The organism is Ruegeria sp. AL12 (genome assembly GCF_056540885.1).
Map to the genome: position 1 here is coordinate 55463 of NZ_JBQFXN010000007.1, position 55607 is coordinate 111069.

Annotated in this window: 58 protein-coding genes (1 of these 58 cut by a window edge); 37 read left to right on the top strand and 21 right to left on the bottom strand. The window is 57.8% G+C overall.

Annotated features, from left to right (window positions below; all coding sequences use genetic code 11):
• The 5 genes from flhA to ACR0C6_RS16395 form a co-directional block, all read right to left on the bottom strand.
• On the bottom strand, positions 1-816 hold the start of the coding sequence (flhA, locus tag ACR0C6_RS16375) for a flagellar biosynthesis protein FlhA (RefSeq protein ID WP_480447331.1). The gene continues 1212 nt to the left of window position 1, outside the view; only the first 816 of its 2028 coding nucleotides appear in the window; it begins with the start codon at positions 814-816; its stop codon lies off the left edge, out of view.
• Positions 817-885: 69 nt separating this feature from the next.
• The gene (locus ACR0C6_RS16380; protein WP_480620233.1) at positions 886-1584 is read right to left on the bottom strand and encodes a transglycosylase SLT domain-containing protein; all 699 of its coding nucleotides are present in this window, start codon (positions 1582-1584) and stop codon (positions 886-888) included.
• A gap of 73 nt (positions 1585-1657) precedes the next feature.
• Positions 1658-2086, bottom strand: coding sequence for an Lrp/AsnC family transcriptional regulator (locus ACR0C6_RS16385; RefSeq protein ID WP_152459759.1), 429 nt, complete (start codon positions 2084-2086; stop codon positions 1658-1660).
• Between the two features lie 52 nt (positions 2087-2138).
• Positions 2139-3458, bottom strand: a complete 1320-nt coding sequence (locus ACR0C6_RS16390; RefSeq protein WP_171171792.1) for an MFS transporter — start codon at positions 3456-3458, stop codon at positions 2139-2141.
• Between the two features lie 3 nt (positions 3459-3461).
• On the bottom strand, positions 3462-3719 hold the full coding sequence (locus ACR0C6_RS16395) for a metal-sensing transcriptional repressor (RefSeq protein ID WP_152459761.1): 258 nt from the start codon (positions 3717-3719) through the stop codon (positions 3462-3464).
• A gap of 133 nt (positions 3720-3852) precedes the next feature.
• Here ACR0C6_RS16395 and ACR0C6_RS16400 point away from each other — a divergent pair, with 133 nt between their 5' ends.
• The 7 genes from ACR0C6_RS16400 (at position 3853) to ptsN (ending at position 8636) form a co-directional block, all read left to right on the top strand.
• Entirely contained in the window at positions 3853-4467 is a 615-nt protein-coding gene (locus tag ACR0C6_RS16400) for a ribonuclease D (RefSeq protein ID WP_480620235.1), read from the top strand.
• The gene (locus tag ACR0C6_RS16405; RefSeq protein WP_171171788.1) at positions 4464-5432 is read left to right on the top strand and encodes a KpsF/GutQ family sugar-phosphate isomerase; all 969 of its coding nucleotides are present in this window, start codon (positions 4464-4466) and stop codon (positions 5430-5432) included. Before ACR0C6_RS16400 ends, ACR0C6_RS16405 begins: the two co-directional genes overlap by 4 nt.
• Before the next feature lie 29 nt (positions 5433-5461).
• Positions 5462-6043 carry an LPS export ABC transporter periplasmic protein LptC gene (locus ACR0C6_RS16410; protein WP_245218082.1) on the top strand — a complete coding sequence of 194 codons (582 nt, stop codon included), beginning with the start codon at positions 5462-5464 and terminating at the stop codon, positions 6041-6043.
• Positions 6044-6046: 3 nt separating this feature from the next.
• Entirely contained in the window at positions 6047-6538 is a 492-nt protein-coding gene (locus tag ACR0C6_RS16415; RefSeq protein WP_152459765.1) for an LptA/OstA family protein, read from the top strand.
• Positions 6538-7296 (top strand): LPS export ABC transporter ATP-binding protein, encoded by a 759-nt coding sequence (gene lptB / locus ACR0C6_RS16420; protein ID WP_152459766.1) that lies wholly within the window; start codon positions 6538-6540, stop codon positions 7294-7296. Before ACR0C6_RS16415 ends, lptB begins: the two co-directional genes overlap by 1 nt.
• A 252-nt stretch (positions 7297-7548) precedes the next feature.
• The gene (hpf, locus tag ACR0C6_RS16425; protein ID WP_152459767.1) at positions 7549-8112 is read left to right on the top strand and encodes a ribosome hibernation-promoting factor, HPF/YfiA family; all 564 of its coding nucleotides are present in this window, start codon (positions 7549-7551) and stop codon (positions 8110-8112) included.
• A 59-nt stretch (positions 8113-8171) separates the two neighbouring features.
• Complete coding sequence (gene ptsN, locus ACR0C6_RS16430; RefSeq protein WP_117872900.1) at positions 8172-8636, top strand: PTS IIA-like nitrogen regulatory protein PtsN; 465 nt, start codon at positions 8172-8174, stop codon at positions 8634-8636.
• 55 nt (positions 8637-8691) lie between these two features.
• Here the strand turns inward: ptsN and dalA are convergent, their stop codons facing one another.
• A complete protein-coding gene (dalA, locus tag ACR0C6_RS16435) occupies positions 8692-9207 on the bottom strand; it encodes a divisome-associated lipoprotein DalA (RefSeq protein ID WP_152459768.1) in 516 nt (171 codons plus the stop codon).
• Between the two features lie 169 nt (positions 9208-9376).
• On the opposite strand from dalA, the gene ACR0C6_RS16440 reads away from it, so the two are divergent.
• Both ACR0C6_RS16440 and ACR0C6_RS16445 read left to right on the top strand, forming a co-directional pair.
• Positions 9377-9976 carry a L,D-transpeptidase gene (locus ACR0C6_RS16440; RefSeq protein ID WP_152459769.1) on the top strand — a complete coding sequence of 200 codons (600 nt, stop codon included), beginning with the start codon at positions 9377-9379 and terminating at the stop codon, positions 9974-9976.
• 139 nt (positions 9977-10115) lie between these two features.
• Positions 10116-10298 carry a hypothetical protein gene (locus ACR0C6_RS16445; RefSeq protein ID WP_117870963.1) on the top strand — a complete coding sequence of 61 codons (183 nt, stop codon included), beginning with the start codon at positions 10116-10118 and terminating at the stop codon, positions 10296-10298.
• A gap of 72 nt (positions 10299-10370) precedes the next feature.
• Here the strand turns inward: ACR0C6_RS16445 and hemH are convergent, their stop codons facing one another.
• Together hemH and ACR0C6_RS16455 are read right to left on the bottom strand one after the other, a co-directional pair.
• Complete coding sequence (gene hemH / locus ACR0C6_RS16450) at positions 10371-11420, bottom strand: ferrochelatase (RefSeq protein ID WP_171171784.1); 1050 nt, start codon at positions 11418-11420, stop codon at positions 10371-10373.
• 55 nt (positions 11421-11475) lie between these two features.
• Complete coding sequence (locus ACR0C6_RS16455) at positions 11476-12306, bottom strand: methyltransferase domain-containing protein (RefSeq protein WP_480620238.1); 831 nt, start codon at positions 12304-12306, stop codon at positions 11476-11478.
• Here ACR0C6_RS16455 and ACR0C6_RS16460 point away from each other — a divergent pair.
• The 4 genes from ACR0C6_RS16460 to ACR0C6_RS16475 are packed head-to-tail and all read left to right on the top strand — an operon-like array spanning position 12287 to position 14630.
• A complete protein-coding gene (locus tag ACR0C6_RS16460) occupies positions 12287-13051 on the top strand; it encodes a double zinc ribbon domain-containing protein (RefSeq protein WP_480447236.1) in 765 nt (254 codons plus the stop codon). The two genes, ACR0C6_RS16455 and ACR0C6_RS16460, sit on opposite strands and share 20 nt — an antisense overlap.
• A gap of 38 nt (positions 13052-13089) precedes the next feature.
• On the top strand, positions 13090-13347 hold the full coding sequence (gene grxC, locus ACR0C6_RS16465) for a glutaredoxin 3 (RefSeq protein ID WP_224857906.1): 258 nt from the start codon (positions 13090-13092) through the stop codon (positions 13345-13347).
• Positions 13347-14177: a carbon-nitrogen hydrolase family protein gene (locus ACR0C6_RS16470; RefSeq protein ID WP_480620240.1), complete on the top strand. Its 831-nt coding sequence runs from the start codon at positions 13347-13349 to the stop codon at positions 14175-14177. The genes grxC and ACR0C6_RS16470 overlap by 1 nt, the downstream gene beginning before the upstream one ends.
• 12 nt (positions 14178-14189) lie before the next feature.
• Positions 14190-14630 (top strand): MarR family winged helix-turn-helix transcriptional regulator, encoded by a 441-nt coding sequence (locus ACR0C6_RS16475; protein ID WP_480447240.1) that lies wholly within the window; start codon positions 14190-14192, stop codon positions 14628-14630.
• A gap of 4 nt (positions 14631-14634) precedes the next feature.
• On the opposite strand, the gene ubiG is transcribed toward ACR0C6_RS16475, so the two are convergent.
• Positions 14635-15381, bottom strand: coding sequence for a bifunctional 2-polyprenyl-6-hydroxyphenol methylase/3-demethylubiquinol 3-O-methyltransferase UbiG (gene ubiG / locus ACR0C6_RS16480; protein WP_480620242.1), 747 nt, complete (start codon positions 15379-15381; stop codon positions 14635-14637).
• Between the two features lie 48 nt (positions 15382-15429).
• On the opposite strand from ubiG, the gene pip reads away from it, so the two are divergent.
• The 6 genes from pip to infB all read left to right on the top strand — a co-directional run bounded on the left by pip (position 15430) and on the right by infB (position 22724).
• Positions 15430-16407, top strand: coding sequence for a prolyl aminopeptidase (pip, locus tag ACR0C6_RS16485; RefSeq protein WP_480620244.1), 978 nt, complete (start codon positions 15430-15432; stop codon positions 16405-16407).
• Entirely contained in the window at positions 16404-17225 is an 822-nt protein-coding gene (locus ACR0C6_RS16490) for an ABC transporter substrate-binding protein (protein ID WP_480620246.1), read from the top strand. The genes pip and ACR0C6_RS16490 overlap by 4 nt, the downstream gene beginning before the upstream one ends.
• Before the next feature lie 160 nt (positions 17226-17385).
• Complete coding sequence (gene rimP / locus ACR0C6_RS16495; protein ID WP_152459779.1) at positions 17386-17976, top strand: ribosome maturation factor RimP; 591 nt, start codon at positions 17386-17388, stop codon at positions 17974-17976.
• Positions 17976-19595: a transcription termination factor NusA gene (gene nusA / locus ACR0C6_RS16500; RefSeq protein WP_480447246.1), complete on the top strand. Its 1620-nt coding sequence runs from the start codon at positions 17976-17978 to the stop codon at positions 19593-19595. The genes rimP and nusA overlap by 1 nt, the downstream gene beginning before the upstream one ends.
• Positions 19596-19617: 22 nt before the next feature.
• Positions 19618-20241 (top strand): RNA-binding protein, encoded by a 624-nt coding sequence (locus ACR0C6_RS16505; RefSeq protein WP_171120183.1) that lies wholly within the window; start codon positions 19618-19620, stop codon positions 20239-20241.
• An 8-nt stretch (positions 20242-20249) separates the two neighbouring features.
• Positions 20250-22724, top strand: coding sequence for a translation initiation factor IF-2 (gene infB / locus ACR0C6_RS16510; protein WP_480447248.1), 2475 nt, complete (start codon positions 20250-20252; stop codon positions 22722-22724).
• A gap of 70 nt (positions 22725-22794) precedes the next feature.
• Here infB and ACR0C6_RS16515 read toward each other — a convergent pair whose 3' ends face one another.
• The 6 genes from ACR0C6_RS16515 to ACR0C6_RS16540 form a co-directional block, all read right to left on the bottom strand.
• Entirely contained in the window at positions 22795-23622 is an 828-nt protein-coding gene (locus tag ACR0C6_RS16515; RefSeq protein WP_480447250.1) for an alpha/beta hydrolase, read from the bottom strand.
• Between the two features lie 3 nt (positions 23623-23625).
• Positions 23626-24510 carry a tryptophan 2,3-dioxygenase gene (locus ACR0C6_RS16520; protein ID WP_480447252.1) on the bottom strand — a complete coding sequence of 295 codons (885 nt, stop codon included), beginning with the start codon at positions 24508-24510 and terminating at the stop codon, positions 23626-23628.
• Positions 24511-24574: 64 nt separating this feature from the next.
• Positions 24575-25603 (bottom strand): L-threonine 3-dehydrogenase, encoded by a 1029-nt coding sequence (gene tdh / locus ACR0C6_RS16525; RefSeq protein ID WP_480447332.1) that lies wholly within the window; start codon positions 25601-25603, stop codon positions 24575-24577.
• 19 nt (positions 25604-25622) lie between these two features.
• On the bottom strand, positions 25623-26573 hold the full coding sequence (locus ACR0C6_RS16530; protein WP_480447254.1) for a PLP-dependent cysteine synthase family protein: 951 nt from the start codon (positions 26571-26573) through the stop codon (positions 25623-25625).
• Positions 26570-27757 (bottom strand): glycine C-acetyltransferase, encoded by a 1188-nt coding sequence (locus ACR0C6_RS16535; RefSeq protein ID WP_480447256.1) that lies wholly within the window; start codon positions 27755-27757, stop codon positions 26570-26572. The genes ACR0C6_RS16530 and ACR0C6_RS16535 overlap by 4 nt, the downstream gene beginning before the upstream one ends.
• 110 nt (positions 27758-27867) lie before the next feature.
• Entirely contained in the window at positions 27868-28431 is a 564-nt protein-coding gene (locus ACR0C6_RS16540; RefSeq protein ID WP_480447258.1) for a helix-turn-helix domain-containing protein, read from the bottom strand.
• Between the two features lie 116 nt (positions 28432-28547).
• Between ACR0C6_RS16540 and ACR0C6_RS16545 the strand changes: the two genes are divergently transcribed.
• Positions 28548-29723 carry an acetyl-CoA C-acyltransferase family protein gene (locus ACR0C6_RS16545; protein WP_480620250.1) on the top strand — a complete coding sequence of 392 codons (1176 nt, stop codon included), beginning with the start codon at positions 28548-28550 and terminating at the stop codon, positions 29721-29723.
• Positions 29724-29818: 95 nt separating this feature from the next.
• Here ACR0C6_RS16545 and ubiB read toward each other — a convergent pair whose 3' ends face one another.
• Positions 29819-31348 (bottom strand): 2-polyprenylphenol 6-hydroxylase, encoded by a 1530-nt coding sequence (gene ubiB, locus ACR0C6_RS16550; protein WP_480620251.1) that lies wholly within the window; start codon positions 31346-31348, stop codon positions 29819-29821.
• A gap of 3 nt (positions 31349-31351) precedes the next feature.
• On the bottom strand, positions 31352-32104 hold the full coding sequence (gene ubiE / locus ACR0C6_RS16555) for a bifunctional demethylmenaquinone methyltransferase/2-methoxy-6-polyprenyl-1,4-benzoquinol methylase UbiE (protein WP_171206363.1): 753 nt from the start codon (positions 32102-32104) through the stop codon (positions 31352-31354).
• A gap of 86 nt (positions 32105-32190) precedes the next feature.
• Between ubiE and mutM the strand changes: the two genes are divergently transcribed.
• The 6 genes from mutM to recF all read left to right on the top strand — a co-directional run bounded on the left by mutM (position 32191) and on the right by recF (position 38815).
• Positions 32191-33042, top strand: coding sequence for a bifunctional DNA-formamidopyrimidine glycosylase/DNA-(apurinic or apyrimidinic site) lyase (mutM, locus tag ACR0C6_RS16560; protein WP_480620253.1), 852 nt, complete (start codon positions 32191-32193; stop codon positions 33040-33042).
• A 66-nt stretch (positions 33043-33108) separates the two neighbouring features.
• A complete protein-coding gene (locus tag ACR0C6_RS16565) occupies positions 33109-33885 on the top strand; it encodes an enoyl-CoA hydratase (protein ID WP_480620255.1) in 777 nt (258 codons plus the stop codon).
• A 221-nt stretch (positions 33886-34106) separates the two neighbouring features.
• On the top strand, positions 34107-34370 hold the full coding sequence (gene rpsT, locus ACR0C6_RS16570; protein WP_152459792.1) for a 30S ribosomal protein S20: 264 nt from the start codon (positions 34107-34109) through the stop codon (positions 34368-34370).
• Between the two features lie 555 nt (positions 34371-34925).
• Complete coding sequence (gene dnaA / locus ACR0C6_RS16575; protein ID WP_480447268.1) at positions 34926-36311, top strand: chromosomal replication initiator protein DnaA; 1386 nt, start codon at positions 34926-34928, stop codon at positions 36309-36311.
• Positions 36312-36536: 225 nt separating this feature from the next.
• Positions 36537-37658 (top strand): DNA polymerase III subunit beta, encoded by a 1122-nt coding sequence (gene dnaN / locus ACR0C6_RS16580; protein ID WP_171727033.1) that lies wholly within the window; start codon positions 36537-36539, stop codon positions 37656-37658.
• Positions 37659-37717: 59 nt separating this feature from the next.
• Positions 37718-38815 carry a DNA replication/repair protein RecF gene (gene recF, locus ACR0C6_RS16585; RefSeq protein ID WP_480620257.1) on the top strand — a complete coding sequence of 366 codons (1098 nt, stop codon included), beginning with the start codon at positions 37718-37720 and terminating at the stop codon, positions 38813-38815.
• On the opposite strand, the gene ACR0C6_RS16590 is transcribed toward recF, so the two are convergent.
• Complete coding sequence (locus tag ACR0C6_RS16590; RefSeq protein WP_480620259.1) at positions 38812-39378, bottom strand: carboxymuconolactone decarboxylase family protein; 567 nt, start codon at positions 39376-39378, stop codon at positions 38812-38814. The two genes, recF and ACR0C6_RS16590, sit on opposite strands and share 4 nt — an antisense overlap.
• A gap of 100 nt (positions 39379-39478) precedes the next feature.
• Between ACR0C6_RS16590 and ACR0C6_RS16595 the strand changes: the two genes are divergently transcribed.
• A complete protein-coding gene (locus ACR0C6_RS16595) occupies positions 39479-40051 on the top strand; it encodes a TetR/AcrR family transcriptional regulator (protein WP_480447274.1) in 573 nt (190 codons plus the stop codon).
• 114 nt (positions 40052-40165) lie between these two features.
• Complete coding sequence (gene gyrB, locus ACR0C6_RS16600) at positions 40166-42583, top strand: DNA topoisomerase (ATP-hydrolyzing) subunit B (protein WP_480620261.1); 2418 nt, start codon at positions 40166-40168, stop codon at positions 42581-42583.
• Positions 42584-42688: 105 nt separating this feature from the next.
• Here gyrB and ACR0C6_RS16605 read toward each other — a convergent pair whose 3' ends face one another.
• Complete coding sequence (locus ACR0C6_RS16605; RefSeq protein WP_480620262.1) at positions 42689-43309, bottom strand: cysteine hydrolase family protein; 621 nt, start codon at positions 43307-43309, stop codon at positions 42689-42691.
• A gap of 284 nt (positions 43310-43593) precedes the next feature.
• On the opposite strand from ACR0C6_RS16605, the gene ACR0C6_RS16610 reads away from it, so the two are divergent.
• The 3 genes from ACR0C6_RS16610 (at position 43594) to ACR0C6_RS16620 (ending at position 46353) form a co-directional block, all read left to right on the top strand.
• Complete coding sequence (locus tag ACR0C6_RS16610) at positions 43594-44079, top strand: GNAT family N-acetyltransferase (protein ID WP_480447278.1); 486 nt, start codon at positions 43594-43596, stop codon at positions 44077-44079.
• A gap of 448 nt (positions 44080-44527) precedes the next feature.
• On the top strand, positions 44528-45124 hold the full coding sequence (locus ACR0C6_RS16615) for a TetR/AcrR family transcriptional regulator (RefSeq protein WP_171120716.1): 597 nt from the start codon (positions 44528-44530) through the stop codon (positions 45122-45124).
• Positions 45125-45246: 122 nt separating this feature from the next.
• A complete protein-coding gene (locus ACR0C6_RS16620; RefSeq protein ID WP_480447279.1) occupies positions 45247-46353 on the top strand; it encodes an alkene reductase in 1107 nt (368 codons plus the stop codon).
• A 599-nt stretch (positions 46354-46952) separates the two neighbouring features.
• On the opposite strand, the gene ACR0C6_RS16625 is transcribed toward ACR0C6_RS16620, so the two are convergent.
• Positions 46953-48287, bottom strand: a complete 1335-nt coding sequence (locus ACR0C6_RS16625) for a tetratricopeptide repeat protein (protein WP_480620265.1) — start codon at positions 48285-48287, stop codon at positions 46953-46955.
• 87 nt (positions 48288-48374) lie between these two features.
• On the opposite strand from ACR0C6_RS16625, the gene ACR0C6_RS16630 reads away from it, so the two are divergent.
• The 6 genes from ACR0C6_RS16630 (at position 48375) to ACR0C6_RS16655 (ending at position 53349) form a co-directional block, all read left to right on the top strand.
• Positions 48375-48620 (top strand): hypothetical protein, encoded by a 246-nt coding sequence (locus tag ACR0C6_RS16630; protein WP_152456619.1) that lies wholly within the window; start codon positions 48375-48377, stop codon positions 48618-48620.
• A gap of 10 nt (positions 48621-48630) precedes the next feature.
• Complete coding sequence (gntH, locus tag ACR0C6_RS16635; RefSeq protein ID WP_480620267.1) at positions 48631-50097, top strand: guanitoxin biosynthesis MBL fold metallo-hydrolase GntH; 1467 nt, start codon at positions 48631-48633, stop codon at positions 50095-50097.
• A gap of 14 nt (positions 50098-50111) precedes the next feature.
• Positions 50112-51092, top strand: coding sequence for a CobW family GTP-binding protein (locus ACR0C6_RS16640; protein WP_480620269.1), 981 nt, complete (start codon positions 50112-50114; stop codon positions 51090-51092).
• A gap of 721 nt (positions 51093-51813) precedes the next feature.
• The gene (locus ACR0C6_RS16645; RefSeq protein WP_480447282.1) at positions 51814-52317 is read left to right on the top strand and encodes an aggregation factor core; all 504 of its coding nucleotides are present in this window, start codon (positions 51814-51816) and stop codon (positions 52315-52317) included.
• Positions 52318-52330: 13 nt separating this feature from the next.
• Positions 52331-52783 carry a TspO/MBR family protein gene (locus ACR0C6_RS16650; protein WP_480447283.1) on the top strand — a complete coding sequence of 151 codons (453 nt, stop codon included), beginning with the start codon at positions 52331-52333 and terminating at the stop codon, positions 52781-52783.
• Positions 52784-52848: 65 nt separating this feature from the next.
• Complete coding sequence (locus tag ACR0C6_RS16655; protein WP_480620272.1) at positions 52849-53349, top strand: CIA30 family protein; 501 nt, start codon at positions 52849-52851, stop codon at positions 53347-53349.
• Between the two features lie 107 nt (positions 53350-53456).
• Here the strand turns inward: ACR0C6_RS16655 and ACR0C6_RS16660 are convergent, their stop codons facing one another.
• On the bottom strand, positions 53457-54989 hold the full coding sequence (locus ACR0C6_RS16660) for a phospholipase D family protein (RefSeq protein WP_171230315.1): 1533 nt from the start codon (positions 54987-54989) through the stop codon (positions 53457-53459).
• Between the last annotated feature and the right edge of the window lie 618 nt (positions 54990-55607).

The following is a 55607-nucleotide window of genomic DNA, read 5'->3' on the forward strand; positions in this document are numbered from 1 at the left end:
GACCATGAGCACCGCGACGGTGGACAATGCTGCCGGGTGGCGGCCAAGTTGAGAAAAGATGGCGTTGTCCGTGGCCCCCTGCGTGCCGCCTCGTGCCAGCAGAAGGGCAGACGCTATGGAAATGATGACGGCGGGAATTTGGGACACCAACCCGTCGCCGACGGTGAGAATCGCATAGGTTTCGAACGCCGCGGCCACGGGCATTCCATGTACGACGACGCCCATGACCAGGCCCATGACGAGGTTCAGCAACGTGATCAGAAGCCCGGCGACGGCGTCACCTTTCACGAATTTCGACGCACCGTCGAGCGAACCGAAGAATGTCGTCTCCTGCTGTTCCAGCTCTCGCCGTTCCTTGGCCTGCTGATGATCGATTGCCCCGGCGGACATGTCGCTGTCGATCGCAAGTTGTTTGCCGGGCATCCCGTCCAACGCAAAGCGCGCGCCGACTTCGGCCATTCGGGCGGCGCCTTTGGTGATGACCATGAAATTCACGATCAGCAGCACGCCGAACACCACCAGGCCAAGAAAAATGCTGCCGCCCATGACGAAACTGGAAAAACCTTCGATCACGTCTCCTGCAGCATTCGGGCCGGTGTGCCCCTGCCCGATGATCAGTTTCGTCGACGACACATTCAGCGACAGGCGCAACATCAAAGACGCCAGCAGAATCGTCGGGAAGGACGAAAAGTCCAGCGGGCGTTCAATGAACAGCGTCAGGGTGAAGATCAGGATGGCCAGGGCAAAGGAGGCCGCCAACCCCACGTCCAGCACCCAGGCTGGCATGGGCAGGATCATCATGACGATGACCGTCATCAGCGCAATCGCCAGCAGGACAGTAGGCGAAAACAGCGACTGGATGTTTACCTTGGGCACGCGAAACTCCTAGTTGAAGGCGATAAACGCGGTTGCGGCGCCTGCGGCTGGCACCAGAGACCCAAGCGCGCCGGTGCGGGGCGAGGCCGTCGGAATGGGAATCAAGGGGAGTCCGGCCTCGGTGAACGGATCCCGAGACGTGCCCGCAACCCGGGTTCGGGGGGCCCCTTCGAGCTGTGCCAGCACCGTTTGAAACCGCTCTTTGTAAGCTTCGGCAAGGGGTGTCGTGCGGGAATGATAAGCCCCCGCGGCTGCGGGCCACGAACCTAGCTCGGCATGGAGTTCATTCAGGAACCGGGCGGCGTAGGTCGCGTTCTCATCTGGATCGAACATCGCGTCGATCGAACGGAAGGCTTTGCCGTGCCAGCGATAATTGATCTGAAAACAGCCGACATCAAAGCTGCGGGTGCCCGATTTGAAGATTTTGAACGCATAGGCCTTGGCTTCGACCTCGGACTTGAACCAGTATCCCTGACCGCCGACGTTGATTGTCCAAGGCCAAGGCTGCAACCGGCCGTCCAGCCTGCGCCCGGTTTCAACGCGCGAGATGGCGCGGAGCACGTCCAGGGGCACGCCTTCGGACAAAGCGGCGCGGCGCGCGGCATGATCGCACAGGTCACCGGTTTTGGCATCTGGCATGGCAAACCCTGCCTGCGCAAAAAGCACATGCACCATCATGAGTAAAAGCGGGAACTTCTGATTTGGCATTCTGCCGGTCCGGGATTCTGATCTCTCCCGGCCAAGCTAGCCAACGATCGGTTTACAGAGAGTTATCGCCGCTTCAGTTTCGATCTATCCTGCGCCCGAAAACAACGCTGGTATTGGTGCGCAAGACACCGGGAATTTTCGCCAGGTCATCGACCAGAATGTCCAGATCCTCCAGCCTCGGCGCCTCTGCGGACAGCATAAGGTCGAACTCTCCGTTGATCGACAGGCACAGTTTGACTTCGGGGTAGGCTTCGAGCCGCTTGATGATCCGGCTGGTTTCCTTTTGCTGCACTTCGAGCATGACGATGACTTGCACTTTCGGCGTGTCTTCGGTGGACCCCAGGCGCACGGAGTATCCTTCGATCAGGCCGCGCTGTTCCATCCGGTTTATTCGCTCGTGCACGGTTGTCCGGGCAACACCCAGCGTGGTCGCAATCTGCGTGGTCGAGGCGCGTGCGTTGGCTTGCAGGGCGGCGATGATGCGACGGTCAAGCTGGTCCATTGGGGCTCTGGTTTGTGGTCATTGCGGGTTGAGATCAGGTCCAAGCGCCCGCTCAGGGTTCGCGCGGGATGCGCGGGTGCAGATCGTCGATGATGATCGGATGCGCGTGCGGGCCCGACCCGGCCAGATGCGGGTGATCGGGCGGCAGGTCGGGGTGATCATGGGTGATCGGTTCCTGGTCGAGGCGCGGCCACAGGCCGATTGCACCGACGACGCCCGCCACGGACAGCGTCGCCATGCTGCTGAGTGTGACGGTCGGGCCGAACACGGTCATCAACCACCCCGCCAGCGGGTAAAGAACCAGCCAGCAACCATGCGACAGGGTAAACTGTGCGGCGAAGACGGCTGGGCGATCTTCGGGGTGGGCCGACCGGGTCAAAAGGCGGCCCGAAGGTGTCAGGGTGGTGGAGTATCCGAAACCGGTAAATGCCCACAACGCGGTCAGCAACCCGAGCGACAGAGGAGCAATTGCGGCCAACATCGCGGCGACGGCCATGGAGCCAGTGGCAAAAACGGCGCCCGCGACCATGACCCGACGGTCCTCGATCCGGTCCAGAAGGCGGGGCAAGGTAAAGGCTGCAAGCATCGACCCACCCCCGAACCCGGCCAGGGCAATGGCCACCGCGCTTTCTGACAGGCCCAGATTGGCACGCACGATGACCACGGTGTTCACGATCACCATCGAGCTCAGGGCCGCCGCACTCCAGCTGAGCGCAAGCAGCCCGCGCAACCTGGGTGTTTTCAGATAGATACGAATGCCGCGTGTGGTGCGGTCATAGATGCCGCGGGGTCGGCTTGGTTTGGGTGACGGAAGCACGACCGAGACAACCAGCAATGCCGATGCGACAAAACCCAGCGCGGTACCCCAGAACAGGCTGTTGAAGCTGACCAGCAGCAGCAATGCGGCGGCGAACATGGGACTCAGCAGGCTTTCCATATCGTAGGCCAGGCGTGACAGCGACAAGGCACGCGTGTATTCAGCTTCGTCTGGCAGAACGTCCGGAATCGTGGCCTGAAAGGCGGGCGTAAAGCCCGCCGACGCCGATTGGAGCACGAAGATCAGCACGTAGATTTGCCAGACTTCAGTCACGAAAGGCAGACATACTGCAACCGCTGCGCGGATCAGGTCCAGCACGACCAACATCTTGCGACGATCCAGACGCTCGGCAAAAGCAGCGGCGAGCGGTGCAACGGTGACATAAGCCACCATCTTGATCGTCAGTGCCGTGCCAAGGACAAGTCCCGCAGCATTCCCGGCCAGATCAAAGGCGAGCAGCCCAAGGGCGACCGTGGCCAGCCCGGTTCCGGTCAGAGCAACGATCTGGGCGGCGAACAGGTGGCGGTAGGTGCGGTGTTTCAGAATACTCAGCATGGCTTAGAGGTACTTTGTAATCGCCTTGAAGTCTTCGATCCCACCGCCATCGTCGTCAGCGGACAGGCAGTGTTCGATATGATCATGAATCAAAGCGCGTTTGGCATTGGTGACGGCCTTTTCTACTGCAAACAACTGTTGGGCGACGTCCGAACAGGGCGCGTGCTCCTCGAGCATGGCAATGACCTTGGCCAGGTGCCCATGGGCCCGCTTGAGCCGGGCCGTGATCTGCGAATGTGACTGGTGGGTGTTGTCTGACATGGCTTATCCATATCCCCCCGATGGGGATATGGTCAAGGATTTGGCATCGAATGGCCCGCGACTTTCGGACGGCGTTGAGTTTGGGGACCAAACCGCCTATCTCGGGGGCGATATCGCACAAAGGAATAGTCGCGTGGCGAACCATTTGTACAAAAACGATCTGCCGGATGGGCTGGATCTGGGCCCGGTTGTGGCCATTGACTGTGAAACCATGGGGCTGAACCCGCATCGCGATCGCCTGTGCGTGATTCAAATGTCAGGCGGTGACGGAAACAGCCATATCATCCAGGTGGACAAGTGCCAGACCGAAGCCCCGAACCTGAGTGCCATGCTGGAAAACCCTGATGTCCTGAAGCTGTTCCATTTCGGGCGGTTCGACATCGCCGCGATGTATCACACCTTTGGTGCCCTGGCCGCGCCGGTTTACTGCACCAAGATCGCCAGCCGGCTGGTGCGCACCTACACCGACCGCCACGGGCTGAAGAACCTGTGCCAGGAACTGATCGGCGTGGATATCTCGAAACAACAGCAGATGAGCGACTGGGGCGCTGAAACCCTGACCGATGCTCAGCTGGACTATGCGGCCTCGGACGTTCTTTACCTGCACCGCCTGCGCGACGAGTTGAACAAACGGCTGGCGCGCGAGGGCCGGACCGAGATGGCGCGGGCCTGTTTTGATTTCCTGCCGATGCGTGCGAAGCTGGACCTCGCCGGTTGGCCCGAAACGGATATCTTTGCACACTCATGACCGACACCGAAGCATTCCTGAGAACCGCCCGCCAGGTCGTCACCGACGAGGCCCGCGCGCTGGACGTGCTGGCCGACAGCCTTGACGAGCATTTTGCAGAGGCGGTGCATCTTATCCTGAAAGCAACCGGGCGCATCATCATCAGCGGCATCGGAAAATCGGGCCATATCGGCCACAAGATTGCCGCCACTCTGGCCAGTACCGGAACGCCCGCCTATTTCGTGCACCCGGCCGAGGCCAGCCATGGCGATCTGGGCATGGTTTCCAAAGGCGATGTGGTGCTGGCGATTTCGAATTCGGGCGAAGCGCCCGAGCTGGCCAACCTGCTGGCCTTTACGCGCCGCTTTGGCATTCCGCTGATCGGGCTATCCAGCAAGCCAGAAAGCACGTTGATGAAACAGGCCGATGTGCATCTGCTGATACCGTCGATGGGCGAGGCCTGCGGTTTCGGCATGGTGCCTTCGATCTCGACGACGCTGACCCTAGCCATGGGCGATGCGCTGGCCATTGCGCTGATGAAGTATCGCGACTTCCGCCCCGAGGATTTTCGCGCCTTCCACCCCGGCGGAAAACTGGGTGCGCGGCTGAGTACGGTGCGTGACCTGATGCATACCGGCGACGCCTTGCCTCTGGTCGCGGCGAACACCCCGATGAGCGACGCGCTGATCGAAATCAGCCAAAAGGGTTTCGGCGTGGCCGGTGTAACGGATGCGCAGGGGCATTTGTCGGGCATCATTACGGACGGTGACTTGCGGCGACACATGGACGGTCTGCTGGACAAAACGACCGAGCAGGTCATGACCGCCAATCCGACCACCATAACACCGGACGCATTGGCCGAAGAGGCGGTGGCGATCATGAATGATCGCAAGATCACTTCGCTGTTTGTGGTCGACGAGGCTGCATCCGGGCAGGCGCTGGGTCTTCTGCATATCCACGACTGCTTGCGCGTCGGTCTGGGCTGAGGGAGGCCGAATTGGACAGGTATTCCCGCATGGTACAGTTCCTGAAGGTTCTGTTGCCGCTTGCGGCCATTCTGATGCTGTCTACAGTGTTCCTGCTATCCCGCAGCATCGAAACCAACGTATCAGTGCCATTCGCAGAAAAAGACATTGACGAGCGGTTGGCGCAACAGGTGGTCACACAGCCGAAATATCGCGGGACAACCCGCAAAGGCGAGGATGTTCAGATCGAAGCCATCCAAGCCAAGCAGGGCGGCGAAGACGAAACCCCGACCGCATCCGAATTTCGGGGCCGGCTGGGGCTTCTCAGCGGTGGAACGATATTTCTGGATTCCAATTCAGGTTTGATCCGCCCTGATGAGGGCACGGCAACTTTTGTCGGCGACGTGGTGATTACCACTGCCGACGGGCTTCAAGTCACGACTGACCTGCTCAACACGTCGCTGGACGAAATCCGGGGCGACACGCCGGGGCGGGTGAACGGAACCGGGCCGATCGGCAATTTTTCCGCCGGCCGCATGACCTTTGGGACTGAAAAAAAGGACGGACCGGTCCATATTGTTTTTACAGACGGCGTGAAGCTGGTATACGAGCCTGAAAAAGCAGAAAGATAACCTGTGTTCGATTTTCGTTTTGTTCCTTTGTGCCTTGCTCTGTTTGCAGGTGCCGTAACCGCGACTGCGCAGGAGGCGCAGGTGGCTTTTGGTTCTGCAAATGCCGACCCGAGCCTTCCGGTCGAGGTCACATCCGAAATATTGAACGTCAACCAGGAGGACGGTTCTGCCGAATTCCTCGGAAATGTCGTCGTCATTCAGGGCGAAATGCGGCTGACCGCTGAACGGGTTCTCGTGATCTACAACGAGGAACGCTCGGCGATTGAACGGATGGAAGCCACCGAGAATGTTGTTCTGGTCAGCCCGCCGGATGCGGCAGAGGGCGATTGGGCGGAATACACGATAGATTCCGGTGTGATCGTCATGAAAGGCAATGTCCTGCTGACGCAAGGCCCCAGCATCATCAGCGGCGATCAGATGAACGCCAATCTGACAACGGGCACAGCGACCATGACCGGGCGCGTCAAGACGATCCTTCAGCAGGGAAACAACTGATGGCGCGACCCGACCTGTCAGTAGCCGAAGGCAATTCCGGGCTGCGCATCGAGAAACTGCGGAAATCCTACCGTAAGAAAACGGTGATCCGCGATGTCTCGATGACACTGGACCGGTCCGAAGTCGTTGCCCTGTTGGGACCCAACGGGTCGGGTAAGACCACGACCTTTTATTCCGTGGCGGGGCTTGTTTTCCCAGAGGCCGGCAAAGTCACGATTGACGGCCAGAATGTTACGACGTTGCCGATGTACCGGCGTGCGCGGATGGGCATCGGTTACCTGCCGCAGGAGATGTCGATCTTTCGCGGCATGAGCGTCGAGGACAATATCGCCGCGGTACTGGATATCACGGTTCCTCATGCTCACAGGCGGAAAGAACGGCTGGAAGAGCTGTTGTCGGATTTTTCGATCGAACATCTGCGCCGCGCGCCCGCTCTTGCCCTTTCCGGCGGTGAGCGCCGCCGCGTTGAGATAGCGCGATGTTTGGCCGCAGACCCGAAATATCTTTTGTTGGACGAACCATTTGCGGGTGTTGACCCGATCAGCGTCGGCGATATCCGACATCTGGTTGCCGACCTTAAAAAGCGGGGGATCGGTGTTCTGATCACCGACCATAACGTGAGGGAAACGCTGGAAATTGTCGACCGCGCCTATATCCTGCATGATGGGCAGGTTCTGATGTCGGGCACACCGGACGAGGTCGTCGAGAACGAGAATGTCCGCCGTGTCTATCTTGGCGAAAACTTCCGTATTTCATAGGCTTGTTATGGTCTGCGTCGGATGCATGGCGGAAATCGCGTATATACACACCTGTTTTGATTGACTCTTCCGTCGTCTCTTGCCTCAATTGTCCCATGGCATTTACCCGGTTCCAGTCTGGAGATCGTTGTCCCTTCGTTGAAGGGCTGGAGTTAAGACAACCGCGGAAAGTGTCTCGACCCCCCACCCGATAAAAACAAGTTCGTCGCGTAACGTGACGTCAGAATGGGTGTGAATTGTGAAGGAGATCACATGCGTTACCAAATCAGCGGAAAACAGATCGACATCGGTGCGGCGCTTCAGACTCACGTGCAGACCGAATTGGGCGAGGTTGTGGGTAAATATGCCCAGCGGCCTACCGATGCCAACGTCGTCTTTTCCCGTTCAGCGCATGAATATGTATGCGAAACAACAGTGCACCTGTCCACCGGGTTGACCGCTCAGGCCAAGGCGCATGCAACCGAAATTTATGCTGCGTTCGAGGCATGCTGCGACAAAATGGAAACACAACTGCGGCGCTATAAGCGTCGTTTGAAGGACCACCACAAGGATCGGTCCGAGCCGGTTGAACTCTTTGGAGCGTCCTCTTATATCCTCGCTTCTGACGAATCGGACGCGGCCGATGAACCCGAATCGCTGCAGCCCATGATTGTGGCTGAGATGGAAACAAAAATCCCATCTTTGAGCGTAGGTGAAGCCGTGATGCAAATGGAACTTGCCGGTGCCCCGGTGCTGGTGTTCAGAAATGAGAACAAGGATGGATTGAACGTCGTGTATCGTCGCGAAGACGGTAACATCGGCTGGATTGATCCTTAACAGGCAAGGATACGGGGCCGCACCCGCCGACGCGGGTGCCGTGCCTATGGAGCATGATCATGGAGCTTTCGAGCATACTGAAGCCCGAAGCAGTACGTGTACTATCCGCCGCTTCCAGCAAGAAGCGGTTGTTTCAGGAAATCGGCGATGTCGCAGCCGCCAATCTGGGCCTCGATTCTCAGGCCGTCGTCGACTGTCTGCTCGAACGGGAAAGCCTGGGCCCGACCGGCGTGGGGCATGGCGTTGCGCTTCCGCACGCGCGGTTGCCCGAGCTTGATTCGGTTTCGGGCGTATTCGTCATGCTGGAAAAGCCCATCGACTTTGGATCGGTTGACCGTCAACCCGTGGACATTGCGTTTGCACTGTTTGCACCGGAAGAGGCCGGCGTCGATCACCTCAAGGCGCTGGCCCTTGTGTCACGCACGCTGAGGGACACCTCGGTGTGCACCAAGCTTCGGGCGAACCCCGATCCGGTCAAGCTTTATGCGATCCTGACCGAAGCGCAGTCTATGCAAGCAGCGTAATCAGAAAAAAAGCCCCCGGATTTCGGGGGCTTTTTTGTGTGTACGGTGATCGGGGTCAGCCGCCGGTTCCCATTTCCAGCGTCCACCAGATTTTCCCGCCTTTTTCTTGATGCCAGGCGAACCCCATCTGCGTGGCCTTGGGGTCCATGATCACGGCGCGCGGTCCGGGTTCCTGCATCCAAGCGGCAAGGGTTTCGGTTTCGGTTTCGTAGGTCTCGGAAATTGCTTCACCGAGGAACGTGCCGAAATATCCGACCCGCGCAGCCCGATCGATCGGAGAGGAGCCGTCGGACCCGAAGTGCCAGGGCCGGTTCTGTCTGGCCATGTCCTTGGAATGGGTCGCCGCTGCTGCGTTCAGCTGCGAGTTCAGCTGGACAGGCTGCAATCCTTGGGCCTGACGCAGGGCATTGACCGAATCAACCATACGGAACTGCAACTTTTCCGGGTTGCCGCGAATTTTGTAGACCGTGGGCAGCGGGCGACCGTCTGCACCGATGGTCGTGGTGCCGGTGTCTGTACATGCCGCCAGCGCGACAAAGCAAATCAAGAGTAAAGAAACGATACGCGTCATGATCGACCTGGTTATTGTGTCATTACAGGGCATAGCGCGCCTGACAGCTCTGAGCAAACGCGCAATAGCCTAAACTTGCGTGATTCTGCCGGTTTGATTTGCGACTGAAGCATTCTGGCAATAGAATGTCACGGATTTCAGACCTCACTTGAACACAGGACCCGTTGTCATGGTCAAAAAGCGCATTCAAACGTCCACACGCAGGGGTTTTCTGGCTGGGGCCACTGCAACGCTGGCAACACCCGCACTGGCGCAGTACATCCCCGGTGATCCGCTGCGCCCTGCACCCGAACCCGAACCGTCGGTGCGCCGAAACGTATCGGGTTTCCGGGCGCTGGATTGGCAGCCGTATTTTTCGAACACCAGAAACGGTGCCATTCTGGTCGATACCGTGTCGCGCGCGCTGCACTATTGGTCAGATGATCAAAGTATATACAAACTCTACCCTTCATCGGTTCCCCTGACCGAGGAACTGACCCGCCGGGGGCGTACCAGCGTGATCAGAAAGGTTGAAGGGCCCAGCTGGTCTCCGACACCGTCCATGAAAAAGCGAAACCCGGAATGGCCTGACTATATCCCTCCGGGGCCGGATAACCCGCTGGGAACACATGCTTTATACCTGAGTTGGAAGTACTATCGCATTCACGGAACGCACGATACGCGAAAAATCGGACGTCGGTCGTCGAATGGCTGTATCGGTCTGTTCAACGAAGACATTGCCGAGCTGTTCTCGATGGCGAAGGTCGGCACGCAAGTGTTGCTAATTTGACGACATTTTCGTGTGGGAACCCGCTTAGCGGTCAAGTTGCAATTGCATTCCAGCGTCAATGCTGATTAGAAAAAACCACGAGGTAAGTCTTAGATGTGTGGTTCCGGGCATTGGAACTGCGCAAATTCTGGAGGTTAATATGAAGAAACTCGTTCTCGCTGCTGCACTGACTGCTGCTGCTTCGACCGCTTATGCTGGTAACCTGGAAGAGCCGGTTGTTGAAGCACCTGTTGTTGTAGAAGAAACTCAGGGTTCGTCGCAGGGCATCCTGCTGCCGCTGATCCTGCTGGTCGTTGTTGCTGCTGCTGTTGCTGCAAGCTAATCCGACACGGAATTCATGAAAAAGGCGGTGGAGCAATCCACCGCCTTTTTTGTTTTTCCAAGGCTGTGCAGGTCAGTCCAGCCAGCCGCGCAAGTTTTCTTCGATCACTGTGCCCAATGCAGCAATGTGCGCCGCATCGTCATTGAGACATGGAATATAGGTGAAGGTTTCGCCGCCCGCTTCTTCAAAGCTTTCCTTGATCTCTTCGTTGATCTCTTCCAGCGTTTCGATGCAGTCGGCCGAGAATGCCGGCGCGATGACCGCTATGTTCTTTTTGCCCTGTTTGGCCAAATCCGCCACATGATCCACTGTATAGGGTTTCAGCCATTCCTCGGGGCCGAATCGCGACTGGAACGTTGAAACCAGTTGATCGTCAGACCATCCCAGCCGTTCCTTCAGCAGCCGTGTCGTCTTGGCGCACTGGCAATGATAGGGGTCACCCTGTTGCAGATACCGTTCCGGCATCCCGTGATACGAGCAGACCAGAATATCGGGTTTTATCTCCGCCGCTGCATAAGCACGTTCAACGGATTGCGCCAGAGCGTCGATATAGGCGGGTTGGTCGAAATAGGCCGGTACGGTTCGCGTGGCAGGCTGCCAGGCCTCATCCATCAGTGCACGAAAGAACTGGTCATTGGCGGTGGCTGTGGTTGCGCCCGCGTATTGTGGGTAAAGCGGGAAAAACAGAATACGGTCACAGCCCGCGGCAACCATCTCGCGCACTTTGGACTTTGTTGACGGGTTGCCGTAGCGCATGCAGAAATCGACCATCACCTGATCCCCATACCGATCCTGCATCGCGTCGCGCAGCTTGGCAGTCTGGTCCTTGGTGATCGTCATCAGCGGGCTTTCGCCCTTTTCATGATTCCAGATCGATTTGTAGGCTTCACCCGAACTGAATGGCCGCTTGCTGAGGATGATTCCCTGAAGAATCGGTTGCCATTTCCATTTCGGATAGTCGATGACCCGCTGATCCGACAGAAACTCGTTCAGATAGCGACGCATCGGCCAATAGGTATAATTGTCCGGCGTGCCCAGATTGGCCAGCAAAATGCCAACACGGCCCATCTTGACCTTGGGATGGTCGGCAGGGGCATGAGCGGGACGAGTGGCATCAAACATTGGGCATTCCTGAATTTTCGTGTTCCGTCCTGAGATAAAGGGATTTGGTTGCGCGTCAATCCGACAGTTTGCCCTCTTCCGTGCGCAGGGCATCTGCCAGGCGCATTTGGGCTGACCCCGGGCGCAGCGGCTTTGGTTGGCTGTCATCGGGGGACCAACCGGTCAGGCAAATCAGTTCGAAGGTTGCGGCAAGACGGCCTGTTCCCGTCGAAAAGTGATCCGAATAGACGCGCTGCGCGGCTTCGAACACTCTGCGTCGGGTCGGACATTTCAACCGGGCAGCCAATGCGTTGGTCTCACCCATATCCCTCAGATCATGCATCAGGTGCCAGATATCGCGGTATTCTGCCGTCAGCGGTACGGCATCGGCCACTGGCAATGCCAGACCGGCCCGTTGCAGCAACCCACCCAGATCGCGCAGTTCGGCCATCGGGGCGATGCGGGGGCTGAGCCCGCCCGTGACTTCGATTTCGGCCTGACCCAGCGCGGCGCGCAATTCGTGAAGGGTTTCACCCCCAAGGCATAAAACAAGAACCAGCCCATCCGGTTTCAAAGCTCTTTTGCATTGGATCAACTGGCCGACCGGGTCATTGGCGCAGTGCAGCGCCATCGCATGAATCACCAGATCATGCGTACCGGGTTGCAGCGACAGCACATCGTCATCCGCGACAATGGCGGCATCCGGAAAACCGTCCGCCCAAAGCTGTGGGAAAGGGGTCACGACCGCAGGTGCCGTAAAGGTTCTGTTAACCATGGAGAGCCGATCCTGAACCTCATCAATGGCGGCGCGGTGCAAGAACAGGGCGTCGTCCTTCGCGCGGGCGCGATGATGCAGAATGGCGTTACGGTCGAAAAGAGAGGGTGCGGTGGGCTCGGGCAGTTTCATAGGTCGCAAGTATCGCATTGCGCAGCGGATTCAAACTGCCCTTGCATTGATCTATCCGCCGCGTTGCATTGGCTGCGGAGAGCTGACGGAATCCGATTTCGGCCTGTGTGGGGCGTGTTGGCGGGATACACCGTTCATCGGTGGCACGGTTTGCGAAAGCTGTGGGGTGCCCGTGATCGGAAGCGCAGACAGGTTCCGGATCGAGTGCGACGATTGTCTGAAAACCCCTCCGCCCTGGAACGCGGGCCGCGCTGCGCTGATGTATGATGGGAAGGCGCGGTCACTTGTTCTGGCCTTGAAACATGGTGACCGGACCGAACTGGCCCGCCCCGCTGCGCGTTGGATGGCGCAGGCCGGGCGCGAGCTGTTGCGGCCCGGGATGGTGATTGCTCCGGTGCCGTTGCATTGGTCGCGCCTGCTGAAACGGCGATACAATCAGTCTGCGCTGCTGGCACGCAACCTGGGGCGAGAAGCCGGGTTGGACTGCGTGCCGGATCTGCTGGTGCGCAAACGGCGGACCCCGGTGCTGGACGGAAAGACCGCGCGGGAAAGGGGCGAGACCCTGGAGGGCGCAATTGACATCCACCCAAGGCGGGTGCTGCATTTGAAGGGGCGCGATGTCCTGCTGGTGGATGACGTGATGACATCCGGCGCGACGCTGGCGGCGTGCACACGTGCGTGTCAGGCCGCAGGGGCAAATCATATTTTCGTGTTGGCACTGGCGCGCGTTGCCAAGGATGCCTAATTCGCCCAAGATCGCACGAAACCCAAAGGGACCGGAACATGAAGCCCGTAGAAATCTATACCTCGCCGCTCTGTGGTTTTTGCCACGCGGCCAAACGTCTGCTGAAGCAGAAAGGCGTTGAGTTCAAGGAAGTTGACATTCTGATGCACCCCAAACGCAAGCCCGAGATGATCCAGCGCGCAGGCGGCAAACGCACCGTGCCTCAGATTTTCATCGGGTCACAGCATGTGGGCGGCTGCGACGACCTTTACGAGCTGGAGCGGCAAGGCAAGCTTGACCGTCTGCTTGCGGCCTGATGAAGACCGCGCTGCTGCAAATCACGTCGTCGGATGATCCGGTCGAAAACTTGGACATGGTGCGCGCCATGGCGGCCGACGCGGCAGGGCAGGGTGCGCGGTTTATCCTGACGCCAGAGGTCACGAATTGCGTGTCAAACAGTACGACGCGGCAAAACGAGGTTCTTCAGCACGAAGAAGACGACATCACCTTGGCCGGCCTGCGGGATCAGGCCGCCCGACTGGGCGTGTGGGTGTTGATCGGGTCACTGGGAATCAAGACTCATGACGCTGACGGGCGGTTTGCCAACCGGTCTTTCATGATCAATCCGCAAGGTCAGATCGTGGCGCGCTACGACAAGATCCATATGTTCGACGTGCAGGTCACCGAGACCGAGACGTTTCGCGAATCAAAGAACTATCGCCCCGGCGAAAAGGCGGTCATAGCTGAAACCGATTTTGGCAAGGTGGGTTTGACCATCTGTTATGACATCCGGTTTCCATACCTGCATGCGGCTTTGGCGCAGGCAGGCGCGCGCATCCTGACCGTTCCGGCAGCGTTTTCACCTGTTACGGGCGCCGCGCATTGGGAATCGCTGTTGCGGGCCCGGGCGATCGAGACAGGCTGTTGGGTCTTGGCCCCCGCGCAAACGGGGGAACACCCATCAACGCGCGGAAAGACGCGTTTTACCCATGGGCACAGCATGGTTGTGGACCCTTGGGGAAAGGTGCTGATCGACGCAGGGACAGATCCGGGCATTCACATTTTCGATTTGGATGATAGTTCTGTGACAGAGGCGCGCCGCCGCGTGCCGTCGTTGACACACACCCGGTCTTTCACCGGACCCTGACAGAATTGAACAATGACGGAAGACACCAACGCCCTTGCGGTCACGCTGTTCAGCGAGATCCTGACCGCGGATCAGTTGTTGCGCAACCGGCTCAGCCGGGTGCTGCCCAAGGGTATGGAAATTTCGCATTTCTCGGTGCTGAATCATCTGGTTTTCGTCGGGGACGAGCGTAGCCCGGCGCAACTGGCCAACACATTCCACGTGACCCGTGGCGCGATGACCAATACTTTGGCCAAGCTGGAATGGGCCGGTTACATCCACATCCGCCCCGACTGGGACGACGCCCGCCGCAAGATGGTGGCGATCAGCCCCGCAGGTCGACGGGCGCGGGATCAGGCGATTTCCTCGATTGCCCCGCTGATCAACCGCGTGGTCGGAGAGCTGGGGCTGGAGCGTGTGCGCAGCGCCCTACCAGTGCTTCGGGATTTGCGCATGCAGTTGGAGGGGGAATAACTCCCTACTGTGGCTTCACGCTCGCCGTCACGTAGTTCACGCTCAAGTCCCGATCCGAGATGGACCAGCTCCAAAGGATCGGGTTGAACACGAACCCTTTGCGGTCCACCGGGTCCAGCCCGGCCTGACGCAGCAGGTCGAACAGCTCGTCCGGCGTGATGAACTTGTTCCATTCATGCGTTCCGCGCGGCAGCCAACGCATGACGACCTCGGCCCCGAAAATCGCCATGGCGTAGGATTTCGGGTTGCGGTTGATAGTTGAACAAATCTCCAACCCGCCGGGTTTGAGCAACTGACGCGTGGCGGTCAGATAGGACAGGGGATCAGCCACGTGTTCCACCACTTCCATGTTCAGCACAACATCGAATTGCTCACCGGCAGCGGCCATGTCCTCGGCCGTGGTATGGCGATAGTCGATCTTCAGCCCGGACTGTTCCGCGTGAATGCGCGCCACGGGCAGGTTGCCTTCGGCCGCGTCGGCGCCCACAACGTCGGCCCCCAAACGGGCCATCGGTTCGCTCAGCAGCCCGCCGCCGCAGCCGATATCCAGCAGGCGCAGGCCTTCGAACGGCACAGGCGACTTTAGGTCGCGATCGAATTCACCGGCGATCTGCTGCGTGACATAATCCAGTCGGCACGGATTAAGCATGTGCAATGGTTTGAATTTTCCGTGCGGGTCCCACCATTCAGCCGCCATCGCCTCGAATTTTGCGATCTCGGACGGGTCCACCGTGTTCGGATGCGCTTGCATTCCTGTCTCCGTGTGCTCTTTTACGCTTAAGGACTATATAGGGCCATAATGGACAAGTACCCGGACCAAAAGCGCGCAGTTCAATATCTGTACCCGCCGATCGACCCTTTCGACCAGCGGATGGTCGATATGGGCGATGGGCACCGTATTTATGTGGAACAATGCGGAAATCCTGACGGCATACCCGTCGTGATCCTGCACGGGGGGCCGGGTGGTGGGTGCAGCCCGGCCATGAGGCGATACTTCGATCCACAGGCCTACAGGGTGATTCTGTTTGACCAGCGCGGATGTGGCCGGTCGCGCCCCACCGCCTCGGTCGAAGACAACACGACGTGGCATCTGGTAGCCGACATAGAGCGGCTGCGCAAACTCTTCGAGATCGAAGAATGGATCGCTTTTGGCGGAAGCTGGGGGGCGACTCTGGCGTTGATCTATGCCCAGACCCATCCCGATCGCGTCAGCCGGTTGGTGCTGCGCGGGGTGTTCCTTGCGACTCAGGCCGAGCTTGACTGGTTTTACGGCGGCGGCGCCGGGCGGTTCTGGCCCGAGCAATGGCAGAAATTTACCTCGCTGCTGCCCGAGGTTGAACTGGACGACACCATTGCCGCCTATAACAAACGTCTGTTTTCGGGCGACCGCGCGACAGAGATCCTGTATGCGCGGGCCTGGTCGCATTGGGAAAACGCGCTGGCCTCGATCCACACCAACGGATCGGTTGGCGAAAGCCCCGGCGAATACGCGCGCACCTTTGCGCGGCTCGAGAATCACTATTTCACCAACAAGGCGTTTCTGGAAACGGACGGGCAGATTCTGGAACAGATGGACCGGATCGCGCATATCCCCGGCCATATCGTGCAGGGGCGCTATGATATGATCTGCCCGCCGCAGGCCGCCTGGTCCCTGGCGGAACGTTGGCCGAATGCCGAACTGAAGATGGTTCGTCAGGCGGGGCACGCCCTGTCCGAGCCGGGCATCAGCGCGGAACTGGTGCGGATCATGGACCGTGTGGCGGAGGGTGTCGCATGACCCGCATCGATCGCCGTGCTCTCTTTGCCTCTGGTGCCGCTGCCGCATTGCTGGCGGCGACAGGAGCATCCCTTGCCGGTACGCCCAAGAAAGGCGGGACATTGCGTCTGGCCGTTCCGCGCGATGACAGTCTCGAGCAAGTGGCGCGTGGGGCCGTTTTCGACACAATGACCGAAATCGCCCCGGATGGTACGTTGCGCGGTGAGCTTGCGACCGGCTGGCAAACCGACGCCGACGCACGGGTCTGGAGCTTTGATCTGCGTGATGATGCGGTCTTTCACGATGGCGAACCGTTGCAGATTGCCGATGTCCTGGCCGTTCTGGCCGAAATCGGAAGGCCCGAGGCGCTTGCCCCCAACCGCCTGCGGCTGGAACTTGCCGAGGCAAATCCCGGATTGCCTTTCCTGTTGGCCGACAGCCGCTTTGTCGTTGCGCGCGCCGGTGAAACCGTATCCCCGTTGCGCAAGGCCAACGGCACCGGCTGCTATCGTGTCGAACGGGCAGAAGATGGCCGCCATTTTCTGGGTCGCCGTGTCGAGGGGCATTACAAAGAGGGTCAGGCCGGATGGGCTGACGCGTTTGAGGTCATTGTAATCCCGGACCCTGCCGTGCGGGCCGAGGCGCTGCGGGACGGGTATGTCGATATCGCGGCGCTTCCGGATCGGGCCGGAATGCGAGGCACGCGCGGTGTCCGGTTCCACCCGTCCGAGGCCGACATGGCCCTTGCCGTATCGGATGCTGTCGGGATGCCGCGGCATATTGCCGGGAACGGTGCGCTGGACGATGGCCGCATCGCCGAACGGTGGTGGATGGTGTAAATCCGAATGCGAATCCCTCGGGGGGTTGCAGACTCGGGCCATCCTGCGTATATGCAGTTTCAACAGCGGCGCGTTGGACTTCTGGTCCAAGGCTCCACCGGAAAATTCGACGGGCCGCGCGCCCGTTTTTTTGTGCCCGACTGACAGGGTAGAGTACCAGATGACAAACGACCTGATAGCAAAAGCTGCCATTGACCGGCGACTGGCCGAGATCATCACGCCCGTGATCGAGGATCTGGGCTATGAGCTGGTCCGCATCCGCCTGATGAGCGGCAAGCAGACCACGCTTCAGATCATGGCCGACAAGCCCGATGGCGGTATTGAAGTGGATGACTGCGCCGAAATTTCCAACGCGGTCAGCGCCACGCTGGATGTCGAGGATCCGATCCTTGACGCCTATACGCTCGAGGTGTCGAGCCCCGGTATCGACCGCCCTCTGACCCGTCTGAAGGATTTCGAGACCTTCGAAGGGTATGAGGCCAAGATCGAGACCGCCGAACTGATTGACGGCCGCCGACGCTTCAAGGGCGAATTGGCCGGGATCGAAGGGGACGAGGTTCTGATCAACATCCCCGAGGGGGATGAAACCATCACCATCGGTCTGCAATTCGACTGGCTGAGCGATGCCAAGCTGGTCCTGACCGATGACCTGATCAAGGAAATGCTGCGCCAGCGCAAGGATGCCGGCGCCCTGAACGAAAACGCTTTCGACGAGATTGAGACCGAAGGGTCCGAAGAGGAGACGAACTGATGGCAATCACCTCAGCAAACCAGCTGGAGCTGTTGCAGACCGCCGAGGCCGTGGCCCGCGAAAAGATGATCGACCCCGGCCTGGTTGTCGAAGCGATGGAGGAATCGCTCGCCCGTGCCGCCAAGAGCCGCTACGGCGCCGAGATGGACATCCGCGTCAGCATCGACCGCAAGACCGGCAAGGCGACCTTCACTCGCGTGCGCACGGTGGTCGAAGATGAAGAGCTTGAAAACTATCAGGCCGAAATGACCGTCGAGCAGGCAAAGCAGTACATGGAATCGCCCGAGGTTGGCGACGTCTTCGTCGAAGAGGTTCCACCGGTTGAAATGGGTCGGATTGCGGCTCAGTCCGCCAAGCAGGTCATCCTGCAAAAAGTGCGCGAAGCCGAGCGCGACCGTCAGTACGAAGAATTCAAGGATCGTGCGGGCACCATCATCAACGGTGCGGTCAAGCGCGAAGAGTTCGGCAATGTCATCGTCGATCTGGGCGGGGCCGAGGCGGTTCTGCGCCGCAACGACAAGATCGGCCGCGAAAGCTATCGCCCGAATGACCGGGTGCGCGCATACATCAAAGAGGTTCGCCGCGAAGTGCGTGGCCATCAGATCTTCCTGTCGCGCACCGCGCCGGAATTCATGGCCGAGCTGTTCAAGATGGAAGTGCCGGAAATCTATGACGGCATCATCGAGGTCAAGGCCGTGGCCCGTGACCCCGGTTCGCGCGCCAAGATCGCTGTGATTTCCTATGATGGCTCGATCGACCCCGTCGGTGCTTGCGTGGGTATGCGCGGCAGCCGTGTTCAGGCCGTTGTGAACGAGCTTCAGGGTGAAAAGATCGACATCATTCCGTGGAACGAAGATCAACCGACTTTCCTGGTAAACGCGTTGCAGCCTGCCGAGGTCTCCAAGGTGGTTCTGGACGAAGAAGCCGGCAAGATCGAGGTCGTCGTGCCCGAAGAACAACTGTCGCTGGCCATCGGTCGCCGCGGTCAGAACGTGCGTCTGGCCAGCCAGCTGACCGGTCTGGACATCGACATCATGACCGAAGCCGAAGAATCGGCCCGCCGTCAGAAGGAATTCGAAGCCCGTACCAAACTGTTCATGGACAGCCTGGATCTGGACGAATTCTTTGCTCAGCTGCTGGTCTCGGAAGGCTTCACCAACCTCGAAGAGGTTGCCTATGTCGAGATTGAAGAACTGCTGGTCATTGACGGCGTTGACGAAGGTACCGCGCAGGAACTGCAAACCCGCGCCCGCGAATTCCTGGAAGCACAGGCCAAGGCGGCACTGGATGCGGCGCGTGAATTGGGGGCCGAGGACAGTCTCATTGAATTCGAAGGTCTGACACCCCAGATGGTAGAGGCGCTGGCCAGGGACGACGTGAAGACTCTGGAAGACTTTGCAACTTGCGCCGACTGGGAACTGGCCGGTGGCTGGACGACCGTCGATGGTGAGCGTGTCAAGGATGACGGTGTATTGGAGCCTTTCGGCGTAACGCTGGAAGAGGCGCAAGATATGGTCATGACGGCGCGTATCCTGCTGGGTTGGGTTGATCCGGCCGAGCTGGAACAGGCGGAAGAAGACGTCGACGGCGACGCAGCAGACGAGGAGATCGAGGCCTGATCTCGGGCTTCGGGTGGCGTTTATGAGTCGCGGTGGCGCCCATAAGGATCGGTCCGACGGACCCGAGCGCAAGTGCATCGCCACGGGCGAGGTGCAGCCCAAATTCGGGCTGATCCGCTTTGTGACGGGGCCGGACGGTCAGGTTTTTCCGGATGTCGCGGCGAAACTACCCGGGCGGGGGGTCTATGTGGCGGCGGATCGTGCCGCCCTGGACAAGGCCGTTGGCAAGAAACTGTTTGCGCGGGGGTTCAAGGCGCAGGTGTCTGTGCCCAAGGACCTGGCGGAAAAGGTTGAACAGCAGATCGCGCGCCGCGTTATCGAGCTGCTCAGCCTGGCGCGCAAGTCCGGCGACGCGGTCGCCGGGTATGAAAAGGTCAAGACGTGGCTGGACCGGGAAGAGGCGCAGGTGCTGATTCAGGCCGCTGATGGATCGGGGCGCGGCAAGTCCAAACTGAGCACGCCGCACTTCGGGAAATACATAGGTTGGCTGACGGCAGACGAATTAGGACAGGCATTTGGGCGCCAAACGGTGATTCATGCGGCCTTGGCCTCTGGCGGACTCGCCAAACGTGTTGTAGAGGAAGCGCAGCGCCTGCGTGGCTTGCGCGAAACGGATGACGGCGGCAGGGGCCGCGCGGAAGGGTAAGTAGCTTTATGAGCGATAATGACGGCAAAAAGACATTGGGTCTTCGTGGCGGGGCACGCCCCGGAAATGTGAAACAGAGTTTCAGCCACGGACGTACCAAGAATGTCGTGGTGGAAACCAAACGCAAACGCGTGGTGGTTCCCAAGCCGGGCGCAGCAAAGCCGGGTGGCGGTGCAGCACCTTCGGGTGATCCGTCGCGTCGTCCTGCGGGCATTTCCGATGCGGAAATGGCGCGCCGCATGAAGGCGTTGCAAGCGGCCAAGGCGCGTGAGGCCGAAGAGGCCGCGGCGCGCGAAGCTGCTGAAAAGGCGCGCGAAGAAGAGCGCGCACGCCGCCGTGCGGAACAGGAAGCCAAAGAACGCGAACAGCGCGAAGCCGAAGAGCGTGCGCGTCAGAAGGCTGAGGAAGAAGAACGCAAGCGCAAAGAGGCGGAAGAAGCTGCCAAACGCGCCGCTGCCGCGCCCGCACCGGAAGAGCCCAAAGCGGCTCGTGCCCCGGCCAGCAAACCTGCGCCGGCAGCCACGCCGCGCAAACAGGACCGCGAACGTGAGCAGCGTGGCCGTGGCAAGGGTCGTGACGACAACCGCCGTTCGGGCAAGCTGACTCTGGGTCAGGCGACCGGTGGCGAAGGCAACCGTCAGCGCTCGATGGCCGCGATGAAGCGCAAGCAGGAGCGTGCGCGTCAGAAAGCCATGGGCGGTGCCGTTGAACGGGAAAAGGTGATCCGCGACGTACAGCTGCCCGAGGCGATCATGGTCTCGGAACTGGCCAACCGTATGGCCGAGCGTGTGGCTGACGTGGTCAAATCGCTGATGCAGATGGGCATGATGGTTACGCAGAACCAGACCATCGACGCAGACACCGCGGAACTGATCATCGAAGAATTTGGCCACAAGGTCACTCGCGTATCCGATTCGGATGTTGAAGACGTCATCAAAGAGGTCGAAGACAGCGAAGACGATCTGCAACCGCGTCCGCCGGTCATCACCATCATGGGTCACGTTGACCACGGCAAGACCTCGCTGCTGGACGCAATCCGCGACGCGCGCGTTGTGGCGGGCGAGGCCGGTGGCATCACCCAACATATCGGCGCATATCAGGTGAAAACCGATGGCGGCACCACGTTGACCTTCCTCGACACTCCGGGCCACGCGGCGTTTACGTCGATGCGCTCGCGCGGTGCTCAGGTGACGGATATCGTGGTTCTGGTCGTCGCGGCTGACGACGCGGTGATGCCGCAGACGATCGAAGCGATCAACCACGCAAAAGCGGCCGAAGTGCCGATGATCGTGGCGATCAACAAGGTCGACAAGCCGGATGCAAACCCGGACAAGGTGCGCACCGATCTGCTGCAACACGAAGTGATCGTTGAGAAAATGTCCGGTGACGTCCAGGATGTCGAAGTGTCCGCAATCACGGGTCAGGGTCTGGACGAATTGCTGGAAGCCATCGCGCTTCAGGCCGAGATTCTGGAACTGAAGGCAAACCCGAACCGCGCCGCCCAAGGGGCCGTGATCGAGGCGCAGCTGGACGTGGGTCGTGGCCCGGTCGCCACGGTTCTGGTTCAGAACGGCACCTTGCGTCAGGGCGATATCTTCGTTGTGGGTGAGCAGTACGGTAAGGTCCGTGCGCTGATCAACGACAAGGGTGAGCGCGTCAAGGAAGCCGGGCCTTCCGTTCCGGTCGAGGTTTTGGGCCTGAACGGTACGCCCGAAGCGGGCGACGTTCTGAACGTGACCGAGACCGAAGCGCAGGCCCGTGAAATCGCCGCTTATCGCGAACAGGCCGCCAAGGACAAACGCGCCGCGGCAGGTGCCGCGACCACCCTTGAACAGCTGATGCAGAAGGCCAAGGAAGACGAGAACGTGGCCGAGTTGCCGATCCTCGTCAAAGCCGATGTGCAGGGTTCTGCCGAAGCCATCGTTCAGGCGATGGAAAAGATCGGCAACGAAGAAGTGCGCGTGCGCGTTCTGCACTCGGGTGTGGGTGCGATCACCGAGACGGATGTTGGTCTGGCCGAAGCGTCGGGCGCACCGATCATGGGCTTTAACGTCCGTGCCAACGCATCGGCGCGGAACACGGCGAACCAAAAGGGTGTCGAGATCCGCTATTACTCGGTGATCTATGACCTCGTGGACGACGTGAAAGCGGCCGCATCCGGCCTGCTGAGCGCCGAGATCCGCGAAAAGTTCATCGGCTATGCCGAGATCCGCGAAGTCTTCAAGGTTACCGGTGTCGGCAAGGTTGCCGGGTGTCTGGTGACCGAAGGTGTTGCCCGCCGTTCGGCAGGCGTTCGCCTGCTGCGCGACAACGTGGTGATTCACGAAGGCACGCTGAAGACGCTGAAGCGCTTCAAAGACGAAGTGGCCGAGGTCCAGTCGGGTCAGGAATGTGGTATGGCGTTCGAAAACTACGACGATATCCGCCAAGGCGACGTGATCGAGATCTTCGAGCGCGAAGAAGTTACCCGCACCCTGGATTGATCCCAAGCGGGATGGACTCAAAAAAAACAGCGGCACCGATCGGGCCGCTGTTTTTGTTTGAAAAAATGCCTCATTGCGTGTCGGGCAGGAATGTCCCGGAATGCAGGATGATGTCGAAATGGTGCATTCCGTGTTTCAAGGCAAAGCTGACCGAGTGCCCGGCCTTGCGCAGCCGTTCCGCATAGTCGCGGCTTTGTCGAATGAATTCGCCGGTGTCCCGTTCCCCCACTGAAACATGATAGCGGGGGCCCGGTGGGGGCAGGTTGCGGATCGGGGACAGATCGTTCACTTCGACCGGGGTCAGGTGCAGCGGATCATTCACGGACGTCAAACTGATGGGTTCCAGATCATAAACACCGCTGATCAGAAGCACGTCACGCACACGCAGCCCGGCACGGGCCAATGCGCCGGCCGAGGTCGCCATGACCATGCTTGCCAGATGAGCGCCGGCACTGTGCCCTGACAAGGTGATCCGCGTCGGGTCGAATCCCAGTGCCTCGGCCTGTGACGCAAGCCACAGAAGGGCGTCGCGGCATTCGTCGACCATTTGATCCAGCCGCGCATCCGGGGCGAGCGTGTAGTTCAAGGTGGCAAAGGATTGCTCGGCTTCGATCAGCGCCGGGGCCATCATGGCCGATTCGCGCTGGCTGAGATCCTGCCAATACCCACCGTGAACAAAGACATGCAACGGGGCGCCGGCCCCCTTCGCGGGAAAGAAATCCAGCACCTGGGCCGGGGCGTCGCCATAGGCCAGGTTGGCCTGGACGGGCAATTCGGCACGGGCTTGCGCACTCAGCGTTTGATAGCTGGTCAGATAGGGGGTCAGGTCGCCACCGATCATCGAACTGGGAGAGTATTCCCGCTCCAGTTCGGCTTGTGAAAATCCGCGATACAGCATAGCTCAGCCCTGCCCGCTGTACATCAGTTCCGTCCGCACATCATAGAGGTCATGGAAGAACCGCAACTCAAGTGCTTTTCGCAAGAAAGCCACGCCGCTGGAACCTCCGGTACCGGGTTGCATTCCGATCACACGTTCAACCGCGGTGGCGTGGTCAAAGCGCCAGCGTTGAAACAGGCTTTCCACATCCATGAGCTTTTCTGCCAGCGCATACAAATCCCAATACTTGTCCGTGTTGCGGAACACGTCGACCCAGATCTGAACCACGCGCGGATCACCGGAATAGGGTTCGGAGTAGTCCCGCTCGATCAAATCCCTTGGAACGTCGAACCCCTGCCGGGCCAGCATGTGCAACACTTCGTCATACAGGGACGGTTTGGTCAGGGCGGCGTTCAGCATCTCCATCACCTCGGGGTCATGCTCGTGCACTTTCAGGGTCGAGGCATCCTTGTTGCCCAGAATGAACTCGATCTGCCTGTACCCATAGCTTTGAAACCCGGAAGAATTGCCGAGGGCCTGCCGAAACGTCATGTAGTCGGCTGGCGTCATGGTCAGCAGCGTTTCCCAGGCCGCAATCAATTGCCGTTGAATGGCCTTGATGCGGTCGAGGTTTTTCATGGCGGGTCCGAATTCGTCTTGTTGCAGGAACCGACACACCTCGACCAGTTGGTGATGCATCAGTTTCAGCCACAGCTCACTGACCTGATGAATGATGATGAACAGCATCTCGTCAGGTTGTGCGGGGTCCTGAAAGGTTTTTTGCAGGTTCAGCAGCGTCTTCAGTTGCAGGAAGTCGCCATAGCTTTTGCGGTGCGTTTCGGCGAAATCAGTGACCAGGGTGTCTTCGACCCCCCGTTGCAACAGACGATCGTCTTTGTTCTCGCCCATCTCATGCCTCCCTTGTGCAAGTTCTGCACCTGTCTAGGGGCTGAGGGTGCAACTTTCCAGCGCGTTAGGTCCAGTCCAGAACAACCTTGCCGGACAGGCCTGATTTCATCGCGGAAAACCCTTTGGTGAAATCATCAACCGCAAAGCGGTGCGTGATCACGCGGGACACATCCAGACCGTTTTGCAGCATGGCGATCATCTTGTACCACGTCTCGAACATCTCTCGCCCATAGACCCCCTTGATCGTGATCGCCTTGAACACGATGCGCGACCAGTCAACCGGAGATTTGCCCGGAGGAATCCCCAGCAACGCGATCTTTCCACCCATCACCAAGGCTTCGACCATCTGGTCCAGGGCGGCTTGCGAGCCGGACATTTCAAGCCCGACATCGAACCCTTCTTTCATCCCAAGCTCGGCGATGACGCCCTGCAAGTCCTCCGTGGAGACATCGACGGTCCGCACCGAGGGAACCACATGTTCGGCCAGTTTCAATCGGTCTGCGTTGATGTCGGTGATGACCACGTTGCGTGCACCCGCATGACGAGCGACGGCAGCGGCCATGATGCCGATGGGGCCCGCACCCGTGATCAGAACGTCCTCGCCCAGCAAATCAAAGCTGAGGGCGGTATGCACCGCATTGCCCAGCGGATCGAGGATGGCTCCGATCTCATCCGGTATGTCCTCGGGCAAGAGCACCACGTTGAAGGCAGGCAGTTTCAGATATTCGGCAAATGCGCCCTGTTCATTCACTCCGATGCCCCGAGTTCCCGGATCCAGGTGAAACTTTCCGGCGCGGCTCTGACGGCTGTCGGTGGTGATCAGATGACCCTCGCCCGAGCATCGCTGGCCGATTTCAAGCCCTGTCACGTTGCGCCCGATCTCGACGATCTCTCCAGCAAACTCATGGCCGGTGATCATCGGAACCGGCACGGTATGAGACGCCCATTCATCCCAGTTCCAGATATGGATGTCGGTGCCGCAGATACCCGTCTTGTTGATGCGGATCAGCACATCATCCGGGCCAATTTCGGGGATCGGGGCCTGCACCATCCACAACCCTTCTTCGGGTTTGGATTTTTCCAGTGCTTTCATTGTGTTGGGTCGCATATGTTTACTCCCACAAATCGGTCGACAGGTATTTCAGGCCGCTGTCACACATGACGATGGCGACGCAGCCGCCTTCTTCGGGGCCGCGCAGCAGTTCAATCGCCGCGGCAAGATTCGCGCCTGCCGAATAGCCGGCGAATATCCCCTCGGTCCGGGCCAGAAGCCGGGCGCAATCCCGCGCGGCCTTCCCCGAAACAGCAAGGTGGCCGGCCAATTGGCTATCCTTCAAATGCACCAGATCATCCATGGCGTAACCGCCGCCCTGAATGGGATGGTCCGGAGTCGAAACCGGCTCACCGGCCAAAGCGCGCGCGCCCGCAGGTTCCACGGCATAGCACCGCACGCCGTGCCGGTTCAGATACTCTGCCGCTCCGGCCAGCGTTCCGCCCGATCCTGCAAAGTCGCAGAATGCCGTGACGGCGCCTTCGGATTGCGCCCAGATCTCGGGCCCGGTCCCGGTTTCGTGGGCCTTGGGGTTGCCCGAATGACCAAATTGATCCGCACGAAACGCGTTGCGTGCGGTCGTGATGCGTTTCGCCTCGACATCGACCAGTTCAAGATCGGCCCCAGAGACTTCGCCGGGTTTGCTGCCGGGGGCCTGGGGGACGATCACCACCTCGGCGCCCAACGCGCGCATCATGCGGGCGCGTTCGACCGAGTTCCCCGCGCTCATGACTGCCACGAACGGGTGCCCCATAATGCCGCAGACAATCGCCAGGCCGGTGCCCATGTTGCCTGAGGTCAGCTCGACCACCGTCTGCCCCGGTGACAAAGTCCCGTATGCGCGCGCCGTTTCGATGATGGACTTCGCCGCGCGGTCCTTTTTCGAAAATCCCGGCAGCAAATAGTCAAGCTTGGCGATGATACGCCCGTTCAGCTTCTGCTGGGCACACACGCGCGACAGTTCGACCATGGGGGTGTCGCCGATCACATCGATGACCGATGGAAGGATCATTCGATGACCCCCAGCTCTTTGCCGACCTTGCCAAATGCGGACAGGGCGCGGTCCAGTTCATCCCTGGTCAGAGCCGCATTCATCTGCGTTCTGATCCGCGCTTGCCCGCGTGGGACGACCGGAAAGAAGAAGCCCGAAACATAGACGCCTTCGTCGAACAGCCGTGACGCCATGTCTTGTGCCAGCGTCGCCTCACCCAGCATCACCGGGATGATCGGGTGTTCCCCGGGCAGCAGGTCAAAGCCAAGCTTTTCCAGCCCGGCGCGCCAATATTTGGCGTTGCCGAAGAGTTGCGCGCGCAGCATGTCGCTTTCTTCGACCAGACGGATCGCCTCCAACCCGGCAGCGACGATCGAGGGCGGCAGCGAGTTTGAGAACAGATAGGGCCGCGCCCGCTGCCGCAGCAGGTCGATCACTGGCTGCGGCCCGGCGATATAGCCGCCGATTGCCCCCCCAAGTGCCTTGCCCAAGGTTCCCGTCAGAATATCCACATCGACGCCGAAATGATCGGGTGTGCCGGCACCGTTCGGCCCCATGAAGCCGGTCGCATGGCAATCGTCCACCATGACAATCGCATCGTATTTATCGGCCAGTTCCCGGATTTTCGGCAGGTTGGCCAGATAGCCGTCCATCGAGAACACGCCATCGGTGGCGATCATGATATGCCGCGCCCCGTCCTCGCGCGCCTGTTTCAGCCAGGCTTCGAGGTCGTTCATGTCGTTGTTCAGATAGCGATAGCGTTTGGCCTTGCACAGCCGCACGCCGTCGATGATCGAGGCGTGGTTCAGGCTGTCCGAAATGATGGCGTCTTCCGGTCCCAACAGAGGTTCAAACAACCCGCCATTGGCGTCGAAACAGGCGGCAAAAAGGATGGAGTCGTCCTTGTTCAGGAAATTGGCAAGACGTTGTTCCAGTTCGCGGTGAATGTCTTGCGTGCCACAGATGAACCGAACCGACGCCATGCCGAATCCTTTGGGCCCCATCGCTTGTGTTGCGGCCTCGATCAGCGCCGGGTGATCCGCCAGACCCAGATAGTTGTTGGCACAGAGGTTGATCACCTGCTTGCCGCCCACAGTGATCTCACCGCCCTGAGGCGAGGTGATCATTCGTTCGCGTTTGTAAAGACCCTCAGATTCGATCTGCGCAAGTGTGTCCGTGATATGGGACAGGAATGCATCTGCCATGGCGACCTCCGTTCAACTGAGTCGTACATCTAACATAACGGAAGAAATTCCCAAATAGGGGAAATTCAATATGAAGGAAAAATATCCGTGAAGGCGGAATTTCGCGGATGTCAGGCGTTTTTTACGATCAGAAATACCCGGGCTGGCCCTTGGGCACAGATGGAATGCGCAATGTCGGCGGCGTATCGGGCCGTGTCCCCTTGGTTCAACGCGGACTCCGCATTGCCTGAAGTGACTTTGACCGCGCCTTCCAGCACGGTGAGCTGTTCACGGGCACCGCGGGCGTGGGGTTGGCTGTTCAGGGCCCCGTCCTCGTCGAATTCGATATCATAGACTTCATGACCCCCGGCCTCTTCCGGCGGTGACAGGATGCGAATTCGGCAGTTCTGCCCCATATTGTCGATGCTGGGCACTTCGGAGTTTCTGAGCACCTCGATCTGGTCCGTGGCTTTTGTGCCCTCCAAGAGACCGGCGAAATCCACCTGCAAGGCGCGTGTCAGGTTCCACAAGGTCGAGATCGTCGGGCTGCTTTCTCCGCGTTCGATCTGACTGACCATGGACCGGGACACACCGCTGAGATTGGCGACCGCTTCCAGGGACAGGCCTTTGGCGCGTCGTGCCTCTTTCAGGCGGGCGGGCAGGAGGTTCAGGATATCGTCTGTGTCTTCCGTCATGACGGAATCCATGGGGGCTGCGCAACGCAATGTCAATTCCCGCCGTGACGGGACGTCTGGGGCGACAGTGCCATTCTGCGCATGCATAATGCAGCGAAATTCAGGAGGAGTAGCTCATGAGCGATATAGTTATTCTCGACGGTGCCCGCACCGCAATTGGCACCTTTGGTGGTGCGCTGGCTTCAACCGCGCCGATTGATCTGGCCACTGTCGCGACCGAAGCGGCGCTTGAGCGATCGGGGGTCGAGGGGGCGCAGATCGGGCATGTGGTGTTCGGTCATGTGATCAACACTGAACCGCGTGACATGTATCTGTCGCGCGTCGCCGCCATGCAGGCGGGCATTCCCAATGGCACGCCGGCCATGAACGTGAACCGCCTGTGCGGATCCGGCGCGCAGGCGATCGTGTCAGCCATGCAGTCCCTGATGATGGGCGATGCTGACTTTGCGGTGGCAGGCGGAGCAGAGAGCATGTCACGCAGCCCCTATATCGTTCCGCAGGCGCGCTGGGGTGCAAAGATGGGCGACGTCACCTCGCCGGACATGATGCTGGGCGCGTTGAACTGCCCCTTCGGCACCGGACATATGGGGGTGACGGCCGAAAACGTGGCGGATGAGCATCAGATCAGCCGCGAGCAGATGGATGCGTTCGCATTGGACAGCCAGACACGTGCGGCAGCGGCGATCGAGGCCGGGTACTTCGACAGCCAGATCACTCCGGTACAGGTCAAGGTCAAGCGGGACATGGTCGATTTCAAAGTCGACGAGCATCCAAAGGCGACGACCGCCGAAGCGTTGGCGGGTCTGCGCCCGGTGTTCAAGAAGGACGGGCGTGTGACGGCCGGCAATGCCTCGGGCATCAATGACGGCGCGGCGGCGATGGTGCTGGCGACAGCGGATGCGGCCGAAAGGGCCGGTTTGAAACCGAAGGCGCGCGTGATTGGTTACGCGCATGCAGGCGTGCGGCCGGAAGTCATGGGCATTGGCCCGGTTCCGGCAGTGCAAAACCTGTTGAAGAAGACGGGCCTGTCAGCGGAAGATTTCGACGTGATCGAAAGCAATGAAGCCTTCGCCGCGCAGGCTCTGGCCGTGAATCAGGAGCTTGGATTGGACGCGAGCAAGGTGAACCCCAACGGCGGTGCGATTGCGTTGGGGCATCCGGTGGGGGCCACGGGTGCGATCATCACGCTGAAAGCACTGTACGAGCTTGAACGTAGCGGCGGATCCAAAGGGTTGATCACCATGTGCATCGGGGGTGGTCAGGGGATTGCCATCGCCATCGAGCGGCTCTGACCCGGAAGGGGTACGGGGGGCTGTCTGCCCCCCATCGCGCCAGGGCGCGATTCCCCCCGAGGATATTTGTGGCCAGATGAAGTGGGCGGGTTGGTTCAGCTGAGCGCGTTGATCAGCAAGACCAGCGCCGCACCTGCTGCGGCGCCGATCGTGGCGGGCAGAGCAAAGGACCAAAAGGTGGGCGTCTGCGGTTCGTCCTTCTGGGTCTGCGCGATCAGTGCGTTTTCGACCAGTGCCGGCAGACGCGGGCCGAAGCGGGCCAGCACCATTGCGGTTTTCCCAAAATCACGCAGGGCCGCCCGGGGGCCGATGGATTGCTTGATGTAGTCTTCGACTACGGGTCGGGCGACTTCCCAGATGTTCATATGAGGGTCGAGTGAGCGCGCAACGCCTTCGACGACAACCATGGTGCGTTGCAGCAGGATCAGCTCGGTACGTGTTTCCATCCCGAACCGTTCGGTCACTTCGAACAGATAGCTCAGCAACCGCCCCATGGAAATATGCGTGGCGTCCATGCCGAAGATCGGCTCGCCCACGGCACGCAGAGCGCGTGCGAACTCGTCCACGTCCTGGTTGGCGGGAACATAGCCGGCTTCGAAATGCACCTCGGCCACGCGTTTGTAGTCGCGTCGGATGAAGCCGAACAGGATTTCGGCATAGACCCGGCGCGTGTATTCATCGATGTGCCCCATGATGCCGTAGTCATAGGCTATGATGTCTCCGTTCGCGGCCACCTTCAGGTTGCCCTGGTGCATGTCGGCGTGGAAAAAGCCGTCGCGCAGGGCGTGGAGAAGGAACAGGCGCAGGACACGTTCGGCCAGATCATTGCGGTTGTGACCTGCGGCATCCAGGGCATCATTGTCACCCAGCGCGATCCCGTCCGCCCAGCTGAGCGTCATGACGCGCCGCGCGGACAGTGACCATACAACGGGGGGCAGCCAGAAGCCGGTGTCGTCCTTGGTGTTGGCGGCATATTCGGAGGCCGCCGCGCTTTCCAGACGCAGATCCAGTTCGCCGCGCACGACACCGTCGAAATGCTCGATCACTTCCATCGGTCGCAGGCGGCGCGCGCCGGGGGCGAAGAGCTGGACGATCCGGGCGGCGAAATAGAACGCATCGACATCTTTGCGGAACGCGCGTTCGATCCCCGGGCGCAGGACTTTCACCGCGACATCCTCGCCCGTGCTGGTCAGCTTGGCCTTGTGAACCTGCGCAATCGAGGCTGCGGCAATCGGTTCGCTGAATTCGCTGAACATGTCTGAGATCGGCTGACCCAGTTCTTTCTCGACTTCGGCCATCGCGTCGGCTTTGGAGAAAGGGGGCAGTTTGTCTTGCAGAACGCGCAGTTGCTCGGCCAGTTCATTTCCGACGACGTCAGGGCGGGTCGAAAGCACTTGCCCGAATTTGATATAGGCGGGGCCAAGCGCCGTCAGGGCGCGCGTGGCCGGTGGCATACCGGGGTCGCCTTTGTAGCCAAGCCATTGAAAGGGTTTGCCCAATGCGTGGGCCAGAATGCGAACGGCGCGCGGGGCTTCGAACGCATCCAGCACCACGTTCATGGCGCCTGTGCGCTCGAGCGTGGCGCCTGTGCGGATCAGGCGGATGATGTTATGGGGACCACGCATGTGTCAGATCTTCCAGCCGGAATGCAGCGCGGCGATACCCATGCTCAGGTTCCGGTATTTGGCGTTTTCGAAACCTGCGGCGCGAACCATGTTCAGAAACGTTTCCTGATCGGGGAATTTTCGGATCGATTCGACCAGGTACTGATAGCTGTCATAGTCATTGGCGATCAGTTTTCCCATGCGCGGGATGACGTTGAAGCTGTAAAGGTCATAGAGCTTTTGCAGCCCCTCATTGGGCAGCTGGCTGAATTCCAGCACCATAAGACGGCCGCCGGGTTTCAGCACGCGGTAAGCCTCGTTCAAAGCTTCTTGCGGGCGGGTGACGTTCCGAATGCCGAACGAGATCGTGTAGACATCGAATGTATTGTCTTCGAAGGGCAGGGCCATGGCATCGCCCACGACCCAGTTCAGGCTGTCCGACATCTGATCTGCCTCGGCACGTTGCCGCCCTTCGATCAGCATCGGCTCGGTCAGGTCCAGCACCGTGGCGTGGCCGTGACCCGCGCGCTTGAGGAACCTGAACGAGATGTCGCCCGTACCGCCGGCCACGTCCAGCAGCCGCTGGCCGGGGCGTGGCGCCAGCCAGTCCATCATCGCGTCCTTCCAGACCCGGTGGATGCCCATCGACATGACGTCGTTCATCACGTCATATTTCGAGGCAACCGAGTTGAACACGCCCTGCACGCGCCCGGCCTTTTCGGCCTCGGGGACGGTTTCGAAACCGAAATGAGTGGTCTTGTCGATGTTGTCGGACATTTGCCTTGCCGTTTGTCGATTTTCGCCTCTGTTATAGGGCCAAGAGAGGCGGGCACAATGCGGCCCTTTGAATTAGGAGCCCTGTAATGCCCGAATTACCTGAGGTCGAGACAGTAAGACGCGGCCTGAGTCCCGCCATGGAAGGGGTCTTGATCGAACGGGCTGATGTGAACCGCCCCGATCTGCGCTGGCCGTTCCCCGAACGTATGGCCGAACGGCTGACCGGGCAGCGGGTGGAGCGGCTGCGGCGGCGGTCGAAATACATTCTGGCGGATCTCAGCAGCGGTGAGACGCTGTTGATCCATCTGGGTATGTCGGGGCGGATGACGGTGTCGGGTGATCCGTTGGGGCAATTCGTCCATGACCATCCCGCCGTGCAAAAACATGACCATGTGGTCTTTCATATGGCCAACGGCGCGCGCATCACCTTCAACGATCCCCGTCGGTTTGGCGCGATGGACCTGTTGCAAACGGCCAGCGCCGAAGATCACAAGCTGCTGTCGGTGCTGGGGCCTGAACCCTTGGGCAACGATTTTCACGACCAACATCTGATCAAGGCGTTCAAAGGCAAGAACACCCCTGTCAAATCCGCCCTGCTGGATCAGGGAATCGTTGCCGGTCTGGGCAATATCTATGTTTGCGAAGCTCTTTATCGCGGCCGAGTGTCGCCACGTCGCAAAGCCGGACAGATTTCCGCACCCCGCGTGGCGGCGCTTGTTCCGATCATTCGGCAGGTGTTGCAGGACGCCATCGAAGCCGGTGGGTCTTCGTTGCGGGATTTCCGCCAAGCCGATGGAGAACTTGGATATTTTCAGCACAAGTTTGATGTCTATGGCCGCGAGGGCGAGGCCTGCCGGACCGAATGGTGCGGAGCGCCGATCAAGAGAATCACCCAGTCCGGTCGCTCATCCTTCTATTGTGCGCAATGCCAAAGATAGCTTGATCCAAGTTTTTCGCGTGGTAAGGAATCGTACCTGAACGGAACAACCGGAAGCTTTCTCCTCATGGCTTTTGAGACGATCATCGTCGAAATCGAAGACCACGTCGCACTTATCAAACTCAACCGACCGGATGCGCTGAACGCGTTGAACACCCAGTTGCTGGGTGAGCTCTGCACCGCGCTGGAAGATGCGGACAGCAACGACAAGGTGCGCTGCATCGTGATAACCGGATCGGACAAGGCCTTCGCCGCCGGCGCGGACATCAGGGAAATGTCCGAGATGAGTTTTGTCGACGTCTACAACATCAACCTGTTTGCCGATGCGAATGATCGTGTGACCGCGATTCGCAAGCCGATCATCGCGGCCGTTGCGGGCTATGCGCTGGGCGGTGGATGTGAACTTGCCATGCTGTGCGATTTCATCATCGCGGCGGACACCGCGAAATTCGGCCAGCCCGAGATCAATCTGGGCGTCATTGCCGGATTGGGTGGAAGTCAGCGTCTGACACGGTTTGTGGGTAAATCCAAATCGATGGACATGAACCTGACGGGGCGTTTCATGGATGCGGACGAAGCTGAACGCGCAGGTCTCGTGAGCCGGGTGGTGCCGGCCAAGAAGCTGATCGAAGAAGCCGTGAGCGCAGCACAGAAGATTGCCGAGAAATCGCAGCTGACCGCAATGGCCGCGAAAGAAGCGGTGAACCGCAGCTACGAGCTTCCGCTGAGTGAAGGCATGTTGTTCGAGCGTCGTGTCTTCCATTCGATGTTCGCAACCGAAGATCAGAAGGAAGGCATGGCCGCGTTCCTGGAAAAGCGCACAGCGCAATTCCGCGACAAGTAAAGCGCGGGACCTCTGAGGCGGGTGTTTCAAGCCCGCCCCATATTCTTGGCCATGGTTCCAAGAATCACCTTGGCAATCTCTCGAATCTTGGCTAAAGACCCCCGTTATACATGCGCGTGCGGCCCGCTTGGCCCGACTCACACTCGTGATTTCTGATCCGGTGCGGATATGCCCGTGGCGCGCAACCCAAGATTAACGTACCGAACGAAGGTCAGATCCACATGGCAAACTCGCCTCAGGCAAAAAAGCGCGCTCGTCAGAACGAAAAGCGTTTTGCAATCAACAAAGCGCGTCGTTCGCGCATCCGCACCTATCTGCGTAAAGTCGAAGAAGCGATCGCATCCGGCGACAAGGACGCGGCGACTGCTGCTCTGCGTGCGGCTCAGCCCGAGCTGATGCGCGGCGTCACCAAGGGTGTTTTCCACAAGAACACTGCTGCCCGTAAAATGTCGCGCCTGTCCTCGCGCGTCAAAGCACTGGGCTAAGCTTTGGGGTGACCCAAGGTCACGTCAGAAAGGCTGAACCATTCTGAAAAGGCGCCGCACATCACGGCGCCTTTTTTCGTGTTGCCAGAAAACCGCGCCTTCACAAAACCGAGAGATTCTTTCGCCCAAAGACCCGAGTCAATATCAGAGTTTCGTTGCCGCGCCCCTCTCGGAATTGCTACGACTGATGTCAGCGATTCACTCGCTTGGGGGGACAGGCTGTTTTCCCGATCGAACTGACGGGCATCAGAGCGATCAGGGGACAATTGTCGACGACTGGCTTGAGCCAGGCTGCCGATCTGCCATGAAAGCCGGAATAAAACCGGTGATCTTGGCCCTGTCTAAAAATTGAGATTGCGACGTGCAACCCGATTTTCGGGACGTTCCGTTATTGCTGAGCGTCAGAACTGGGGTTGCCGAGCTCTTCGGGATGGTCCCGCCAAGCCGACTGGTTTGGCGAATCGATACCTATTGCGTGTGAATACAACACCGGGAAACCGGCTTCGTATGAATAAGGCTGACAGGCCAATAAGAATGGGATGCGTGAGGCGCTTAATGACACAAGAGAAATGGGGACTACTGCGTAACAAGTTGCTGAAGGCCATCGGTCGGAACAATTATACGACTTGGATCGAGCCTTTGGAATTCAAGGAGCTTCAGGACGGCGTGGCGGTTTTCTCGGTGCCGACCAATTTCATGGGCAATTACGTCAGCCAGAATTTTGCGGACCTCATTTTATACGAGCTGAACACCGCAGGTGAAACTGTGCAGCGTCTGGATTTCCGCGTCGCCGCAAACTCACCTGCCCGGCCCAAGCCAGCTGTCGACACGCCACCGTTGGCAAAGCCTGAACCTGTCGCAGCGCCGAGTGAGGACCCGGCGCAGGATACATTGGAATCGCTTCAGGCCGCCCCGTTGGATTCCCGCTTTACCTTTGACAGTTTTGTCGTCGGCAAGCCCAATGAACTGGCCCATGCGGCTGCGCGTCGGGTATCCGAGGGCGGGCCGGTGACCTTCAATCCGCTGGTTCTGTACGGCGGCGTAGGGCTGGGTAAGACCCACTTGATGCATGCCATCGCATGGGAGCTGAAAACCAAACATCCGGAACTCAATGTTCTGTACCTGTCGGCGGAACAGTTCATGTACCGGTTCGTGCAGGCCCTGCGCGAGCGTCGGATGATGGATTTCAAACACCTGTTCCGTTCGGTTGACGTTTTGATGGTTGATGACGTGCAGTTCATCGCCGGCAAGGATTCCACTCAGGAAGAGTTTTTCCACACGTTCAACGCGCTGGTGGACCAGAACAAGCAGATCATCATCTCGGCCGATCGCGCCCCGGGTGAGATCAAGGATCTGGAAGATCGGGTGAAATCCCGCCTGCAATGTGGTCTGGTGGTTGACCTGCACCCGACCGATTATGAACTGCGTCTGGGCATTTTGCAGAACAAGGTGCAGCAATACAGCTCATCCTATCCGGACCTGGCGATTGCTGATGGCGTTCTGGAATTTCTGGCGCATCGCATCTCGACCAATGTTCGGGTGCTGGAAGGTGCCCTGACCCGTCTGTTCGCCTTTGCCTCGCTGGTTGGTCGCGAGATCGACATGGAACTGACGCAGGATTGTCTGGCGGATGTGCTGCGCGCCTCGGAACGCAAGATCACCGTTGAAGAGATCCAGCGGAAGGTGTCCGAGTATTACAACATCCGGCTTTCTGACATCATCGGCCCGAAGCGCCTACGCTCTTATGCACGTCCGCGCCAGGTGGCGATGTATCTGTGCAAGCAGTTGACCAGCCGGTCGCTGCCCGAGATCGGCCGCCGTTTTGGCGGGCGCGATCACACGACGGTCATGCATGGCGTCAAGCGCATTGAAGAGTTGAAGCTGACCGACGGCCAGATCGCTGAAGATGTGGAAATGCTGCGCCGGTCGCTTGAAGCCTGATCCGCGCCTGTAGTCTAGGAAACCGCCCCGGTTCCTCGGACCCGGGGCGTTTCTTGTGCGCATTAGTCCACGGTTGGATCAGAACTGGTGCTCGTCAGGCACGCTGCCCTTGACGCTGGACGCAATCCAACCCAGAAATCCGTAAAAAATCCTTGTGCCTCAGGGTGGAACCGCTAACGTGCCAGTCCCGCCCATGTCGGTACGCAAGTCAGAGGAATTGAGGGTATGAAGATCAGCATCGAACGCGGCACCCTTCTCAAGGCCGTTTCGCAGGCCCAATCCGTTGTAGAACGCCGCAATACCATTCCCATACTTGCCAATGTCCTGATCGAGGCGGAAGGCGATCAGGCGCTGTTTCGCGCGACCGATCTGGATATCGAAGTAGTCGACAAAGCCCCGGCGCAGGTCGAGAAAGCCGGTTCCACCACCGTGGCAGCGACCACTTTGCACGAGATCGTGCGAAAACTGCCCGACGGAGCGTTGGTCACGCTGACCGCCGACAGCGCGGCAGGGCGTCTGACGGTTGAGGCCGGTCGGTCAAATTTCTCGTTGGCGACGCTGCCGAAAGAGGATTTCCCGGTCATGGCGTCCTCGGAGTATCAATCAAATTTCACGGCTTCGGCTGCCCTGCTGCGACGGCTGTTCGACAAGTCGAAATTCGCAATCTCAACAGAAGAGACACGGTATTATCTGAATGGTGTCTACATGCATGTGGCCGACGGATCCGATGGCGGCAAGGTACTGCGCTGCGTGGCCACCGACGGCCACCGGCTTGCTCGGATCGATGCCGATTTGCCGGATGGTGCAGAGGGCATGCCGGGCGTTATCGTCCCGCGTAAAACCGTGGGCGAGCTGCGCAAGCTGCTGGACGATGATGAAATGGATATCGCGGTTTCGGTCAGCGAAACCAAGGTGCGTTTCGCCACGCCGGATATCACGCTGACCTCGAAGGTCATCGATGGCACTTTTCCCGACTACACGCGCGTTATCCCGCAAGGGAATACGCGCAAGCTGGAAGTGGATGCTGCCGAGTTCGCACAGGCCGTGGACCGGGTGGCAACGGTGTCTTCCGAGCGTTCGCGTGCGGTGAAGCTGCAACTGGATGGCGACAAGCTGGTCCTGTCGGTGAACGCGCCAGACAGTGGCGCGGCCGAGGAAGAACTGGCCGTCGCCTATGGTGATGAGCGTCTGGAGATCGGGTTCAATGCCAAATATCTGCTGGAGATCGCGTCTCAAGTGGATCGAGAGAATGCGGTGTTCATGTTCAATTCAGCTGGCGACCCGACCCTGATGCGCGAAGGCAATGATCAGAGCGCAGTTTACGTCGTCATGCCAATGCGCGTCTGATCGCGCGGACGCGCGATGCCTTCGGCGGGAGTATTTTTGAAAAGATGAAGGGAGGGGTCATGGGATTGGCCCTGACCGAGCTTACGGTCTCGCATTTTCGGTCTCACATGCTGGCGCGGTTGTCTCTGGACGGGCGGCCGGTGGCGATTCACGGGCCGAACGGGGCGGGCAAGACCAATATTCTGGAAGCGGTATCCTTGTTTTCACCCGGTCGCGGGATGCGGCGGGCAAGCGCGGCCGAGATGACGCGGCGGCCCGAGGCGTTGGGCTGGAAGCTGTCGGGACTGTTGCAATCGCAGGGTCAGAATTTCGAAATCGAAACCTGGTCTGAGGGGGGTGCAGCACGGCAGGTAAGGATTGACGGAAAATCTGCCACTCAGATTGATCTGGGTAAACTTGCCCGGGTGGTCTGGCTGGTTCCGTCCATGGACCGCCTGTGGATTGAAGGGGCCGAAGGCCGGCGCCGGTTTCTTGATCGCATTGCGCTCAGTTTTGATCCGTCTCATGCAGAGGCCTCGCTGACGTACGAAAAAGCGATGCGCGAACGGAACCGTTTGCTGAAAGAGCAGGTTCGGGACGCGCATTGGTATGCTGCGCTTGAGGGTCAGCTGGCCGAGATGGGGCATCGTATCCACGCAGCGAGATTGGCGGCGTTGAGCCATCTGCGGGTGGCGCAGGATCAGGCGGAAACGGCTTTTCCGTCTGCCGAGTTGGAATTGGTGCAGACCGAAGGCGCGATGCCCGAAACGGCTGAGGATTTGCGCGAAGCTTTGAATGAAAGCCGGTTCAGGGACTTGGCTGCGGGTCGGACTTTGGTTGGTCCGCATCGGTCAGACTTGTATGGCGTCTTTTCTGCCAAGGGTGTTCCCGCCAAGGATTGCTCGACCGGTGAGCAGAAGGCGCTGCTGGTTTCATTGATCCTGTCCAATGCCCGAGCTTTGGCCGCAATGGTCGGTGCGCCACCGATCGTATTGCTGGATGAGGTGGCCGCTCATCTGGACGCGGGTCGGCGCGCTTCACTTTATGACGAGATTTGTGCGTTGGGTGCTCAGGCCTGGATGACGGGCACCGGGCCTGAACTGTTTGAGGAGTTGGGTGACCGGGCCCAGACGCTGATCGTCACCGAAGGCGATGAGGGGTCGGTGGTGTCGGCTTAGGCCGGTTCGTTGACTTTGCGCTCCCACAGGAATCCGCGCATGACTTCATCGACCGGTGTTTTGGCCATGTGGTTGACGTAGTTTGACATGGTTTTTTGTGCCAGGCCCAGCACCACGTCCAGAACCGCACGATGCGAATAGCCCGCGTCGAAGAACGCCTGAAGCTGTTCCTCGGTCGGGTTGCCACGGGTTTCCATCACTTGCAGGGTGAAGGTGCGCAGCGCTTCGAGTTTGGCGGAAGGCAGTGGGGTTTCATTGCGCAGAGCCTGGGAGATTTCGTCTGATACCTTCATCATCTTTGCGATGCCGGTGTGCGCGGGCACGCAGTAATGGCATTCGTTTTCCACATTGATGGTCTGCCAGACGACGGTCTTCTCATTGTTGTCGAAATCGGTCTGCAAGAACAGGCTGTGCAGAACTTGATAACCTTCAAGGTGCTGTGGGCTTTCTGCCATCACCTTGTGCAGGCCCGGCAAACGGCCAAAGGCGGCCTGGGACTTTTCCAGCAGTGGTTTGGATGCTTCGGGTGCGGATTCGATATCATGAGACGGGAAAGTGGCCATGTCGGAACTCCTGTTTCTGGCGCGATGGGTGGTATTTAGGGTTTCTTGAGTGATCACTCAAGTATATATTTGAGCGAACGTTCAAAAATTGGTGATGCCGATGCCCCGTAAACCCGCATATGATCGCGACGCGTTGATCGAGAAGGCCCGTGACATCTTTTGGCGTCAGGGCTGGGCTGGTACGTCGCTGAAGGACCTTGAGCGGGAATTGAAACTGAAACCCGGCAGTTTCTACGCGGCTTTCGGGTCGAAGGATGCGCTTTATGCGTTGACGCTGGAAAGCTACACGCAAGAAGGCGTGGCGCGCCTGAAAGCCCTTGCTGAAAGACTGGGGCCGAAGGAAGCGCTCAAGGCGCAACCTCGTTTGGTCATCGAGGCGGTCGAGAACCCGGCAAAGGCTTGCATGTTGGCAAAGACATATGCCGAGTTGCAGGCGAAGGATCACGCGCTTGCGGATCAGGCCGCGCTTCACATGGCGGAAATGAAGGCGTGTTTCGCCGACCTGTTTCGCAGCGCCCAGGCTGCCGGTGAAATCCGGCCTGAACATGACCCGGATCGGCTGGCGGCCCGGTATCAGTCGGACATTCTGGGGCTTCGGTTGTCGGCCGAACGCAAGGATGTCGATGCGCTGGAAATCGCGGCGGATATCGCTTCTGACATCGACCGGTTATGAGGTGGATTCGGATGGGCAGAAAACGACCCGAGCACACACAAAATATTGGGGGATCGCGTGACAATCCCCACCAGAAAACGTATAAGGTACCAAAATAATATAGGTACTGACTGAATGTCCGAAGACGCACAGGCTCCTCAAGAATACGGCGCAGATTCCATCAAAGTTCTCAAGGGCTTAGAAGCCGTTCGCAAACGCCCCGGGATGTATATCGGGGACACGGATGATGGATCGGGCCTGCACCACATGGTGTATGAGGTCGTCGACAACGGAATTGACGAAGCGCTGGCGGGTCACGCCGACCATGTGACCGTGAAAATTCACGCGGATTCCAGCGTTTCGGTCAGCGATAACGGCCGCGGAATTCCGGTTGATATCCACCCGGAAGAAGGCGTTTCTGCGGCAGAGGTCATCATGACCCAGCTGCACGCGGGCGGCAAGTTTGACAGCAACTCATACAAGGTGTCGGGCGGCCTGCATGGCGTGGGTGTTTCGGTGGTAAACGCCCTGTCGGATTGGCTGGAGCTGCGCATTTGGCGCGCGGGCAAAGAGCACGTGGCGCGATTTGAGGGTGGTGAAACGGCAGAGCATCTGAAGGTTGTCGGCGAATGCGGCGATCGTACGGGAACCGAAGTGCGGTTTCTGGCGTCGACCGACACGTTCTCGAATCTCGAATACTCGTTCGAGACGTTGGAAAAACGGCTGCGCGAACTGGCCTTCCTGAACTCGGGCGTGCGGATCATCCTGATCGACGAACGCCCTGCCGAGCGGCTGGAGACCGAGCTGTTCTACGAGGGCGGCGTGAAGGAATTCGTGAAATACCTCGACCGATCCAAAACGCCGGCCATGCCCGAGCCGATCTATATCAAGGGCGAGCGCGACGATATCGGTGTCGAGATCGCCATGTGGTGGAATGACAGCTACCACGAAACGGTGCTGCCATTCACCAACAACATCCCGCAACGCGACGGTGGGACCCACGTTGCGGGGTTCCGGGGGGCTTTGACCCGGACGATCAACAACTATGCGCAGTCCAGCGGGATCGCGAAAAAGGAAAAGGTCAGCTTCACCGGTGACGATGCCCGCGAAGGTTTGACCTGCGTATTGTCGGTGAAAGTGCCCGATCCGAAATTCTCGTCCCAGACCAAGGACAAGCTGGTTTCCTCCGAGGTCCGTCCGGCTGTCGAAGGTCTGATGAATGAAAAACTGGCCGAGTGGTTCGAAGAAAACCCCAACGAGGCCAAGAATATCGTCGGCAAGATCATCGAGGCTGCGTTGGCCCGGGAAGCTGCGCGGAAGGCGCGCGAGCTGACCCGGCGCAAGACGGCGATGGATGTGAACTATCTGGCGGGCAAGCTGAAGGATTGTTCCGAGAAAGATCCATCGAAAACCGAAGTCTTCCTCGTCGAGGGTGACTCGGCAGGTGGATCGGCACAGACCGGCCGGGATCGTCTGACGCAGGCGGTTCTGCCCTTGCGGGGGAAAATCCTGAACGTGGAACGCGCCCGGTTCGACCGGATGCTGTCGTCTCAGGAAATTGGCAACCTCGTCATGGCGCTGGGTACGGGCATTGGCCGCGATGAATTCAACATTGAAAAGCTGCGCTACCACAAGATCGTCATCATGACCGATGCGGATGTGGACGGCGCGCATATCCGGACCCTGTTGCTGACCTTCTTCTATCGGCAGATGCCAGAGCTGATCGAGGGCGGGCACCTCTACATCGCACAACCGCCGCTGTACAAGGTTTCCCGCGGAAAGTCAGAGGTTTACCTGAAGGATCAGGCCGCTCTGGATGACTATCTGATCAATCAGGGCGTCGAAGGCGCGGTTCTGAAACTCGGCTCGGGTGAGGAAATCATCGGCCAGGACCTGACCCGCGTGGTCGACGAGGCGCGTCAGCTGAAACGTGTGCTGGACGCGTTTCCAACGCATTACCCGCGTCATATTCTGGAACAGGCCGCCGTGGCTGGGGCTTTCGTGCCGGGTGCGGTGGACGCCGATCTGCAAGGTGTGGCTGACAAAGTCGCCGCACGGCTGGATCTGATCGCGTTGGAATACGAACGCGGTTGGCAGGGTCGGATCACACAGGATCACGGCATCCGGCTGGCCCGTATCCTGCGCGGTGTCGAAGAGGTCCGCACGCTGGATGGCCCGATGCTGCGCTCGGGCGAGGCGCGCAAGACCGGAAGCTTTACGCAGAGCCTGCAAGAGATCTACAACTCTCCGGCCACTTTGAACCGTCGTGATCGCAGCCAGATGATCCACGGTCCGCTGGACTTGTTGCGCGCCATTCTGGAAGAGGGTGAAAAAGGCCTGTCCTTGCAGCGCTACAAAGGTCTGGGTGAGATGAACCCTGACCAGCTGTGGGAAACGACACTGGATCCGGATGCGCGGACACTGCTGCAAGTGCGCGTGGATGACATGGTCGAGGCGGATGATCTGTTCACCAAGTTGATGGGTGACGTCGTGGAACCTCGTCGGGAGTTCATCCAGAAAAACGCCTTGAGTGTTGAGAATCTGGATTTCTGATCATGGTGTAGGCCAAGCCGGAGCGGCCAAGCGACAAAAATCTCTGCCCGTTTCTGCACCCAATAAACTATGCATCCCAACTGGCACTAACGTTTCGATTGCAATTTAGAGCGACGAGATGGCCTTGATCACTGCTTCCCGGTTCTGAACAGCGCCGGTTTGTAGATACTCCATGGCTTTGAGAGCAGCTTCATGGGCTTGGACAGATGACCCGCCAACACAGTCCTCTACAACGCGGCAGAAGTAGTCTGATTGGTGACCATCGACGAATGTGTAGTGCACACAAACATCTGTCAGCCCGCCGCACAACACAAGTGTTTCTACCTTTAAACCGCGCAGCAGGATTTCGAAATCGGTTCCAAAAAACGCAGAATACCGCCGCTTCGGGACGATGTAGTCACCTTTGCGATATCCCATCTCATCTTTTGCAACTTCCGTTCTTGGATCACCTTCGAGACAGTGTATGTCTTCGTCACCATCCAGTTCACGGCCGAAGTCTATCCTATCGGGACGATGGATTTCTTGGATGAAAATGACTGGCACTTTGTTCTCATGTGCGGCATCAACCAAATCACGCGCGGCGATCATGCGCTCTTTGCAGCCCGGCATGTTGTCGATGGAGCGTACTTCGCTGTCATCAATAAACGTGCTCTTTTGAATGTCGATTACGATCAGGGCAGGTCTACCCTCGATCAGTTTCCTGGCTTGTTTGGTTTTAGTTGTCATGTTCGACCTCTAATTTGCCAGGTCGTCCTGAAAAACGCCCTTACTCGGCCGGGTCGTCCCAGCGGGCAGATCAGTTTTACTAGATGCGCTAGTGAGTACGGTCAAGAGCGCGCTGCTCTGTTGTGGAATGAAAAGCATGTGTTCGCGCCTAGGGCAACATTGCCCGCACAGCTGCCGTTAGGGGTAAGCGCAGAGAGAGTCTGCGCCGAGCGTAGATTGAGCAATAGTGCGAGCGGAACCAACGGCGGCTATGCAACTTCACCTATCGCTAATAGTGTAAGTACATGAACAGATTTCGAAATGCCCAACCCTCTGATGCAATTCGATGCTTTGAGATCGAGACTGATGCCTATGAAGGCGACGAAGCAGCTACCCTCGAAAAGATAGCAAAGAGAATCGAAGTCTATCCCGATGGTTTCCTTGTTCTTGAGGTCGAAGGTGAGATTGTTGGCTTTGTGAATTGCGGATGTGCGTACAACGTCGAAATGTCTGATGAGGAATTCAAAGAACTTGTAGGGCATGACCCTGGCGCGCCAAATGTTGTTATTATGTCTGTCGTCGTGGATTCGGCGCATCAAGGAATAGGCCTATCGCGGGCATTGATGAATGAATTCGTCGACCGCATGAGGAAAATGGGCAAATCCGCGATCTTCCTTATGTGTAAAGAGCATCACGTCCCTCTCTATCAGAGATTTGGGTACAAGTATCTTCGGCCATCAAGCTCTGATCATGGAGGAATGACTTGGCACGAAATGTCTATGGAAATATGAACCGTTGTTTGGTTGAGCCACGGTGAGTGGACATTTAGGGCCGACCGAGCCGCGCTACATTGAAAGGGATCTGCCGCGACCTCTCAATTGAGTTGTGTTGTTCGGTTTTGGGTTGAATTATACTAGTCAGATTGCACTCTTGATTGAGTTTTAATGCGTTAAAGTTGATAGAATTACGCTACGACAATCGAAGTTTGAGCGTGTATAGTGAACCGCGCAAACTTTTGGGCAAATCGTGCAAACTTATGCGCAAATGCTGCGTAAAAATATGGGCGAAGACCCCCAGATTTTCTGAAAAAAATAAATGTTAGGAATGCAGCGTTATGCGCACGCCTACATCATGTGGTAGCAAGTTCCTTTGCCGAACAGACCTGCGAATGAAGTCGGATGAACAGCTTTATCTGACTGGTCCCTTGAAATTCTGGACTGATCATTCCACATCTATGCCATGAACAAAGAAACCCTTCCAATTGCCGACATCAAGTCGCCCGCAGGCCCGGGTAGGCCTCGTGCCTTTGACGAAGCCGATGCTTTGGAAAAAGCCTTGTGCGTATTTTGGCACAAGGGCTACGAGGCCGCGTCGGTGGACGATCTGACCAAGGCCATGGGTTTGAGCCGTTCCAGCTTTTATGGAACCTTCGGAAATAAGCAGGCTTTGTTTCGCAAAGCCCTCAGCCACTATTCAAGACGTGGTTTGAAAGCTTTGCGCGACGTCGCGGACGCGGGCGGAAATGACCCCGTCGGCGCGATAATGGAAGCCTTGGCGAATCCGCAAGGAGGTCGTGACGGCTGCATGCTGATCAACTGCCTTACCGAGCTTGCCCCGCATGATGATGAAGTGGCCGATCTCGGGCGACATCATTTGGAGAGCATTGACAAAATTATTGCGGAAGCGCTTGAGCCTTCAGATCCGAGTCTGGCGCTCGACAGGGCGCGCGCCTATGCCTCCCTTGCTATTGGCACGCTAGCCTTGCGTAAGGCGGGCGTTCCCGCTGAGCAGATATCGCAAACCCTGAAACAAGCCCGGTTGGTGATTTCGCCATAAGGTCTTCCGCCACCATAACGAAATGAAACCTAACACAAACTCAAACAAGAGACAGTGAGCACAATATTGGACTAGTTGGTCCAATAATATCTGAACGAAGTTTACCAAAGAAGGAAGCAGCAATGGCTGATGAAAAACTGTTCTCGGGCATCAAAGCTGGTGCAATCGAGCTGAAGAACCGCATTGTCATGGCGCCACTTACCCGTAACCGGGCAAGAGCTGAGGATGACAGTGTCCATGAATTGCAGGCCGAGTACTACGCGCAGAGGGCAGCTGCTGGTCTGATCATCACGGAAGCATCGCAAATCTCGCCCCAAGGCAAAGGCTATGCCTGGACGCCCGGCATTTATTCCAAAGCACAAATCGACGGCTGGAAAAAAGTGATTGAGGCCGTCCATGCCAAAGACGGGAAGATCGTGATCCAGCTTTGGCATGTCGGACGGATTTCGCATTACAGCTTGCAGGAGGGTGGTGAAGCCCCTGTCGCGCCATCCGCAATTGGCGCTAAGGCCAAGACGTTTGATGGTGAGCAGTTTGTTGAAACTTCTGAACCGCGAGCTCTGGCCATCGAAGAAATTGCTGACATTGTTGCGGACTACCGGAGGGCCGCGGAAAACGCCAAAGAGGCTGGTTTCGACGGTGTAGAGGTCCATGCAGCCAACGGATACCTTATCGATCAGTTCCTGCGCGACGGGTCGAACAAGCGTAAAGACGAATACGGTGGTCCTGTTGAGAATAGAGCGCGATTCTTGAAAGAGGTGATGGACGCTGTTGTCGACGTGTGGGGCGCAGACCGCGTCGGTGTCCGCCTCAGCCCGTTCTCGGACGCAAACAACATTTCCGACAGCGACCCACAGGCGACATTCTCGCATGCGATCAAATTGTTGAATAGCTATGGGTTGGCCTATCTCCATCTCGTAGAAGGGCAGACCGGCGGCCCGCGCGATATTCCTGAAGGTGGTGACCTAAAGGCGCTCTATGAATTGTTTGACGGAGTTAAAATGGGCAACAACGCTTATGACCGAGACATGGCGATTGAAGCGGTCGAGACCGGCGCCGTCGATCTGGTGGCCTTTGGTCGGCCGTTTATTTCCAACCCGGATCTTGTCAACCGGCTGGAGAAAGACGCCGCACTGAATGAGCTCGATCCAACCACTCTCTACGGCGGCAATGAAAAAGGGTATACCGATTATCCGGCACTGGAAGAGGAAGCAGTCGCTGCAGAGTGATACATCGCTCTTAACCCCATAGCGACAGGCTATGCCAAGCAAAGTGAGCGCGCCGGCTTGGACGCGCTCACCCAGCAACTACGGAGATCTCTATTCTTAAGGCGAGGGCCTATCACAAGCCTGAAAATGAACTGCTGCCATATGATCAAGTTGGAATTTATCCTATCAGGATGCATCCTTGTCTGAGAGGCGCCCGGTTTTAGTTGAGGGAGACGTGCAGTGGCTACAATCAATTGAACGCGTTTCTCGAGCCGCGCAGTGTCGCAAGTAAATCGTGCAAAATAGTTCAGTCTTTTGGCGTAGTCTTTGCGGTTACGGCCCCTTGTGTTGCTGAATCCCGCAAAGGTCCTCCTTAGGAACCTTGGGTTCCATGCAGCCTTTCTTGCTTGGACTTTCGCAAATGTCTCCGATGCGCAGAAAGCGGGCTGTGCAAAGTCGTCCGGATTCGTCAATTCTTGCAATCTTCAATGGCTTTCAACGCTGTAAAGTCTTCGGACCAAGACCAATCATTCGAGTTCAACGTCGCTTTGTACCTCTGGATGTGACATCAAGGTTTGACCCTAGAACACTTTGCATCGGCTGCGATACGACGTGTTTGATCAGTATCTAGCCAGAGTATCAAGTATGGCTTGCCGCGTTGCGTCATCATTGTGGAAGATCCTGCCGGCGAGAAACTCCGATGGAAACTCAGGCCACGTTTTGCGCATTTCAGTGACCAGTCGTTGTGCTTCTTGCGAATGTCCCAGCTGATCCTGCGCAACGGCCTGGAATAGGAGCGACGGAGCACTTACGGGCGCACCGGCAGCGGGCGCGCCTTGAAATGCTTCGACAACCTTTTCGTAATTCCCGAGCATAAGCTGCGATACACCCCAAATATTACGTGCGCCAAAGCGGCCCGATCCTGACCTTAGTCTTTCGGGATTGCTAACCTCGGCAGCAAGTTCCGGTGCGTTAGCCAGGATGGCTGTGATGCCGACAAGATCCAGGATATGACCATCATTCGGAGCAAGTTCGACGGACATTCTTGCATATTTTTTAGCCTCGACTGGATTATTTTGGGCAGCCAATACCCAACCATTTGCGCCGTTTGCCCAGGCATCTGTCGGAGACAGATCAAGCGCCCTTCCCGACATCTCCGAAGCCTTGCTGATGAGGTCATCTCTTTGCGCTGTGTCCGGGGACAAAATAGCCAAAGTCGCCAGAACTTGTGCCGATCCGGCGTAGCCATCGGAAAGTGCCGAGTCCAACTCTGTGGCATGTTGGAACATTCCCAATGCTATTTGCTGTCGTTTGACATCGAAAACAGGAAAAAACATTCCTCTGGCTTGATCCGCAAGGTTAGCCGCCTGTAGTCTCGTCAAAGACTGCTCACCAAGGGCTGCTCTTTCAGCCTGTCCTAGGGATCGGGTTGGGGGCAAAACCACATTGCTACCTTGAGCCAGCCAAAAGCCAAGTCCAGCAATCAATACAAGACAACCCAGTCCAAGCGGCAGCAACTTTCGCAAACGCGGATGTTCGGCAGGCACATCGCTACTCGGTACCTCTGAAGTGTCGTCTGCTGTCAATTTTTTTTGCGAAAACCGTGGCTTGTATCCACCCGGATCAACAAAAATGCGAACCCCTTTGCCGTTCCATTGATCTTCGTAAAACTCATGAAGCAGTCGACGCAGCCGTCTGGCTTCAACGCGAACGAGATTTCGGCCACCGGTGCCATCAATACTTCGACCGTAAACTTCGACTGCGATTGCTTTGCCACGGATTTGGGCGCCGCGACCAGCGAGAGTTTCTTCGACCACGTAAGTAATAAATTGCTGGAGTCGCGGCGAAGCCTGGAACGCGACGCTTGAAACAACGCTCTGAAGTGCCTGTCGGACAAGCTCCGGCGATGGCGGTGCAATATCTTGATCTATCGGCAATTCATTAGCTTGGTTCAAAGCAAACTCACCCCCAACTCACGGTGACTCACTTGGCCTGCATCGTCAACCGCACTCATCTTGATCTGAGAATAGATAGTGGGAACCATGGATAATCCAGTGACTTGGGAACTGAGTGACGAGCTTCCAGAGCTTTCCGATGCGCTCTCAGGGTTTAACGAAACGGATGCGTTGCTCAGCGAGGCAATCGAAGACCTGAAGAAAGTATCGGCACTGTTGGATGACACATCAATACCAGCCCCAGAGCGCGCGGAATGGACCCACATCAAATCTGAGCTGATCAACGAGCTTCGCCGGATGGTGAAGCGAAGCCTTCGCAACACTTCTAACTGAGGACTGGTCCATGACTAAGGAAGACACTGGGAAAGACCTGGACAACAAACAGGGGCAACCAACAGAGCAAATCGAAGACCCGTCGCGGCGGAGTGTTCTAAAGGGCTTGGCCACTGGAGCGGCTGCGACAGGGGCAGCTGGGTTTGCGGCAGGAAGTGCCGAGGCCCACGAAGGAGACGGCCCCCTGGGAGAAACACTCAAGAACCCATATGGCGGTCGACCCGCAGGCGGCATATCATTGCCAGAGTACTTCCGCCCGACGAAGTACATGACCGGTTCAAACGCGAACTATTTTCCACTGAGTGAGGAGTTGGGGCCAGATGAGATGCGAATCTCATTCTGTGGCTCAACACCATATCCGCCGCGCGAAGATCAGGCGGGTACTTGTATCATGGTGGAGTTGGGGAATGGAAAACGGTTCTTCTTCGATTTTGGATCCGGTTGTGTCCGCAACATCATTGCCATGCAAGTACCGGGGCAACTGATCAACGACATCTTCATCTCTCACCTGCATGTCGACCACTATGCCGACATTCCGTATATTTACCCGTTTCGTGCCTGGTCGGGTGGCTACACACCGCTGCGCATTCACGGTCCCTCTGGTCGGACACCCGAACTTGGGACAGCCGGAATGGTCAAAGGCATGCAACAGATGCTCAAATGGCATCTGGAGGCCTTTGATGTGTTCCCGATTGGGGACGGCTACGAGATCGAAGTCAACGAATTCGATTTCCGTCAGGAAGGCGGCATCGTTTATGACGAAGATGGCGTGACTGTTCGGTCTTGGCCACGAAGCCACGCCAAGGACGGTGCGGTTGGCTATCGGCTCGATTGGAACGGGCTGAGCTTTGTATGGACCGGCGATGGTCGCCCGGATGAGCTTTCGCGGAAATACGGCGAAGGCGTTGATGTCTTTGTAACCGAAATGTCGGGACAGGATATTGGTCAGCTGATGACCTACAAATATGGTATCCCACAGGATCTCTTTAACTACACTATCGATACGCATCACACCTCCCACTATGCCGTGGGTAAGCTCTTTGCTGACACAAGGCCGCGTTTGGGAATGGTGACACACTATACCCAGGACGAAGACATCGACGCTGAAATGCTGGCTGGTATTCGCGCCCATTACGACGGTCTGTTCCAATGGGGTCTCGATGTAGCCGTTGTGAACGTGACCAAGGATGCAATCTGGTACAGGAAAGCTGCACTGCCCGGAAAATCCGGTACCGTTCCGCCATTCCGCGAACTGGCTGCGGCAGCCGAGGCGGGACGTATTGAGCTTCCGGATGAAATCACGCTACCGAACCCGAGGCTCACCCGAGCAGATCAGCAAGATCAGAAGTACAGAGAAATGGAGATCGATCCACGCGAGTACTACCCAACTGACGTTTTCCGAGCACCTGGCGGGGACTGGCCGCAGGACTTTACCATCAAAGTTTCGGATGTAATCGGCACGCGTGATGAAGACTGAGAGGAGATCGAACGATGATTGAATTTGGTTCGACTTCTGCGATCCCCGTGACGATCCTTACCGGCTTTCTAGGAGCCGGTAAGACAACACTTTTGAACCGCATCCTGACAGGCAATCACGGGTTGCGGGTTGCGGTTCTGGTAAATGACTTTGGATCCATCAATGTCGATGCCGATCTTGTAGTCGGCCTCGAAGATGATGTGATGAGCCTGGCGAATGGTTGCGTTTGTTGCTCGATACGAGATGACCTGATCGAAACGGTGGAAGCCGTACTTGCCCGGCCTGAGAAGCCGGAATACATCGTCCTTGAGGCAAGTGGTGTGTCGGACCCGTCGTCAATCGCGATGACCTTTACCGATCAGAAGTTTCGGGACATGATCCGCTTGGACAGCCTAATGTGTCTTGTCGATGCGGAACAGCTATTTGCCGCGCCGGAACAAATGGAACTGAAGCTCCGTCAAATCGCGTTCTCGGACATGGTTATTTTAAACAAGGTCGATCTCGTCGACAGGGCAGCTGTTCAGAAGGTGCACGATTGGCTTGGGTCTCGCTTCCGTCGATATCGCCTGGTCGAAGCTGTCAATGCCGACGTCCCACTGGATATACTTCTTTCCGTTGGTCGCTTTGCCGCCGAACAGCTCGAAACAGCGATACCCGATCATCACGAACATGGACCAGATTGTGGTTGTGACCACTCTGATCACTCGGACAGTTTCTCAACAACCATGATGAAAGCTGAACGCCCAATAAGCCTATCTTCTCTCCGGAACGCAATTCGAAAGCTTCCAGGCGATGTCTATCGCCTCAAGGGTTTTGTTTTTAGCGAGGAGGACCCGGATCATCGCATTCTCGTTCAGGTCGTTGGAAAACGTATGGACATCGCAAGGGATGGGGTATGGGGCCGCCGAAAACGCGAAACAAGGCTTGTTGCAATAGGTGCACCGGGTGCCCTGTCAGAATACGAGCTTTCCGATGCGTTGTTGGCGACCGCATAGCGGCAAGTTCAACCAAACTTGCTTGCGTATGAACCTTTATTTCCAACTCGTAACTGCCCGAAAGCCCGCAGCGCCGAGGACCAAATAAGGAGAAACACCTGATTGCTGAAACAGATTGGGAAATTGGTTCAAGCGATCACATGACCCGCACCTGCCACTGCGTTTGTATTATCGGGCACGGCTGTATGCGCGCAGGACGTCTCAGGTCCAGAACTTGACGATGCAGCCCCGGAACCCGGATTGCCGAGTACAGCCGGAGGACAAGATGCCGAGTTGTTTTCTGCTTTCCACGGGCCCGAGGCGTTACCTCGGGTCGCAAATCTCCTTTTCTGGGGATCTAGGGGCAAAGACAGGATGCCTATATTTTTTCAACCGAGGAAAAAATGGAAGCCATGCAGCGGGTGACGTCAGTGTTTTAACAAAGTCAGGCGAGGTCGGAACAAAGCACTGCGCGTCAGTGTTGCCCGCCAATGTTCCCGGAGAATTGCGTGCGGAGCTTCTTATCAGGGACTTTGGGAACGATTCCGACGATCCACCCGTGGCAGTCGAAGTTATTGGCTACCTGCATTTCATCGAGGCCGCACTTGATCTCCCAGGCGCGATTGTAGCCGTAACTTCGAAAGCAATTATTGGCTGAACCACGATAGGCAAAAGGCATTAATCTGATCCAAGACACCCGCCGAGGCGTATTTATCAAGTACCTCTTAACAAGGAGAAAAGAATGCTTCCACCCAGCATTATCGCTGCGACCCTTGGATTTTTCGCAGCCACTTCGCTTCAAGCTGGTGTTCAAATTCGCTTCGTAGAGGGCGCACCAAAGGACCGTTTTGTTCTGACAAATGTCGGAACGTGCGACGTCGAAGCCTCGACCGTCAAGATTGACTTGTCGCAATCTGCCGGACGTTTGATTTTCGACGTTACCGAAAAAGGCGCGGGCGTGGAGGTATTTCAACCTCTCGAATTCGTTGAAGGTGCTGAGGCACTGCGTCAGCTTCCTTCGGTCGTGGACGGGCAAAATACAATTGAACTTGAGATCGCCTCCCTCGCGGCAGGGGAACAACTCGCTTTTACCATCGATGTAGATGACACCATTGGGCAACGCGAAATCACTGTTTCTGGGTCGGAGATCGAGGGCGCCATGGTGTCATATACTGCCTCGGATGAGACCAATACTGCGACCTTCTCTTCCGAAGCGTTCGTCAACCTGACGACCAAGGATTGCTGAGAGCTGCCCGGCAATGTCGAACTGGTTGATCCGCATAGCATTTCTTGCGCTCATGCTCGGAGGCGGCATCCTGATCGGGATACTAACCGCACCCGGTGCTTGGTATGCGCAACTTTCTAAGCCTGCTTTCAATCCACCAAATTGGATTTTTGGCCCGGTTTGGACGGCGCTTTATGTTTTGATCGCGATGGCGGGCTGGCGCCAGTTCGAAGCAGACCGGAGCTCGGCCGCCATGAAGTTGTGGTGGGCGCAGATGGGGCTGAACTTTTTGTGGTCTCCATCCTTTTTCGTACTGCAAATGCCGTGGGTTGCCTTTGTGGTCATTGTTGCGTTGCTGGCTGTCATCTTCGTGTTCATCGCTCGGGTGAGGAACTCGGATCCAGTCTCCGCGCTGGCCTTCCTGCCGTATTGTGCATGGGTCGCATTTGCCACGGTGCTTAATCTTTCCATTGCGATACTGAATTGAGACGGAACAACATGCGTGCCAACTTCTTTGGGCTTTTTTCGGGTCTTGTTATGCTCGGATCTACAATGGCACAGGCTGATGAAAACCTTGCTGAGGACTTTTCCAAGTCTCCAGAGACGCGTTGGGACTATGTTGCGGACACAGTCATGGGAGGAGTCTCTTCAGGGCAAGTGCAGTTTCGTTCGGAAGGTGATGTCGCATTCGCGCGTCTGACCGGAACCGTCAGTACAAAAAACAACGGTGGCTTCATCCAGTTCCGACGCAAGTTGCCTGATCGGCCCGATGCGGGCGTATCGGGCGTAAGGCTGTTGGTCCGGGGTAACGGCGAGCAATACTTTGTTCACCTCAGGACACGTGGCACCGTACTTCCTTGGCAATACTATCAGGCCGAGTTTCCAACTTCAGAAAACTGGACCGAAGTCTCTTTGCCTTTGTCAGACTTCAAAGCTTCAGGTGCCATGTTGCGCGCTATTCCCGTCGCTGACGAAATCACCTCGGTTGGAGTTGTAGCCTATGGGCGCGATCACGCGGCCAGTGTGGATGTCAGCGAGATTGGGTTTTACTGAAGGTCGCCCGGGCGATGGCCAGAAATATGTCTGGGCGTCCCCCTTTCGGTGTAGCCGCGCCCCCCAAAATAAGGGCGACATGCCATCAGATTATTTGTTAAAAAGCCCTAAAGCTGCGACCCAATTGGCAAAATACTTAGGAAACCGGAAACTATGTGATCCCAGGCTGATCCTGTCGGCTCGGATTCATATTCAAGGACGTTGCCATCATCATCTCTTGTCGTCCATTTAAGCTGGCCAGCTTGCTCGAGTGTGACATGATATGTGTATGCGGGCAGCACGTCGTCCAAGGCACCCATCGTCTGTGCAGTCAATGCTGGCGAGTCAATCAGAATTCCCATCTCGGTGTTGATGTTGACAGACCGGGGGTCCCAGTTGAACGACCCTACGAACAAGTATCGGTCATCAACCGCAAATGCCTTGGAGTGTAGGCCTGATCGCGATTGAGCCCAGTTAATCCCGCGGCGTTGAACTTGATAAGCGTCTGGTCGCAGTTCGTAGAGTTCTACTCCACCGCGTAAAAGTGCTCGGCGTTTTTTAGCGTAATGTGCGTAAACGGGTGCGACGTCGTTAGACGCAAGTGAATTGGTTACGACCTTTACGTCGACCCCGCGCTTCTCGAGTTCGGTCAGCCATTTCACGCCGTTGTTGCGCGGCACGAAATAGGCGGACACGATATTCACCTCACTGCGGGCATTTTCAAAATACGGAAGCAATTGAGACGCCAGAACGGGGTCTGAACTATCCAGACCCGCAGCTTTTGAAGGCGGATCGGCATATAGTTTTGCAGGCAGCCAATCCAGTGACAGGGCTCCATCTGCAAAGTTCTCTTGTGCTGACTTTCTGAGGGCGGCGCCGTACTGCGTTTGCTTCGCTTCTTCGACCAGTTCCTTCAACCTGCCTCGCGCATCGCTAAGGTCAAATTCTTCGGGTTCCCCAACGACCGCACGCGCCGGAACTGCGAACTCGCTGTTCCAGTAAGAGTCAAAGCTACGCGACACTTCGCGTACAACGGGGCCTGCGGCCAGCACATCCAAATCAGCGTAGTTCATTTCCTCCCGGGCCAGAAAGTACTCGGCACCGATGTTCCTTCCACCCACAATCGTGAACACATTGTCTGCCGTCATGGACTTGTTGTGCATTCTTCGATTGATGCGTTTGAAATCTGTGATACCCGCAATCAAAAGGCTCTGATCCCGCCAAAATGGATTGAATAGCCTGATCTCAATGTTTTTGTGATTGTCCAACGCGGCCGTCATCGCGTCATAGCTGGACGTGTCCATGTCATCCAGCAACAATCGGACACGAACACCCCGATCTGCTGCCTGCAAAAGACTGGCTGCAAAAAGGTGACCTGTTGGGTCGTTGTGTAGAAGGTAGTATTGCGCGTCTATCGTTCGCTCGGCAGCAGCCGCCAACAGCAGCCGTGAAACAAGCGCTTCTTCTCCATCACTGATCAGCTTGATGCCTGACCGACCGTCTTTGGGGTCCCCAAGGCGATCGGCCGCCTGGCCCAGAGCCGTGCCCGAATTCGCCGGCAGCGCAGCCGATGCTGTCTTTTCATATGTACGGGATTTTGGAGCGCAAGCGACAAGAAACAGCGCGCAACAAACCCCAATCACGAACTTCCATTGCGCCATAGGTTTCCTCCAACCGTATGCCCTAGGTGACTACGCCGGACCATGCGATGGCAAGTTTGTTCTATGACGCCTGAGGTTGTTTCGTTTGTAAGTGTTGATTTCGCATACCAGCAATGGCGGAATTGTCAGTCTGATGCCGGGCGACGGTTTCGGAGTTCCGCAGCCGCCGCCGAACTTGGCGCAAAGCTCAGGGTAGGAAGGGCATGAAATGCATAACACGATTGAGATGTAAGTTCACGAGCCGCGCTCAGAAGGGAAAAGTGACCTGAAAATCAGCATCGGAAATAGCGACTGGCGAAGTCGTCGCGGGCTATGCCGGTACGGATAATTGGGCGACGTATACTTGTATCGGATCGACCGTAAACCTTGCTGCTTACCTTGGGACAGAGACGCAGAAAACCGGAAGCCTGCAATTGATTGATCAAGAAGTCTTCGATCTGTCGGTGGCGGCATATGTGTTGGACACATTTGGTGGAGCCATGATCAAGGGTTTCTCCGATCCATTCGGCATCCATGCGCTATGACCAATCGAGCGACCTCATAAAAAGGCTGAAATACTTGAAGTATTCGACGCAAGATATGAGGGCCTAGAGCGAAAAGCAGAACAGTCAGCAAGTT

Bases quoted from the DNA above. Each gene is read 5' to 3' on its own strand.
- ACR0C6_RS16380 (WP_480620233.1), bottom strand. From the start codon at position 1,584: ATGCCAAATCAGAAGTTCCCGCTTTTACTCATGATGGTGCATGTGCTT.
- ACR0C6_RS16385 (WP_152459759.1), bottom strand. From the start codon at position 2,086: ATGGACCAGCTTGACCGTCGCATCATCGCCGCCCTGCAAGCCAACGCA.
- ACR0C6_RS16390 (WP_171171792.1), bottom strand. From the start codon at position 3,458: ATGCTGAGTATTCTGAAACACCGCACCTACCGCCACCTGTTCGCCGCC.
- ACR0C6_RS16395 (WP_152459761.1), bottom strand. From the start codon at position 3,719: ATGTCAGACAACACCCACCAGTCACATTCGCAGATCACGGCCCGGCTC.
- ACR0C6_RS16405 (WP_171171788.1), top strand. From the start codon at position 4,464: ATGACCGACACCGAAGCATTCCTGAGAACCGCCCGCCAGGTCGTCACC.
- ACR0C6_RS16410 (WP_245218082.1), top strand. From the start codon at position 5,462: ATGGTACAGTTCCTGAAGGTTCTGTTGCCGCTTGCGGCCATTCTGATG.
- lptB (WP_152459766.1), top strand. From the start codon at position 6,538: ATGGCGCGACCCGACCTGTCAGTAGCCGAAGGCAATTCCGGGCTGCGC.
- hpf (WP_152459767.1), top strand. From the start codon at position 7,549: ATGCGTTACCAAATCAGCGGAAAACAGATCGACATCGGTGCGGCGCTT.
- ptsN (WP_117872900.1), top strand. From the start codon at position 8,172: ATGGAGCTTTCGAGCATACTGAAGCCCGAAGCAGTACGTGTACTATCC.
- dalA (WP_152459768.1), bottom strand. From the start codon at position 9,207: ATGACGCGTATCGTTTCTTTACTCTTGATTTGCTTTGTCGCGCTGGCG.
- ACR0C6_RS16440 (WP_152459769.1), top strand. From the start codon at position 9,377: ATGGTCAAAAAGCGCATTCAAACGTCCACACGCAGGGGTTTTCTGGCT.
- ACR0C6_RS16445 (WP_117870963.1), top strand. From the start codon at position 10,116: ATGAAGAAACTCGTTCTCGCTGCTGCACTGACTGCTGCTGCTTCGACC.
- hemH (WP_171171784.1), bottom strand. From the start codon at position 11,420: ATGTTTGATGCCACTCGTCCCGCTCATGCCCCTGCCGACCATCCCAAG.
- ACR0C6_RS16455 (WP_480620238.1), bottom strand. From the start codon at position 12,306: ATGAAACTGCCCGAGCCCACCGCACCCTCTCTTTTCGACCGTAACGCC.
- grxC (WP_224857906.1), top strand. From the start codon at position 13,090: ATGAAGCCCGTAGAAATCTATACCTCGCCGCTCTGTGGTTTTTGCCAC.
- ACR0C6_RS16470 (WP_480620240.1), top strand. From the start codon at position 13,347: ATGAAGACCGCGCTGCTGCAAATCACGTCGTCGGATGATCCGGTCGAA.
- ACR0C6_RS16475 (WP_480447240.1), top strand. From the start codon at position 14,190: ATGACGGAAGACACCAACGCCCTTGCGGTCACGCTGTTCAGCGAGATC.
- ubiG (WP_480620242.1), bottom strand. From the start codon at position 15,381: ATGCAAGCGCATCCGAACACGGTGGACCCGTCCGAGATCGCAAAATTC.
- pip (WP_480620244.1), top strand. From the start codon at position 15,430: ATGGACAAGTACCCGGACCAAAAGCGCGCAGTTCAATATCTGTACCCG.
- ACR0C6_RS16490 (WP_480620246.1), top strand. From the start codon at position 16,404: ATGACCCGCATCGATCGCCGTGCTCTCTTTGCCTCTGGTGCCGCTGCC.
- rimP (WP_152459779.1), top strand. From the start codon at position 17,386: ATGACAAACGACCTGATAGCAAAAGCTGCCATTGACCGGCGACTGGCC.
- nusA (WP_480447246.1), top strand. From the start codon at position 17,976: ATGGCAATCACCTCAGCAAACCAGCTGGAGCTGTTGCAGACCGCCGAG.
- ACR0C6_RS16505 (WP_171120183.1), top strand. From the start codon at position 19,618: ATGAGTCGCGGTGGCGCCCATAAGGATCGGTCCGACGGACCCGAGCGC.
- infB (WP_480447248.1), top strand. From the start codon at position 20,250: ATGAGCGATAATGACGGCAAAAAGACATTGGGTCTTCGTGGCGGGGCA.
- ACR0C6_RS16515 (WP_480447250.1), bottom strand. From the start codon at position 23,622: ATGCTGTATCGCGGATTTTCACAAGCCGAACTGGAGCGGGAATACTCT.
- ACR0C6_RS16520 (WP_480447252.1), bottom strand. From the start codon at position 24,510: ATGGGCGAGAACAAAGACGATCGTCTGTTGCAACGGGGGGTCGAAGAC.
- tdh (WP_480447332.1), bottom strand. From the start codon at position 25,603: ATGAAAGCACTGGAAAAATCCAAACCCGAAGAAGGGTTGTGGATGGTG.
- ACR0C6_RS16530 (WP_480447254.1), bottom strand. From the start codon at position 26,573: ATGATCCTTCCATCGGTCATCGATGTGATCGGCGACACCCCCATGGTC.
- ACR0C6_RS16535 (WP_480447256.1), bottom strand. From the start codon at position 27,757: ATGGCAGATGCATTCCTGTCCCATATCACGGACACACTTGCGCAGATC.
- ACR0C6_RS16540 (WP_480447258.1), bottom strand. From the start codon at position 28,431: ATGACGGAAGACACAGACGATATCCTGAACCTCCTGCCCGCCCGCCTG.
- ACR0C6_RS16545 (WP_480620250.1), top strand. From the start codon at position 28,548: ATGAGCGATATAGTTATTCTCGACGGTGCCCGCACCGCAATTGGCACC.
- ubiB (WP_480620251.1), bottom strand. From the start codon at position 31,348: ATGCGTGGTCCCCATAACATCATCCGCCTGATCCGCACAGGCGCCACG.
- ubiE (WP_171206363.1), bottom strand. From the start codon at position 32,104: ATGTCCGACAACATCGACAAGACCACTCATTTCGGTTTCGAAACCGTC.
- mutM (WP_480620253.1), top strand. From the start codon at position 32,191: ATGCCCGAATTACCTGAGGTCGAGACAGTAAGACGCGGCCTGAGTCCC.
- ACR0C6_RS16565 (WP_480620255.1), top strand. From the start codon at position 33,109: ATGGCTTTTGAGACGATCATCGTCGAAATCGAAGACCACGTCGCACTT.
- rpsT (WP_152459792.1), top strand. From the start codon at position 34,107: ATGGCAAACTCGCCTCAGGCAAAAAAGCGCGCTCGTCAGAACGAAAAG.
- dnaA (WP_480447268.1), top strand. From the start codon at position 34,926: ATGACACAAGAGAAATGGGGACTACTGCGTAACAAGTTGCTGAAGGCC.
- dnaN (WP_171727033.1), top strand. From the start codon at position 36,537: ATGAAGATCAGCATCGAACGCGGCACCCTTCTCAAGGCCGTTTCGCAG.
- recF (WP_480620257.1), top strand. From the start codon at position 37,718: ATGGGATTGGCCCTGACCGAGCTTACGGTCTCGCATTTTCGGTCTCAC.
- ACR0C6_RS16590 (WP_480620259.1), bottom strand. From the start codon at position 39,378: ATGGCCACTTTCCCGTCTCATGATATCGAATCCGCACCCGAAGCATCC.
- ACR0C6_RS16595 (WP_480447274.1), top strand. From the start codon at position 39,479: ATGCCCCGTAAACCCGCATATGATCGCGACGCGTTGATCGAGAAGGCC.
- gyrB (WP_480620261.1), top strand. From the start codon at position 40,166: ATGTCCGAAGACGCACAGGCTCCTCAAGAATACGGCGCAGATTCCATC.
- ACR0C6_RS16605 (WP_480620262.1), bottom strand. From the start codon at position 43,309: ATGACAACTAAAACCAAACAAGCCAGGAAACTGATCGAGGGTAGACCT.
- ACR0C6_RS16610 (WP_480447278.1), top strand. From the start codon at position 43,594: ATGAACAGATTTCGAAATGCCCAACCCTCTGATGCAATTCGATGCTTT.
- ACR0C6_RS16615 (WP_171120716.1), top strand. From the start codon at position 44,528: ATGAACAAAGAAACCCTTCCAATTGCCGACATCAAGTCGCCCGCAGGC.
- ACR0C6_RS16620 (WP_480447279.1), top strand. From the start codon at position 45,247: ATGGCTGATGAAAAACTGTTCTCGGGCATCAAAGCTGGTGCAATCGAG.
- ACR0C6_RS16630 (WP_152456619.1), top strand. From the start codon at position 48,375: ATGGATAATCCAGTGACTTGGGAACTGAGTGACGAGCTTCCAGAGCTT.
- gntH (WP_480620267.1), top strand. From the start codon at position 48,631: ATGACTAAGGAAGACACTGGGAAAGACCTGGACAACAAACAGGGGCAA.
- ACR0C6_RS16640 (WP_480620269.1), top strand. From the start codon at position 50,112: ATGATTGAATTTGGTTCGACTTCTGCGATCCCCGTGACGATCCTTACC.
- ACR0C6_RS16645 (WP_480447282.1), top strand. From the start codon at position 51,814: ATGCTTCCACCCAGCATTATCGCTGCGACCCTTGGATTTTTCGCAGCC.
- ACR0C6_RS16650 (WP_480447283.1), top strand. From the start codon at position 52,331: ATGTCGAACTGGTTGATCCGCATAGCATTTCTTGCGCTCATGCTCGGA.
- ACR0C6_RS16655 (WP_480620272.1), top strand. From the start codon at position 52,849: ATGGCACAGGCTGATGAAAACCTTGCTGAGGACTTTTCCAAGTCTCCA.
- ACR0C6_RS16660 (WP_171230315.1), bottom strand. From the start codon at position 54,989: ATGGCGCAATGGAAGTTCGTGATTGGGGTTTGTTGCGCGCTGTTTCTT.